Annotated in this window: 62 protein-coding genes, 1 tRNA gene and 1 other RNA gene (1 of these 64 cut by a window edge); 36 read left to right on the top strand and 28 right to left on the bottom strand. The window is 69.3% G+C overall.

Annotation, left to right across the window (positions count from 1 at the left end; genetic code table 11):
• Positions 1-163 precede the first annotated feature (163 nt).
• The 10 genes from AB0K73_RS12935 (at position 164) to AB0K73_RS12980 (ending at position 7,462) form a co-directional block, all read left to right on the top strand.
• A complete protein-coding gene (locus tag AB0K73_RS12935; RefSeq protein ID WP_360513277.1) occupies positions 164-841 on the top strand; it encodes a response regulator transcription factor in 678 nt (225 codons plus the stop codon).
• Positions 834-2,312 carry an ATP-binding protein gene (locus AB0K73_RS12940; RefSeq protein ID WP_360513275.1) on the top strand — a complete coding sequence of 493 codons (1,479 nt, stop codon included), beginning with the start codon at positions 834-836 and terminating at the stop codon, positions 2,310-2,312. The genes AB0K73_RS12935 and AB0K73_RS12940 overlap by 8 nt, the downstream gene beginning before the upstream one ends.
• Before the next feature lie 79 nt (positions 2,313-2,391).
• Complete coding sequence (locus AB0K73_RS12945) at positions 2,392-2,838, top strand: PepSY domain-containing protein (protein WP_360513273.1); 447 nt, start codon at positions 2,392-2,394, stop codon at positions 2,836-2,838.
• A gap of 115 nt (positions 2,839-2,953) precedes the next feature.
• Positions 2,954-4,183, top strand: coding sequence for an ATPase, T2SS/T4P/T4SS family (locus AB0K73_RS12950; RefSeq protein ID WP_360513271.1), 1,230 nt, complete (start codon positions 2,954-2,956; stop codon positions 4,181-4,183).
• Positions 4,180-5,043 carry a type II secretion system F family protein gene (locus tag AB0K73_RS12955; RefSeq protein ID WP_360513269.1) on the top strand — a complete coding sequence of 288 codons (864 nt, stop codon included), beginning with the start codon at positions 4,180-4,182 and terminating at the stop codon, positions 5,041-5,043. The genes AB0K73_RS12950 and AB0K73_RS12955 overlap by 4 nt, the downstream gene beginning before the upstream one ends.
• On the top strand, positions 5,031-5,978 hold the full coding sequence (locus AB0K73_RS12960; RefSeq protein ID WP_360513267.1) for a type II secretion system F family protein: 948 nt from the start codon (positions 5,031-5,033) through the stop codon (positions 5,976-5,978). Before AB0K73_RS12955 ends, AB0K73_RS12960 begins: the two co-directional genes overlap by 13 nt.
• Before the next feature lie 60 nt (positions 5,979-6,038).
• A complete protein-coding gene (locus tag AB0K73_RS12965; RefSeq protein ID WP_360513265.1) occupies positions 6,039-6,206 on the top strand; it encodes a hypothetical protein in 168 nt (55 codons plus the stop codon).
• Positions 6,207-6,235: 29 nt separating this feature from the next.
• Positions 6,236-6,589, top strand: coding sequence for a TadE/TadG family type IV pilus assembly protein (locus AB0K73_RS12970; RefSeq protein ID WP_360513263.1), 354 nt, complete (start codon positions 6,236-6,238; stop codon positions 6,587-6,589).
• Positions 6,564-7,010, top strand: a complete 447-nt coding sequence (locus tag AB0K73_RS12975; RefSeq protein WP_360513261.1) for a hypothetical protein — start codon at positions 6,564-6,566, stop codon at positions 7,008-7,010. Before AB0K73_RS12970 ends, AB0K73_RS12975 begins: the two co-directional genes overlap by 26 nt.
• Complete coding sequence (locus AB0K73_RS12980; RefSeq protein WP_360513259.1) at positions 7,007-7,462, top strand: pilus assembly protein TadG-related protein; 456 nt, start codon at positions 7,007-7,009, stop codon at positions 7,460-7,462. Before AB0K73_RS12975 ends, AB0K73_RS12980 begins: the two co-directional genes overlap by 4 nt.
• 32 nt (positions 7,463-7,494) lie before the next feature.
• Here AB0K73_RS12980 and AB0K73_RS12985 read toward each other — a convergent pair whose 3' ends face one another.
• Positions 7,495-8,142, bottom strand: a complete 648-nt coding sequence (locus AB0K73_RS12985; RefSeq protein WP_360513257.1) for a hypothetical protein — start codon at positions 8,140-8,142, stop codon at positions 7,495-7,497.
• A 51-nt stretch (positions 8,143-8,193) separates the two neighbouring features.
• Positions 8,194-8,895: a hypothetical protein gene (locus tag AB0K73_RS12990; protein ID WP_360513255.1), complete on the bottom strand. Its 702-nt coding sequence runs from the start codon at positions 8,893-8,895 to the stop codon at positions 8,194-8,196.
• A gap of 59 nt (positions 8,896-8,954) precedes the next feature.
• Between AB0K73_RS12990 and AB0K73_RS12995 the strand changes: the two genes are divergently transcribed.
• Positions 8,955-9,941 (top strand): hypothetical protein, encoded by a 987-nt coding sequence (locus tag AB0K73_RS12995; RefSeq protein WP_360513253.1) that lies wholly within the window; start codon positions 8,955-8,957, stop codon positions 9,939-9,941.
• Between the two features lie 145 nt (positions 9,942-10,086).
• Here the strand turns inward: AB0K73_RS12995 and AB0K73_RS13000 are convergent, their stop codons facing one another.
• On the bottom strand, positions 10,087-11,358 hold the full coding sequence (locus AB0K73_RS13000; protein WP_360513251.1) for an MFS transporter: 1,272 nt from the start codon (positions 11,356-11,358) through the stop codon (positions 10,087-10,089).
• A gap of 60 nt (positions 11,359-11,418) precedes the next feature.
• Here AB0K73_RS13000 and prfB point away from each other — a divergent pair, with 60 nt between their 5' ends.
• Complete coding sequence (gene prfB, locus AB0K73_RS13005) at positions 11,419-12,525, top strand: peptide chain release factor 2 (protein ID WP_360513249.1); 1,107 nt, start codon at positions 11,419-11,421, stop codon at positions 12,523-12,525.
• Positions 12,526-12,554: 29 nt separating this feature from the next.
• On the opposite strand, the gene AB0K73_RS13010 is transcribed toward prfB, so the two are convergent.
• Positions 12,555-13,772: a flavin reductase gene (locus tag AB0K73_RS13010; RefSeq protein ID WP_360513247.1), complete on the bottom strand. Its 1,218-nt coding sequence runs from the start codon at positions 13,770-13,772 to the stop codon at positions 12,555-12,557.
• Between the two features lie 274 nt (positions 13,773-14,046).
• Between AB0K73_RS13010 and AB0K73_RS13015 the strand changes: the two genes are divergently transcribed.
• Entirely contained in the window at positions 14,047-14,853 is an 807-nt protein-coding gene (locus AB0K73_RS13015; RefSeq protein WP_360513245.1) for an LLM class flavin-dependent oxidoreductase, read from the top strand.
• A 16-nt stretch (positions 14,854-14,869) separates the two neighbouring features.
• Here the strand turns inward: AB0K73_RS13015 and AB0K73_RS13020 are convergent, their stop codons facing one another.
• The gene (locus AB0K73_RS13020; protein WP_360513243.1) at positions 14,870-15,436 is read right to left on the bottom strand and encodes a helix-turn-helix domain-containing protein; all 567 of its coding nucleotides are present in this window, start codon (positions 15,434-15,436) and stop codon (positions 14,870-14,872) included.
• A 125-nt stretch (positions 15,437-15,561) separates the two neighbouring features.
• Here AB0K73_RS13020 and AB0K73_RS13025 point away from each other — a divergent pair, with 125 nt between their 5' ends.
• The 4 genes from AB0K73_RS13025 to AB0K73_RS13040 are packed head-to-tail and all read left to right on the top strand — an operon-like array spanning position 15,562 to position 19,074.
• A complete protein-coding gene (locus tag AB0K73_RS13025) occupies positions 15,562-16,437 on the top strand; it encodes a fumarylacetoacetate hydrolase family protein (protein ID WP_360513241.1) in 876 nt (291 codons plus the stop codon).
• Positions 16,438-16,457: 20 nt separating this feature from the next.
• A complete protein-coding gene (locus AB0K73_RS13030; RefSeq protein ID WP_360513239.1) occupies positions 16,458-16,829 on the top strand; it encodes a cupin domain-containing protein in 372 nt (123 codons plus the stop codon).
• The gene (locus AB0K73_RS13035; RefSeq protein WP_360513237.1) at positions 16,826-17,563 is read left to right on the top strand and encodes a gamma-glutamyl-gamma-aminobutyrate hydrolase family protein; all 738 of its coding nucleotides are present in this window, start codon (positions 16,826-16,828) and stop codon (positions 17,561-17,563) included. Before AB0K73_RS13030 ends, AB0K73_RS13035 begins: the two co-directional genes overlap by 4 nt.
• Positions 17,560-19,074: an aldehyde dehydrogenase family protein gene (locus AB0K73_RS13040; protein WP_360513235.1), complete on the top strand. Its 1,515-nt coding sequence runs from the start codon at positions 17,560-17,562 to the stop codon at positions 19,072-19,074. The genes AB0K73_RS13035 and AB0K73_RS13040 overlap by 4 nt, the downstream gene beginning before the upstream one ends.
• A 90-nt stretch (positions 19,075-19,164) precedes the next feature.
• Here AB0K73_RS13040 and AB0K73_RS13045 read toward each other — a convergent pair whose 3' ends face one another.
• Positions 19,165-19,593 (bottom strand): cupin domain-containing protein, encoded by a 429-nt coding sequence (locus tag AB0K73_RS13045; protein WP_360513233.1) that lies wholly within the window; start codon positions 19,591-19,593, stop codon positions 19,165-19,167.
• A 57-nt stretch (positions 19,594-19,650) separates the two neighbouring features.
• A complete protein-coding gene (locus tag AB0K73_RS13050) occupies positions 19,651-19,998 on the bottom strand; it encodes a hypothetical protein (protein WP_360513231.1) in 348 nt (115 codons plus the stop codon).
• Here AB0K73_RS13050 and AB0K73_RS13055 point away from each other — a divergent pair.
• Positions 19,985-20,704, top strand: a complete 720-nt coding sequence (locus tag AB0K73_RS13055; RefSeq protein WP_360513229.1) for a 4-hydroxyphenylacetate 3-hydroxylase C-terminal domain-containing protein — start codon at positions 19,985-19,987, stop codon at positions 20,702-20,704. The two genes, AB0K73_RS13050 and AB0K73_RS13055, sit on opposite strands and share 14 nt — an antisense overlap.
• Before the next feature lie 58 nt (positions 20,705-20,762).
• Here AB0K73_RS13055 and AB0K73_RS13060 read toward each other — a convergent pair whose 3' ends face one another.
• The gene (locus AB0K73_RS13060; protein WP_360513227.1) at positions 20,763-21,512 is read right to left on the bottom strand and encodes a gamma-glutamyl-gamma-aminobutyrate hydrolase family protein; all 750 of its coding nucleotides are present in this window, start codon (positions 21,510-21,512) and stop codon (positions 20,763-20,765) included.
• 152 nt (positions 21,513-21,664) lie between these two features.
• On the opposite strand from AB0K73_RS13060, the gene ftsE reads away from it, so the two are divergent.
• The 4 genes from ftsE to AB0K73_RS13080 all read left to right on the top strand — a co-directional run bounded on the left by ftsE (position 21,665) and on the right by AB0K73_RS13080 (position 25,210).
• A complete protein-coding gene (gene ftsE / locus AB0K73_RS13065; RefSeq protein ID WP_360513225.1) occupies positions 21,665-22,960 on the top strand; it encodes a cell division ATP-binding protein FtsE in 1,296 nt (431 codons plus the stop codon).
• Positions 22,957-23,868 carry a permease-like cell division protein FtsX gene (gene ftsX / locus AB0K73_RS13070; protein ID WP_360513223.1) on the top strand — a complete coding sequence of 304 codons (912 nt, stop codon included), beginning with the start codon at positions 22,957-22,959 and terminating at the stop codon, positions 23,866-23,868. Before ftsE ends, ftsX begins: the two co-directional genes overlap by 4 nt.
• 72 nt (positions 23,869-23,940) lie before the next feature.
• Complete coding sequence (gene smpB / locus AB0K73_RS13075; protein WP_360513221.1) at positions 23,941-24,417, top strand: SsrA-binding protein SmpB; 477 nt, start codon at positions 23,941-23,943, stop codon at positions 24,415-24,417.
• A 58-nt stretch (positions 24,418-24,475) separates the two neighbouring features.
• Positions 24,476-25,210, top strand: coding sequence for a tyrosine-protein phosphatase (locus tag AB0K73_RS13080; protein ID WP_360513219.1), 735 nt, complete (start codon positions 24,476-24,478; stop codon positions 25,208-25,210).
• A gap of 7 nt (positions 25,211-25,217) precedes the next feature.
• Here the strand turns inward: AB0K73_RS13080 and AB0K73_RS13085 are convergent, their stop codons facing one another.
• The gene (locus AB0K73_RS13085) at positions 25,218-25,883 is read right to left on the bottom strand and encodes an SIMPL domain-containing protein (protein WP_360513217.1); all 666 of its coding nucleotides are present in this window, start codon (positions 25,881-25,883) and stop codon (positions 25,218-25,220) included.
• Positions 25,884-26,065: 182 nt separating this feature from the next.
• Between AB0K73_RS13085 and ssrA the strand changes: the two genes are divergently transcribed.
• Positions 26,066-26,435, top strand: a transfer-messenger RNA (tmRNA) gene (gene ssrA / locus AB0K73_RS13090).
• A 92-nt stretch (positions 26,436-26,527) separates the two neighbouring features.
• Here ssrA and AB0K73_RS13095 read toward each other — a convergent pair.
• Together AB0K73_RS13095 and AB0K73_RS13100 are read right to left on the bottom strand one after the other, a co-directional pair.
• Positions 26,528-27,490: an ABC transporter permease gene (locus tag AB0K73_RS13095; protein ID WP_360513695.1), complete on the bottom strand. Its 963-nt coding sequence runs from the start codon at positions 27,488-27,490 to the stop codon at positions 26,528-26,530.
• A 71-nt stretch (positions 27,491-27,561) separates the two neighbouring features.
• Positions 27,562-29,046: a sugar ABC transporter ATP-binding protein gene (locus AB0K73_RS13100; protein ID WP_360513215.1), complete on the bottom strand. Its 1,485-nt coding sequence runs from the start codon at positions 29,044-29,046 to the stop codon at positions 27,562-27,564.
• 315 nt (positions 29,047-29,361) lie between these two features.
• On the opposite strand from AB0K73_RS13100, the gene AB0K73_RS13105 reads away from it, so the two are divergent.
• From AB0K73_RS13105 to AB0K73_RS13115, 3 genes are all read left to right on the top strand, one after another.
• Positions 29,362-30,399 carry a substrate-binding domain-containing protein gene (locus AB0K73_RS13105; RefSeq protein WP_360513213.1) on the top strand — a complete coding sequence of 346 codons (1,038 nt, stop codon included), beginning with the start codon at positions 29,362-29,364 and terminating at the stop codon, positions 30,397-30,399.
• Between the two features lie 150 nt (positions 30,400-30,549).
• Positions 30,550-31,713, top strand: coding sequence for a Gfo/Idh/MocA family oxidoreductase (locus AB0K73_RS13110; RefSeq protein WP_360513211.1), 1,164 nt, complete (start codon positions 30,550-30,552; stop codon positions 31,711-31,713).
• 52 nt (positions 31,714-31,765) lie between these two features.
• Positions 31,766-32,767, top strand: coding sequence for a sugar phosphate isomerase/epimerase family protein (locus tag AB0K73_RS13115; RefSeq protein WP_360513209.1), 1,002 nt, complete (start codon positions 31,766-31,768; stop codon positions 32,765-32,767).
• A gap of 57 nt (positions 32,768-32,824) precedes the next feature.
• Here the strand turns inward: AB0K73_RS13115 and AB0K73_RS13120 are convergent, their stop codons facing one another.
• A complete protein-coding gene (locus AB0K73_RS13120; RefSeq protein WP_360513207.1) occupies positions 32,825-34,042 on the bottom strand; it encodes an ROK family transcriptional regulator in 1,218 nt (405 codons plus the stop codon).
• A 147-nt stretch (positions 34,043-34,189) separates the two neighbouring features.
• Between AB0K73_RS13120 and AB0K73_RS13125 the strand changes: the two genes are divergently transcribed.
• Positions 34,190-34,363, top strand: a complete 174-nt coding sequence (locus AB0K73_RS13125) for a hypothetical protein (RefSeq protein ID WP_360513205.1) — start codon at positions 34,190-34,192, stop codon at positions 34,361-34,363.
• Between the two features lie 46 nt (positions 34,364-34,409).
• On the opposite strand, the gene AB0K73_RS13130 is transcribed toward AB0K73_RS13125, so the two are convergent.
• The 4 genes from AB0K73_RS13130 to AB0K73_RS13145 all read right to left on the bottom strand — a co-directional run bounded on the left by AB0K73_RS13130 (position 34,410) and on the right by AB0K73_RS13145 (position 37,208).
• On the bottom strand, positions 34,410-34,922 hold the full coding sequence (locus AB0K73_RS13130) for a septum formation family protein (protein WP_360513203.1): 513 nt from the start codon (positions 34,920-34,922) through the stop codon (positions 34,410-34,412).
• 161 nt (positions 34,923-35,083) lie between these two features.
• Positions 35,084-35,278, bottom strand: coding sequence for a hypothetical protein (locus AB0K73_RS13135; RefSeq protein WP_360513201.1), 195 nt, complete (start codon positions 35,276-35,278; stop codon positions 35,084-35,086).
• 98 nt (positions 35,279-35,376) lie between these two features.
• Complete coding sequence (locus AB0K73_RS13140; protein ID WP_360513199.1) at positions 35,377-36,300, bottom strand: LLM class F420-dependent oxidoreductase; 924 nt, start codon at positions 36,298-36,300, stop codon at positions 35,377-35,379.
• Between the two features lie 2 nt (positions 36,301-36,302).
• Complete coding sequence (locus AB0K73_RS13145) at positions 36,303-37,208, bottom strand: inositol monophosphatase family protein (protein ID WP_360513197.1); 906 nt, start codon at positions 37,206-37,208, stop codon at positions 36,303-36,305.
• Between the two features lie 168 nt (positions 37,209-37,376).
• Here AB0K73_RS13145 and AB0K73_RS13150 point away from each other — a divergent pair.
• A tRNA-Lys gene (locus tag AB0K73_RS13150) sits at positions 37,377-37,449 on the top strand.
• Between the two features lie 102 nt (positions 37,450-37,551).
• Here the strand turns inward: AB0K73_RS13150 and nhaA are convergent.
• The 3 genes from nhaA to AB0K73_RS13165 all read right to left on the bottom strand — a co-directional run bounded on the left by nhaA (position 37,552) and on the right by AB0K73_RS13165 (position 41,098).
• Positions 37,552-39,429 carry a Na+/H+ antiporter NhaA gene (gene nhaA / locus AB0K73_RS13155; protein WP_360513195.1) on the bottom strand — a complete coding sequence of 626 codons (1,878 nt, stop codon included), beginning with the start codon at positions 39,427-39,429 and terminating at the stop codon, positions 37,552-37,554.
• Positions 39,430-39,524: 95 nt separating this feature from the next.
• Positions 39,525-40,463: a 5'-3' exonuclease gene (locus tag AB0K73_RS13160; RefSeq protein WP_360513193.1), complete on the bottom strand. Its 939-nt coding sequence runs from the start codon at positions 40,461-40,463 to the stop codon at positions 39,525-39,527.
• 56 nt (positions 40,464-40,519) lie between these two features.
• Positions 40,520-41,098, bottom strand: coding sequence for a cupin domain-containing protein (locus tag AB0K73_RS13165; protein WP_360513191.1), 579 nt, complete (start codon positions 41,096-41,098; stop codon positions 40,520-40,522).
• Here AB0K73_RS13165 and AB0K73_RS13170 point away from each other — a divergent pair.
• Complete coding sequence (locus AB0K73_RS13170) at positions 41,097-41,684, top strand: TetR family transcriptional regulator (protein WP_360513189.1); 588 nt, start codon at positions 41,097-41,099, stop codon at positions 41,682-41,684. The genes AB0K73_RS13165 and AB0K73_RS13170 overlap by 2 nt on opposite strands.
• Positions 41,685-41,711: 27 nt before the next feature.
• Here AB0K73_RS13170 and AB0K73_RS13175 read toward each other — a convergent pair whose 3' ends face one another.
• The 5 genes from AB0K73_RS13175 to AB0K73_RS13195 all read right to left on the bottom strand — a co-directional run bounded on the left by AB0K73_RS13175 (position 41,712) and on the right by AB0K73_RS13195 (position 45,095).
• The gene (locus AB0K73_RS13175; RefSeq protein ID WP_360513187.1) at positions 41,712-42,305 is read right to left on the bottom strand and encodes a GNAT family N-acetyltransferase; all 594 of its coding nucleotides are present in this window, start codon (positions 42,303-42,305) and stop codon (positions 41,712-41,714) included.
• Between the two features lie 16 nt (positions 42,306-42,321).
• The gene (locus AB0K73_RS13180; protein WP_360513185.1) at positions 42,322-43,107 is read right to left on the bottom strand and encodes a metal-dependent hydrolase; all 786 of its coding nucleotides are present in this window, start codon (positions 43,105-43,107) and stop codon (positions 42,322-42,324) included.
• Positions 43,108-43,177: 70 nt separating this feature from the next.
• Positions 43,178-43,771, bottom strand: a complete 594-nt coding sequence (locus tag AB0K73_RS13185) for an energy-coupling factor transporter transmembrane protein EcfT (RefSeq protein WP_360513183.1) — start codon at positions 43,769-43,771, stop codon at positions 43,178-43,180.
• Entirely contained in the window at positions 43,768-44,448 is a 681-nt protein-coding gene (locus tag AB0K73_RS13190) for an ABC transporter ATP-binding protein (RefSeq protein ID WP_360513181.1), read from the bottom strand. Before AB0K73_RS13190 ends, AB0K73_RS13185 begins: the two co-directional genes overlap by 4 nt.
• Entirely contained in the window at positions 44,448-45,095 is a 648-nt protein-coding gene (locus AB0K73_RS13195; RefSeq protein WP_360513179.1) for a biotin transporter BioY, read from the bottom strand. The genes AB0K73_RS13190 and AB0K73_RS13195 overlap by 1 nt, the downstream gene beginning before the upstream one ends.
• A gap of 551 nt (positions 45,096-45,646) precedes the next feature.
• Here AB0K73_RS13195 and AB0K73_RS13200 point away from each other — a divergent pair.
• The gene (locus AB0K73_RS13200) at positions 45,647-46,390 is read left to right on the top strand and encodes a class I SAM-dependent methyltransferase (protein ID WP_360513177.1); all 744 of its coding nucleotides are present in this window, start codon (positions 45,647-45,649) and stop codon (positions 46,388-46,390) included.
• A gap of 284 nt (positions 46,391-46,674) precedes the next feature.
• Here AB0K73_RS13200 and AB0K73_RS13205 read toward each other — a convergent pair whose 3' ends face one another.
• Entirely contained in the window at positions 46,675-47,061 is a 387-nt protein-coding gene (locus AB0K73_RS13205; RefSeq protein WP_360513175.1) for a DoxX family protein, read from the bottom strand.
• A 170-nt stretch (positions 47,062-47,231) separates the two neighbouring features.
• Positions 47,232-47,420, bottom strand: coding sequence for a hypothetical protein (locus tag AB0K73_RS13210; protein WP_364775345.1), 189 nt, complete (start codon positions 47,418-47,420; stop codon positions 47,232-47,234).
• A 641-nt stretch (positions 47,421-48,061) separates the two neighbouring features.
• Between AB0K73_RS13210 and AB0K73_RS13215 the strand changes: the two genes are divergently transcribed.
• The 4 genes from AB0K73_RS13215 (at position 48,062) to AB0K73_RS13230 (ending at position 50,463) form a co-directional block, all read left to right on the top strand.
• Complete coding sequence (locus tag AB0K73_RS13215) at positions 48,062-48,295, top strand: Rid family hydrolase (RefSeq protein ID WP_360513171.1); 234 nt, start codon at positions 48,062-48,064, stop codon at positions 48,293-48,295.
• 194 nt (positions 48,296-48,489) lie between these two features.
• The gene (locus AB0K73_RS13220) at positions 48,490-48,825 is read left to right on the top strand and encodes a hypothetical protein (protein WP_364775347.1); all 336 of its coding nucleotides are present in this window, start codon (positions 48,490-48,492) and stop codon (positions 48,823-48,825) included.
• Between the two features lie 106 nt (positions 48,826-48,931).
• The gene (locus AB0K73_RS13225; RefSeq protein WP_364775349.1) at positions 48,932-49,888 is read left to right on the top strand and encodes an alpha/beta hydrolase; all 957 of its coding nucleotides are present in this window, start codon (positions 48,932-48,934) and stop codon (positions 49,886-49,888) included.
• Between the two features lie 44 nt (positions 49,889-49,932).
• A complete protein-coding gene (locus tag AB0K73_RS13230; RefSeq protein WP_360513165.1) occupies positions 49,933-50,463 on the top strand; it encodes a GNAT family protein in 531 nt (176 codons plus the stop codon).
• Positions 50,464-50,552: 89 nt separating this feature from the next.
• On the opposite strand, the gene AB0K73_RS13235 is transcribed toward AB0K73_RS13230, so the two are convergent.
• Positions 50,553-51,092, bottom strand: a complete 540-nt coding sequence (locus AB0K73_RS13235) for a GNAT family N-acetyltransferase (RefSeq protein WP_360513163.1) — start codon at positions 51,090-51,092, stop codon at positions 50,553-50,555.
• A gap of 1,022 nt (positions 51,093-52,114) precedes the next feature.
• Between AB0K73_RS13235 and AB0K73_RS13240 the strand changes: the two genes are divergently transcribed.
• Positions 52,115-52,495 carry a hypothetical protein gene (locus AB0K73_RS13240; protein WP_360513161.1) on the top strand — a complete coding sequence of 127 codons (381 nt, stop codon included), beginning with the start codon at positions 52,115-52,117 and terminating at the stop codon, positions 52,493-52,495.
• Between the two features lie 145 nt (positions 52,496-52,640).
• A complete protein-coding gene (locus tag AB0K73_RS13245; RefSeq protein WP_360513159.1) occupies positions 52,641-53,171 on the top strand; it encodes a Fic family protein in 531 nt (176 codons plus the stop codon).
• Positions 53,172-53,428: 257 nt separating this feature from the next.
• Here the strand turns inward: AB0K73_RS13245 and AB0K73_RS13250 are convergent, their stop codons facing one another.
• Positions 53,429-53,960, bottom strand: the 3' portion of a protein-coding gene (locus tag AB0K73_RS13250; RefSeq protein ID WP_360513157.1) for a thymidine kinase. 59 nt of this gene lie beyond the right edge of the window; only the last 532 of its 591 coding nucleotides appear in the window; its start codon lies off the right edge, out of view; the stop codon is at positions 53,429-53,431.

Below are 53,960 nucleotides of genomic sequence, written 5' to 3' on the forward strand. Positions count from 1 at the left end.
CGGTTCGGTGTCACGCGCAACGACGGTGCCGTGCGTCGGACCACCTTACGAGCCGGCTCTGGGTGTGCACTCCGAATTCAGCGTCGCTGCGGCATCCGCTCGCCGATTCAGCCCGGCTTCAGCGGCATCCGGCAGGATTGGGCGAAGCGGAGGGAGACGGTCGATGCGCCTGCTGGTGGTCGAGGACGAGACGCGGCTCGCCGAGGGGTTGAAGCGCGGCCTCGAGGCCGAGGGCTTCGCGGTCGACGTCGCCGCCACAGGCACCGACGGGCTCTGGCTCGCACGCGACCAGCCGTACGCCGCGATCCTGCTCGACATCATGCTGCCGGGCCTCAACGGCTACCTCGTCTGCCGCGCACTGCGGGAGGCCGGAGACTGGACCCCCGTGCTCATGCTCACCGCGAAGGACGGCGAGTGGGACCAGGTCGAAGCGCTCGACACCGGCGCCGACGACTACCTGACGAAGCCGTTCTCGTTCGCCGTGCTCGTCGCGCGTGTGCGGGCGCTGATCCGGCGGGGCGCGGCGGCGCGACCCGCGGTGCTCACCGCGGGCGACCTCGAGCTCGACCCGGCGACGAGATCGGTGCGGCGCGGTGAGACGGCGGTCGACCTCACCGCGCGCGAATTCGCGGTGCTCGAGTTCCTCATGCGACGCACCGGCGAGGTCGTCTCGAAGCGCGAGATCCTCGAGGGCGTGTGGGACTTCGACTTCGACGGCGACCCGAACATCGTGGAGGTCTACGTCCGGCACCTGCGCAACAAGGTCGACCGGCCGTTCGCGCGTGAGGCCATCCAGACACTCCGCGGTGCGGGGTACCGGGTGGCGGTCGACGGTGGGTGAGCGCGCGGGTCGCCGCGCAGCGGATGCCTCGCGTCCCGGGCGTTGGCGGCGCACAGGCGTCCGCGGGCGCATCACGCTCGCCGCGGCATCCGTGGTGGCCCTCTCGCTGGTTCTCGGTGCCGTCGGCTTCCATCTCGTGCTTCGCGTGGCGCTCCTCGAGGGGCTGACGACCGCGGCGGAGCAGGATGCCGCGGCGCTCGCCTTGCAGGTCGAGGAGCGCGGCGTGGACTCGCTCGGCGAACTCGAGGAGCTCGACGACGAGCGCCTCGTGCAGGTGATCGATGCGTCGGGCGCCGTCATCGCACGGAGCGAGGACGCGCCAGCCTCGCCCGTCGCCCGACGCGGCGACAGCGGCACGGCGGTGCGTGCCGATGGCGAGACGTACGTCGTTGCGATCAGCGACGCCGACGGCGACAGGGATGCCGACGGTGATGATGGGGGCAACGACGACGGGGAGGGCGACGGCGATGATGGGGGCAGCGACGACGGGGAGGGCGACGGCGGCCGGCTCACGGTGGTGGTCGGACGCAGCACGGAATCCGTGGAGGAGACGCTCGCGACCGTCGCGCAACTGCTCGCGGTCTCGGTGCCGCTGCTCGTGGCGCTCGTGGCACTCACGGCGTGGCTGGTGGTGGGCCGGGCACTCGCACCGGTCGAGCGGATGCGTCGCCAGGTTGACGCCGTGACCGCCGCCAGCCTCGCCGAGCGGCTCGACGAGCCGCCGGCCGACGACGAGATCGGGCGGCTCGCGCACACGCTCAACGGGATGCTCGGCCGCCTCGAGTCCGCGCAAGCAGCCCAGCGGCGGTTCATCTCCGACGCATCGCACGAGCTCAAGTCGCCGCTCGCCACGCTCCGTCAGTACGCCGAGATCACTCGCGTGCACCCCGAGCGGGTGAGCCAGGAGGAGCTCGGCGAGGTCGTGCTCGAGGAGGGAGGGCGCCTCGAGCAGCTCGTGCAGGGCATGCTCGTGCTCGCGCGCGCCGACGAAGGGGTGCTCCGCCCCGAGCCGGTCGACATCGACCTCGACGACCTGCTGCTCGAAGAGGCGAAACGAGTCCGCGCGAGCGGGCTCGAGGTCGACACGAGCGGCGTGCGCGCGACCCGAGTGCGTGGGGATGCCATCCTGCTTTCGCAGCTCGTGCGCAACCTGGTCGATAACGCCGCCGGCCACGCGAGGTCGGGGATCGCGCTCGCCGCGACGCCCGACGAGCGAGACGGGAGGGCGTCGATCACGGTCGACGACGACGGCAACGGCATCCCGCTTGCGGATCGCGAGCGCGTGTTCGACCGGTTCGTGCGCCTCGACGCCGCCCGTGCCCGCGACACCGGCGGCAGCGGCCTGGGGCTGGCGATCGTACGCGAGATCGCGCATGCGCACGGCGGCGAGGTGCGGGTCGAAGACGCGCCCTCGGGCGGTGCGCGACTGCACGTGGAACTGCCGGTCGCGGCATCCGCTCGGCTCACCTGAAATGCACGTTCAGCATGCTTCAGGCTGGCTTCAGCGGTCGCGCGCGAGGCTGGGGTCGAACCATCGAACGGGAGACACCATGAAGAAGCGCACCATCTGGATCACGTCCGCCGCGTCCGCCGCGGCCCTCGCCCTCGGCGGTACCGCGATCGCGTACGCCGCGACCGGCGGGTTCGAGGCCGACGACGACCGGCCGGGCGCGTCGCAGGGAACCGACGGCTCGGAGGCGTCGGAGCAGCTGACCGGCACCGACCTCGAGAAGGCGACCGAGGCGGCGCTCGCCGAAGCCGGCCCCGGAAAGGTCACCGAGGCGGAGCGCGAGGACGACGGCGACGTCGCCTACGAGGTCGACGTGCTGCTCGACTCGGGGAAGTCCGTCGAGGTCTCGCTCGACGAGAACTTCGCGGTCATCGCCGTGGAGGATGACGACGCCGACGACGCGAACGACACGGATGACGCAGACGACGCGGACGACGCGGACGACGCGGACGACGCGGACGGCGTGAACGACACTGACGGCGACTGATCCGCGGTCGGTCTCGAGGGCGCCCCGGGCTTCGGCTCGGGGCGCCCTCACGCTGTGGCCGCGGACTGTGGATAAGTCCGCGGTGGGGCATCCGCACGCCGCCAATATGGTCGACATGACCGACCCCGTGCGCACGATCGCCGAGCGGGTGCGCACGCGGGTGCTTCGCGACGGGGTCGACCTCATCGCCGACGGTGCACTCGCCACGCGTTACGCCGACGAGGAGGTGCGTCGCTACAGCGAGCGCGCGCTCGCCGGTGCGCACGCGCAGCTCGGCGACGAGCCGGGCACGGCGCGCGACGTCGTGGCGGCGATCACGGGGTACGGGCCGCTGCAGCCGTTCTTCGACGATCCGAGCGTGGAGGAGATCTGGATCAACGCGCCGACGCGCGTCTTCATCGCGCGAAACGGCGTCGCCGAGTTGACGACGGTGGTGCTCTCCGACCGCGAGGTGCGCGAGCTCGTCGAGCGGATGCTCCAGCATTCGGGTCGCCGGGTCGACCTCTCGTCGCCGTTCGTCGACGCCTCGCTGCCCGACGGGTCACGGTTGCACGTCGCGATCCCCGATGTCACGCGGTCGCACTGGGCGGTGAACATCCGCAAGTTCCATCGCAGCATCCGCACCCTGGGCCAGCTCGTCGAGCTCGGGTCGCTGACCCGGCAGGCGGCGGAGTTCCTCCGCATGAGCGTGCTCGCCGGCGCCAACATCCTCGTATCGGGCTCCACACACACCGGCAAGACGACCATGCTCAACGCGCTGATGTCATCGGCTCGCCTCGACGACCGCGTGGTGACGGTCGAGGAGACGTTCGAGCTCGATCTCGACGTGCGCGACGTCGTGGCCATGCAGTGCCGTCAGCCGAGTCTCGAGGGAACGGGCGAGATCACGCTCCGCCGCCTCATCAAGGAGGCGCTGCGGATGCGCCCCGACCGCCTGGTCGTGGGGGAGGTGCGCGAGGCCGAGAGCCTCGACCTGCTTATCGCACTGAACTCCGGCCTGCCGGGCATGTGCACGATCCACGCGAACACCGCGCGCGACGCGCTCGTGAAGCTGTGCACCCTGCCGCTCCTCGCCGGCCGCAACATCGATGCGTCATTCGTCGTGCCGACGGTCGCAAGCTGCATCGACGTGGTGGTGCACCTCGGGATGGACCGCGACGGCGCTCGTCGCGTGATGGAGATCGCCGCGGTGACGGGTGAGACGGATGCCGCGGTCATCGCGGAGCCGATCTTCCGCCGCCATCGTGGTGGCCTCGAGCCGACCGGGGCCCGACCGGTGCGACTGGAGAAGTACGAGGTCGCCGGACTCGACCCCGAGATCGTGCTGACGCAGGCTGTCGCATGAGCCTCGTTCTCGGGACTGCCCTCGGCCTCGGCCTCCTCCTCGTGCTCTCGCCGCTGTTCTGGCCGGCTCGCCGTGTGCGCTCCGTGCGGTCGGGCGGCACGCTCGACGCAGCCCGCGACGCCCTCGCACTTGCCGGTCTCGGAACAGTGCCGTTGCCGGTCGTCGTCATCGTGAGCGTGACGCTGGCGATGCTCGGGGGTGCGCTCGCGCACGCCGTCTTCCAGATCCCCGTGCTCACGATCGTCGCCTCCCTCCTCGCAGCCGGTTTCGTCCCGATGCTCGTCACGGCCCGCGCCGCACGCCGCCGCACCGCGAACCGGGCTGTGTGGCCCGACGTGGTCGACCATCTGGTCGCGTCGGTGCGGGCAGGCATGTCGCTGCCCGACAGCGTTGCCGCCCTCGCTGAGCTCGGTCCCGCGCCGACGCGGACCGCGTTCGCCGCGTTCGAGTCCGATTTCCGCCGCAACGGCAACTTCGCGCTCTGTCTCGACCGGCTCAAGGCCGCGCTGGCCGACCCGACCGCCGACCGGATCTTGGAGACCTTGCGCATGGCGCGCGAAGTCGGAGGCAGCGACGTCACGGCAGTGCTCCGGGGGCTCGCCGGTTACCTGCGCGAGGACGCCGCCCTTCGCGCCGAGGTCGTGGCCCGCCAGTCGTGGATCCGGAACGCGGCCCGGCTCGGCGTCGCCGCCCCCTGGCTGCTCCTCCTCGTTCTCGCCTCGCGCCCCGAAACGCTCGAGGCGTACGACTCCACCGCGGGCAGCATGCTCATCGTTGTGGGCGTCGCCGTGACTCTCACCGCATATCGCACGATGATCGCGCTCGGGCGACTTCCCGAGGAGCGTCGATGGTTCCGCTGAGTGCCGTTGCGCCCCTTGGTGTGGCGCTCGGCGTGATCCTCGGGCTGGGGCTCTGGCTCGTCGTCTCCGCCGTGCCGCGCATCGGGCGCCCGCGGCTCACCGAGCGGGTCGCTCCGTACGTCGCCGACTTCTCGCCCGAAGCCCGTGCGCTGCTCGGGCGTCGTTCGGGCGATCCCGCTCCCGTGCTCGGTCTCGTCGTCATGCCCGCCGCACGTCAGCTTCGATCGTTCGTCTCGGCGTGGCTCGGCGGCAGCGAGATGATCGCCAAGCGCCTCCGTCAGGCCGGCTCCTCGGCGACCGTCGACCGCTTCCGGGCTGAGCAGCTGGCATGGGCGGTGGCCGCATTCGCGATCGCCTCGGCGCTCGCGGTCCTCGCGCCGACCTTCACCGGAATGCCGACCATCGTGCGGGTCGCCTTCCCGTTCGTGTTCGCCGCCCTCGGCGCCGTCATCCGGGACTGGATGCTGCAGCGTCGCGCGCGGCGTCGGCTGGCTCGGATCTCGTCGGAACTGCCGACGGTGCTCGAGTTCCTCACTCTCAGCCTCACGGCCGGCGAGGGGATGCTCGACGCCATTCGCCGCGTCGCGACGGCCGGCACAGGGGAACTGCCCGGCGAGTTCGCCAGGGTGACCACCTCGGTCGGCGCCGGAGCACCGCTCGGCAGCACGCTCGCCACCCTGCGAGACGACCTCGATCACCCGGCGCTCGGCCGCGCCCTCGACCAGGTGCTCGGCGCACTCGAACGCGGTGCGCCACTCGCATCGGTCCTGCGGGCACAGGCCGGCGACGCACGCGAGGAGGCGAAACGCACGATCATCGAGCTGGCCGGTCGCAAGGAGATCGCGATGCTCGTGCCACTCATCTTCCTGATCCTTCCGGTGACGGTGGCGTTCGCTCTGTTCCCCGGCTACCTCGTGCTCCAGACGGGCTTCTGATGACCGCCCGCCGCCTGAACCATCGACGCACCACGCTGTGCACCGACGAGAGGAATCACCATGCCGAAGCCGATGATCGAGCGCCTGCGCGAGGAACGCGGCGACGTGCCCGGATGGGTGCTCATCACGCTCATGACGGCCGGACTTGTGATCGTGATCTGGGGCCTGGCAGGGCCGGCGCTCAGCGGCGTCTTCGATCAGGCGATCAGCCGCGTGCTCGGGTTCTGAACCTACTCCGAGACGAGCGGGGATCGGCGGTGGCCGAGTTCACCCTCGTCGGCGTGCTGCTCACCGTACTCGCCCTCGCGGTGGTGCAACTCGCGCTGGCGCTGCACGTGCGCAACACGCTCCTCGACGCGGCGGCCGAGGGCGCGCGATACGCGGCCCTCGCGGGGTCGTCGCCCGGAGCCGGGATCGCTCGCACCCAAGACCTCATCTCCGCCGCCATCTCCGCAGATTACGCGGGCGGCGTCAGCGCCTCGTCGACCTCGGTTGGCGGCGTTCCCGCGATCCAGGTGACCATCCGGGCGACGCTCCCGATCGTCGGGCTCCTCGGTCCCGAGCGCGCATTGGAGGTATCCGGCCATGCGGCGATGGAGACTCTCGACTGAAGACGGCTCCGCCTCGCTCGAGTTCCTCACGGTCGGCATGATCCTGCTGGTGCCGCTCGTCTACCTGGTGCTCGCCGTCGCCGCCGTGCAGGCGGGCGCGCTCGGTGTCGAGGGCGCCGCGCGGCAGGCGGCACGCGTCGCCGTGATCGCGGCCGACGACGATGCATCGGATGCCGCGGTGGATCGCGCGGTTCGAGTCACGCTCGCCGACTACGGGATCGACCCGGCGGCGGCATCCGTCACCGTCGGATGCGACCGCGCCGACTGCCTCGAGCCCGGGGCGAGGGTCACCGTCTCGGTGGCCGCCCGCGTCGAGCTGCCGCTCGTTCCCGACGTGCTCGAGCTCTCGACCGTGGGAAGCGTGCCGGTCGAGGCGAGCGCAACACAGACCGTCTCGCGGTTCGCGGGCGTGCGACCGTGATCGGCCTCGCAGTACGCTCGCGCCGCGCCGTCACCGGCGACGACGGTTCGACGCTGCTGCTGACGATCTTCTACTGCGTTCTCGGTCTCTCCATCGTCCTGGTCGTGGCCTCGGCGACGACGCTGTACCTCGAGCGCAAGCGCCTCTTCACGCTCGCCGACGGCGCGGCGCTCGCCGGGGCGGAGGCATGGCAGCTCGACTCGGTGCGCGTCGACGGCGACCGGCTCGCGTTCGAGCTCGACGACGCCGAGGTGCGCGCCGCTGCGTCCGCGTACCTCGGGGATGCGGCATCCGGCCTCGACGACGTCGAACTCGTGCGCGCGGCATCCGACGACGGCCGCAGTGCCACCGTGACCCTCCGGTCAGTCTGGCGGGCGCCCATCGACACCGAACTCGTGCCCGTCGCGGTGCCGATCGAGGTGACCGTCACCGCGCGTTCGGTGTTCCACTGAGGGCGCCCTTCCGGGCGGGCCCGCCCGGAAGTTCAGCTGACCTGGCTCAGCCCCGAACCGAGGAGCTGGAACAGCCGGATCTTCCGCTCGATGGCGACGTCGTCGGTCGGCAGGTCCCAGATGTAGACGTGCTCGGTGGGGGAATAACTGATCGTGCGCCACGACGTGACGACCTCGATCTCGGTGCGCGGCCGGCCGTCGAGCGTGGGCTCGGTCTGCAGCGCCGAACGAATGATCGTGCCGAGCGAATCGCCCTCGCCGGTCGAGAGCATGTGGCCCACGTGATGCGGGCGCAGGCCCTTCGCCTGCAGCTGTCGCAGGGGCCGCGGGTCGGTGCCGTGCACGTTGGGCCAGCAGACCTTGCAGCTGCGTACGTCGTCGAGGCCCTGCGCCTGCGCGCGGGTCAGCAGCAACGGCAGTGGGAGCCGGAACTCGGGGTCGCCGTCGAGCCGGGTGCGGTGACGGTCGTCCCATCGGGTGTGCCGATCGAGTTGCGGCTCGAGCACGGCGCACTCGAGGCGGTGCAGCACGCGCCCCTTCGAGGTCTCCGATCCGGCGACCGCGAATTCGGCTCCCTCGCCGAACGCCTGACGCAGCGTCTCGAGTTCGTTCGTCACGATGCGGTGCACTAGCGCGTCGGTATCGCTCGAAGCGGGGCGCTCGGGGTCCGATCGATTCATCCGCAGTGACTCCGCTCTCTGGTGCCTCGGGCCACCGCCCTCGAGGCGAATCTACTCGACGTGCGGATGCTTCCAGCGCACCCGGCGCGGCGACACGCTGACGGGACTGAGGTAGAAGTACGCCGTCGTGTGGGGCGGCACCGAGGTCGAGTACTCCCACTTCCTGGTCTTGTCGAATGCCCATTCGTGGCCATAGGCGATCTTGAACGACACCTTGAACGTCTCCACCCAGAGGAAACTGACGCCGCCCTCGCCCTCGCGCGTGACGCTCGTGTCGATCGAGTTCTTGTCGCTGCGCGTCTCGATCCAGGTGATCCGCATCTCGCCATCGGTCTCATCGCCGCCATTGTTCAGCCGGCCGACGAGCTGGCGGTCGCCCGCGTAGCCCTGGCGCGACGTCATCACATAGGCGCACCGGGCGCCGGCGGCCGTGCAACCGCGCGTGATGGGGTCCTGCGCCTCGAGACCCTCGACCTTGGTGTAGTCGTGCACGCCGACCTTGAAGGTCACCTGCCAGTCGCCGCGTCCCGAGAGGTTCTCGCCGACCATCTTGCACGTGTACGGACTGAAGGCGGCCGTGACACCGCCGTCGCCCGGCTTGCCGAGCGAGATGGTGCATGTGGACGTATGGTCGAACCGTCCTGCGCGAACGTTCTCGGCGAAGCCGGTGACCCAGTACGCGGTGGGGAATCCGTCCTCCACGATCTGGTAGGCGAAGTACACGTTCGCCTTGTGGGTGAGTTCGCCGGGCACCGGATGCCGCGGCGCGGCGTCACTGGAGACCGACGCGCTCGCCCGCCATGATGGAGCCCATGGCGACCGACCCGCTCACCGCCGCAGCCGACGAGCTCTATGCCCTCGTGCCCGAGGATTTCACGGCGGCGCGCAACGCCCGGGCGAAGGATGCCAAGGCTGCCGGCGACCGGGACTCGGCCGACCGCATCGGCGCGCTGAAGAAGCCCTCGCCGGCCGCCTGGATGCTCAACCAGCTCGTGCGGCGACAGCCCGACGAGCTCGACGAACTCCGTGACCTCGGCGAGGAGCTGCGTGAGGCACAGGCGTCGGGCGATGGCAAGGCGCTCACCCGCATCGGCGGCGAGCGTCGGCGGCTCCTCACCGCCCTCCTGCAACAGACCATCGAGCTCGCGGATGCCGCGGACCGATCAGCCTCGCGCGCGGTACTCGACGAGGTCGAGCAGAGCCTCATCGCCGCCACCGTCGACGAGGCCGCATCGCAGGCGCTGGAAACGGGTCGGCTCGTGCGGAGCCTGCAGGCCGTCGGCTTCGAACCCGTCGACCTCGATGGGGCCGTAGCCGGCGAGGCATCCGCTGCACCACCGACGAAACGGCGTGCGACCGGTGCTGCGCGACCCGCGCGCCCCGAGCGGCCCGAGCGACCGACGAAGCGCACCCGAGGGCCGAAGGAGTCGGGCGACGAGCGCCGCGCCGCGCGCGAGCAGGCCGAGCGCGCTGCGCAAGCCGAGCGCGACCGAGCCGCGCGCAAGCAGGCCGAGGCCGACGTCGATGAAGCCCGCGACCGCGCCGAGACCGCGCGGCGGGCGCTCGCCGAGGCGCAGGACCTGCTGCACGCCGCGGAGTGGAATGCCGACGAGCTGCGCGACGAGCGCCACGATCTCGAGACGCGATTGAAGGAGCTGCGCACCGAGATCGCCGAAGCTGAACGTGACGAGCGGGAGGCCGAGCGGGTGCGAGCGAAGGCCGCGATCGCGGTCGATCGGGCGCGCGACGACGTGGAGGCCGCCGAGGCGGCGCTCGCGGCGCTCGCGGCGCTCGACTGAGCGGCCGCGCCGTCGCCCGAGCGCGCACGCGCCCGTTTGCAGGAGAACGCGAGATTGGCAGGACCAGAATCGCAACCTCGGCCGGGGAATCGCGCGATCTCCTGCAACGGGGAGGCATCCGAAGGGCAGCGCGGCTGGGTAGCCCTCAGTCGTGCGTTCCGCGCGGGCGGCGCGGAAGGTAACGCGGCACGTATCGCCAGAGGATCGCGGCGCCGGCGAAGCCCAGCACGCCGATCGTCGCGCTCGCCGCCATGATCGAGACGACCGACGTGATCGCCGAGATGAGCAGCGGCGCCACCGCTTGGCCCGAGTGGCCGATGGTGCGGAACGCGCTGAGGAACGGGGCGGGGTTGGCCTTCGGGGCGAGGTCGGCGCCGAGCGTCAGCAGTACGCCGCTCGTGAGCCCGTTGGCGATGCCGAAGAACACGGCGACGATCGTGAACCAGAGGTCGCGCTCGGCGATGTCGTGCGTGAAGGCGAGCACGAGGTGTCCGACGGCGAGTCCGACGAGACCGGGGATCGCGCCCCAGAGGCGCCCGAACCGGTCCATGACCTGCCCGCTGACGTAGAACAGTCCGAAGTCGATCGCGGCCGCAATGCCGATGATGAGCGACGCGGTGTCGGCCGGCATGCCGATCGAAACCGCCCACAGCGGCAGGATCACCGTGCGACTCGCACGTACCGCGCCGAGGAAGCCGATCCCGGTGCCGACTCGCGCGAGCACTGCCCGGTGCGCCACGATCGCTCGGAACACGCCGTGCGACGCGGCATCCGCCTCCGCCTCGCCCTCGGTGAGCGGACCGACGGAGGATGAGCGCACCACGCGCGCCGCCCCGAACGTACGCTCGGGGTCGGGCAGGAGGAGCAACACCACGACCACGGCGAAGCAGGCGGCGACGAGCACCCACACGACGAGCTCGGGTGAGCCCGACCAGACGATGATGGCGGCCGCCGCGAACGGGCCGACCGCCCAGCCGCCGCGGAACACCCCGCCAAGCGTCGACAGCGCCCGCGCCCGCACGCGTGCCGGCACGTAGCTGGTGAGGAACGCGTGGCGCGCGAGGCCGAAGACCGATGTCGCGAGACCGAGCAGGAACACGCCGATGCCGAGCGCGAGCGCGGTGGGGGAGACGACGGCGATGAGGGCTCCCGTGACCGCGAGCATCGCCGCGCCGATCATGGCGTTGCGCTCGCCGATGCGGGCGACCAGCCAGCCCGCCGGGAGGTCGCCGACGAGCTCGCCGACCATGAGCATCGACGCGATGAGGCCCGCGACGGCGAGCGACGCGCCGCGGTCGGTGGCGACCACGGGGATGATCGGGATGAGCGCACCCTCGCCGAACGAGAAGATGAACGTCGGCAGGTAGGCCGGGAGGATGATCGAGCGCCACGTGAACGAGGGCGTCGAGTCGGTCATCACCAATCGACGGTACACCCGTGAGCGACCGCCCTTCCGCGCGACTAGGCTGGGAAGGCCATGTTGGATCTTGACCTCACGCAGGAGATCGCCGCGCTGCGATCCACCTTTCGAGACATCCGTTCCGTCGTCGACGTCGATGGCCTCGAGTCAGAGATCGCCCGGCTCTCCGAGGAGGCCGGCGCCCCCGACCTCTGGGACGACACCGAGCGCGCCCAGAAGGTCACGAGCGCGCTGAGCCACCGCCAGTCCGAGCTCGCCCGGGTGAACAGCATCGAGTCTCGCCTCGACGACCTCGAGGTGCTCATCGAGATGGCGCAGGAGGCCGACGACGAGGAGACCGCCGTCGAGGCCCGCAACGAGCTCTCCGCCTTGCAGCAGACCATCGGCGACCTCGAGGTGCAGACCCTGCTCGACGGCGAGTGGGACGACCGCCCGGCCGTCATCACCATCCGTGCCGGCGCCGGTGGCGTGGATGCCGCCGACTTCGCCGAGATGCTCATGCGCATGTACCTGCGCTGGGCCGAGAAGCACGGCCACAGCGCCACCGTCATGGACACGAGCTACGCCGAGGAAGCGGGCATCAAGTCGGCCACGTTCGAGATCGACGGGCCTTACGCGTTCGGCACGCTCTCGGTCGAGGCGGGCACGCATCGGCTCGTGCGCATGAGCCCGTTCGGCGCGGCCGGCAAGCGGCAGACGAGCTTCGCCGCCGTCGAGGTCATCCCGCTCATGGAGGAGGCCGGCGCCATCGAGGTGCCCGAGTCCGACATCCGGGTCGACGTGTTCCGCTCGTCGGGCCCCGGCGGCCAGTCGGTCAACACCACCGACTCCGCCGTGCGCCTCACCCACCTGCCCACGGGCATCGTGGTGTCGATGCAGAACGAGAAGTCGCAGATCCAGAACCGCGCCGCCGCCATGCGCGTGCTGCAGTCGCGACTGCTCCTGCTGCAGAAGGAGCAGGAGGCCGCCCAGAAGAAGGAGCTCGCGGGCAACATCACCGCGAGCTGGGGCGACCAGATGCGCTCATACGTGCTCGCGCCGTACCAGATGGTGAAGGACCTCCGCACCGAGTACGAGGTCGGCAACCCGAGCCAGGTGTTCGACGGCGACCTCGACGGGTTCATCGCCGCCGGCATCAAGTGGCGCAAGCAGAAGCACGACTAGCCGAGCGGATGCCGCGGGGCTGACGATCGTCAGTCCTCGGGAATCCGCCCGCCGATCGACTCGGTGAGCCTGGCCGCGGTCGCGAGCGCGCGACGCGTGATCGACTCGAATCGCTCGGTACTCGCGCCCGGCCCGAATCCGCTCACGACGAGTTCGACGACCGCGTGGCCGTCGACGTCGAAGACGGGGACCTGGAACGAACTGACCTCGGCGTGCCAGTTCTCGCTCTCGGCGAGGGCGGTGTACTCGTCGTGCACCTGGGTCCAGAGGGCGGCGAGTTCGGCGCGGCTCGTCTCGGGGTTCACGACGACGACGTCGAACGCCTCCTCCATCGCCTTGCCGAGCGAAATGGCGTAGCCGCGTTCTCGTACCCGGGCCCGCATGCCTTCGAGCACGGGACGATCGACCCGGCCGATCAGGTGGCGAGCGTTCTCGGTCCAGAGCTTGAGTTTCTCGTCGCTCGCCCACGTGGCCAACGCCGGGGAGAGCGGCGCAGCGAACGGGAAGGTCATGCCGAGCATGCTCGACAACCCCCGGTTCGGGCGGAGGTTCGCGGCCGCGAGGACCACGACCGAATCGCGCACGACCGTGGAGAGGATGCATTCGACATCGGCCTCCCGCGCGTACTCCTCCATGAGGGGGGTCATCGCCTCGACGAGGCGGAGCTGCTCGCCGAACTCGTGCAGGTCGAACTGCAGCGACGGTACCGTGAAGGAGCCGTAGCCGCCCTTGAGGAAGATGAGCGGAAGCCCGCAGCTTGCATCGCCGACGCCGAGCGCGGTGACGTCGGCGAGCACGATCTGGTGGTCTCCCGCGGGCACGACGTCTCGCACGGACCCTTCGAACCAGGCGACGGCGTCGCGCAGTCGGGGCAGTCCGTGCTCGGTGGTGTCGAAGACGCCGCGGTCGAAGCGGTCCTCGGCGCCGCGCGCGAATTCACGGCAGAGGGTCTCGTGGCCGGAGCCGAGCACGTTCGCGACGAATCGCCCGTTCGCGATGACCTTCGCCGCCGTGAACGAGTGGGCCGTCGGCATGAAGCTGATCATCGGGGGGTCCTCGGACACGGCGCTGAACGTGCCCACGACCATGCCGACCGGGCGGCCGTCCTCATCGAGCGAGGTGATGAGGGTGACGCCGGTCGGGTACTCGCCGAGCACGGTACGCCACCACTGCGACTTCTGGCTGCCGGGCAACGACGGCGTGATCGCGGCATTCGCAGTCGGCTGTGCCGGGGTCGTGGTCGTCATGAGGGAGGCCTCCCGTTCGAACGCGATGGTGCATCGCGAGGTCGTGCCGTCACGCTAACGAGATCATGTAGGCCGGCGCGAGGTACCGAGGAACAGCCCTGGTCGCGGCGATTGTGCGTGGAGAACAAGTGGCTGCGGCATCCGCTCGCTCGATGCCCTTCGGCTCGTGCTCGCGAGACAACACGGGAGGGCGGGCACGTCGCACAGCAGGCGGCCTCGAGTCTGGCGCGCGCGCACATTGTCGACGGATGCCGCCGCCCCGTCTCATGGACGGATGGAGATCAACTTCAGCATCCGCGTGGAGAACGAGCGCACGGCGGACGTACTCGACACCGTGAAAGCCGTGGAGGACCACGGGTTCGGCGGGGTTTCGTTCTCGGACGAACTCATGGACCTGTCGATGGCGGGTGGCTGGAGCCACGACCCGTGGACGCTGATGACCGCCGCCGCCGCCGTGACGGATCACATCAGCATCGGATCCATGGTCTTCAACGTGGCCAATCGCGACGCGGGGACGACCGCCGTGGCATCCGCGACGCTGCAGGAGATCGCGAGCGGTCGGCTCTGGATCGGACTCGGTGCCGGCACCAATGACGGCGAGATCTACTCGCGCGACCAGGTGGCCTTCGGGCGCACGCCCAAGCCACCGGTTGAGCGGCGGGCGGCGGTGCGGGCCTACATCGCCGAGCTGCACCGCATCTGGGATGGCGAGCACTTCCTGCAGCCCGATCCGAAGCCACCGCTGTTCTTCGGCGCGTTCGGACCCCTTGCGGCCAAGCTCGCCGGTGGCCACGCCGACGGCATCGCCGCGGCCATGGACGGCTTCGGGCCAGGGTCTGCACCGATCGAGGAGCTCGTGGCCATCGCGCAGGAGGCGCGTGCGGCGAAGGGGCGCGAGGGCCGGGTGCGGGTGATCGCGCACACCGGTCCCGATGATGACGCGAGCGACGCCGAGTGGCGTGCGGGTTCGAGCCACTACGACCGACTGGAGCGTCTCGGTGCCGAGCGACTCGTGCTCTTCATCCCTCCCCGCGTGGAGGCGGTGCGGTTCGCGGCGCGGACGCTGCCACGAGCCGCGTAGCGCGATGTACCCGGCGCTACTCCGAGAACGCCGCCGCGCGCGGGAAGGTGTGCACGATCCAGATGGAGGCGTCGCCGTCGATGGCCTGCCAGCGGTGCGCCCGGTCGGCCGGATACGTGGCGTAGTCGCCGGCGTGCACGAGCTGCTCTTCGCCGACCGGCCCGACGCGGATGGAGCCGCTGCGCACGAGCACGTGCTCGCGGGCGCCCGAGCCGTGCGACGCGCTCGTCTCGGACTTGCCGTCGTAGAACGTCTGCGCGTGGATCTCGAGGGAGCCGGCGCCGATCACCTGGCTGCGCAGCACCCGGCCCATCGACGCGTCGTCGCTGATGTCGACGCCCTCGCCGTCACGCAAGACCTCGACGTCGGCCCGTGGAGGAGCGGCGATCAGGACGGGAACGGAGACGTCGAACGTCTCGGCGATGGAGATGAGCGTGTCGAGCGTGGGGTTGGTTCGGCCTCGCTCCACCTTGAAGAGCGTGGCCTTCGCGACGCCACTGCGCTCGCTCAGCTGCGAGAGCGACAGGCCGTGCGATTCGCGCAGGCGGCGCACGTTGTCGGCGAGGGCTTCGACATGGTTCATGGTGGTCAATCCTTCCAGCAATGCGGGTGGGACTGCGGATGCCGCGGCTTGTATTCTTTACGACTACAGATATACTAGTGAAAAGACCGCGAGCCGAGAGAGCTCGCCCGACGGTGGAGGCATTCGTGTCCAAGGCAGTTCATTTCGAGACCGCAGACGGCAAGCGTCACCTGGGTCGCCTCGAGGGCGACGAGATCATCACCGCCGGCGCCGCTCCCGCTGAGGGGTTCATCCCCGACGACGCCGGGTGGGCAGCCATCGAGGCGGCAGACGGCGAGCGCCACGCGGTCGCCGAGGTGCACGTGCTGGCACCGGTGCTGCCCGGCAAGATCCTCGCCATCGGGCTCAACTACCAGGCGCACGTCGAGGAGACGAACCTGGCGCGCCCCGAGGTGCCGGTCGTCTTCGCGAAGTTGCCGTCGTCGGTGACCGGTCCGTTCGACCCGATCGTCATCCCCTTCGAGGAGACCCGCACCGACTACGAGGGCGAGCTCGGCATCGTCATCTCGAAGCGCGGGTACCGCGTCAGCAAGGAGGACGCCTGGGAGTACGTGGGCGGACTGACGGCACTCAACGACGTCAGCGGCCGACGCGCGCAACTCGAGACGCCGATGCGCCAGTTCACGCTCGGCAAGAGCTTCGACACCTTCACACCCCTCGGGCCCGTCATCGCCAGCGTCGACTCGGTGGCGAACCGCGATGAGCTCGGCGTGAAGACCACCCTCGCCGGCGAGATCATGCAGGACGGCAACACCCGCCAGCTCATCTTCGACATCCCCGAACTCATCGAGTACCTCACGCGCGGCGTGACCCTCGAACCGGGTGACCTCATCGCCACCGGTACCCCCGGCGGCGTCGGCGACGAGCGGAAGCCCCCGCGTTACCTGATGCCCGGCGACGTCGTCGAGGTCGAGGTCGAGGGCGTCGGTGCCATCCGCAACCCGGTTCGCGCGGAGGCGGCGGCGGGCAGCCCCGACGTCGAGCAGACCGACGCTGCCTGAACCGAGAAGGGGAAACGACCATGAAGGTGCTCACCGAGGGCGACAAAGGATACGTCTACAACGGTCGCTTCACCGGCCCCGTGCAACTCGAGATGATCATCGAGGCCGGCGTGCCGACCGATCCCGACGTCGCCCGCGTGCACTGCGAGCACGGCGCGGTCACGCACTGGCACTCGCACCCCGGCGGCCAGATCCTCGTGCTGCAGAGCGGGGTGGGCCGGGTCGGCAACTCCGACGGCGTGCACGGCGGTCTGCAGCCCGGCACCACGGTGGAGACGCCTCAGGGCGAGCTGCACTGGCACGGCGCCGACGACGACAGCGACGCCGTCTGGCTCGCCTTCACCTTCGGCGTCACCGACTGGACCGACGGCAACCCGCTGGAGGAATCGTGACCACCCCGGTCATCGGGCTCGTCGCCGACCGAAAGTCGGTGACCAGCGGCGCGTGGGTCGAGATCCCGAACGACGGCCTTCCGCACACGTATCTCGCCGCGATCGAGGAGGCGGGGGGTGCACCGTTGCTGATCCCCAGCCTCGACGTGCACGTCGCCGAGCCCGAGCGGTTGCTCGATCTCATCGACGGCCTCTTCCTGCCCGGCGGTCGCGACCTCGATGCTTCGCTGTACGGCAGCGAGGCGCACCCGACGAACGACCCGCCGCTACGGGTGCGCGACGAGCTCGAGATCGCCCTCACCCGCCGCGCACGCGAGCGCGGCATGCCGGTCTTCGGCGCATGCCGGGGTTTGCAGGTACTGAACGTCGCATTCGGCGGCACGCTCAAGCAACACCTCGGCGACCGGGTCGACCTCACCCCCCACCGTGATGTGGTAGGCAGGTTCACCTCGCACCACGTGTCGATCGAACCCGGCTCGCTTCTCGGCCGCCTCACGCGCGACGCGTCGTTCGAAATCGCCTCGCACCACCACCAGGGCGTCGGCGAACTCGGCTCCGGGCTCGTCGTCTCGGCGAGCGCGCCCGATGGCGTAATCGAGGCCGTCGAAGCGGCGGACGGCTCCTTCTGCCTCGGCGTGCAGTGGCACCCCGAGGAGCGCCTCGATCACGAGGGGCTCTCACTCATACGCGCGTTCGTCGACGCGGCCGCGGCTCGCGAGCGGGTGCCGGCATGACCGCCGTGATGCCAGGACGGAGCGCGGCCGACTGGGCGGCGCTCGCCGGCGAACTCCGATGGCCCGAGCGCCTCGTCGTCGACGGCGGCCTCGTGGCGCCTGTGACGGGCGAGACGCGTGATCTCGTCTCACCCCGGGACGGTAGGGTCGCGGCATCCGTGCCGTGGGGCTCCGTCGACGACCTCGAGGCGGCCGTCCGTGCTGCCCGACGCGCCTTCGACGAGGGACCCTGGCCTCGCATGGCGCCTCGCGAGCGCAAGGAGATCATGCTGCGGTGGGTAGACCTCATCGAGGCCCACCGCGACGAGCTCGCCGCGATGCTCGCCGTCGAGATGGGCAAGCCCATCACGCAGGCGTGGACCATCGAACTGCGCGCGGTCATCAACACCTACCGCTGGTACGCCGAGCTCGCCGACAAGGAGCTCGACGAGATCTCGAACGTCGGCGAGGATGCGCTCGCGCTCGTCACACGCGAGCCCGTCGGCGTCGTCGGCGTGGTGACGCCGTGGAACTTCCCGCTCACGCTGGCCGGCTGGAAGATCGCTCCCGCGCTCGCCGTGGGTTGCACCGTCGTGCACAAGCCCGCCGACCTGGCGCCACTCTCGGCGATCAGGATGGCGGAGCTCGCGCTCGAGGCGGGCGTGCCCGAGGGCGTGCTCAATGTCGTGCCCGGCCGCGGCTCGGTGCTCGGCCGCCACCTCGGCGAACACCCGTTCGTGGACGCGATCGCGTTCACCGGGTCGACCGATGTGGGCCGCGCCTACCTCGAGTACTCGGCGCGTTCGAACCTCAAGCGCACCTGGCTCGAGCTCGGCGGGAAGTCGCCGAACATCATCCTTCCGGACGCGCCCGACCTGCAGCAGGCCATCTCGACGGCCGCGTGGGGCATCTTCTTCAACTCCGGTCAGATGTGCACCGCGCCCTCGCGGCTGATCGTGCACGAGGCGATCGCCGACGAGGTGATCGAGGGTGTCGTGCGTGGCGCCTCGGCGTACGTCCCGGCCGACCCGCTCGACCCCGCCACCGAGATGGGCCCGCTCGCGTCCGCGCAGCGACTCGAGGAGGTCGGCTCGCACGTGCGGCGAGCTGCCGACGACGGCGCGATCCTGGCCCTGGGCGGCAACGTCGCGCGCCTCGACGGCGGTTTCTCGGGCGGCAGCTACTTCGAGCCGACGGTCTTCACGGATGTCGCCCCCGGCTCGGCGCTCGCGCAGGACGAGGTCTTCGGCCCCGTTCTCGCGGTGCTGCGCGTGAAGGACGAGGAGGAAGCCGTCCGGGTCGCGAACGACTCCGACTACGGCCTCGCCGCCGGCCTCTGGACCGCGGATGTCTCGAAGGTGCACCGCCTCTCGCGTCGCCTCCGGGCAGGCACCGTCTGGGTGAATTGCTACGAGGAGGGCGACCTCACGGTCCCGTTCGGCGGCTTCAAGCAGTCGGGCAACGGCCGCGACAAGTCACGCCACGCGCTCGAGAAGTACACCGAGCTGAAGACGACGTACGTGCAGCTCTGACGGTGGGCGGCGACGTACTCTCCCTTTCATTCAGAAGTGAGAGTACGCGCGCGGCGGCCTCTCACTTCCCCGTCGGGTGGAGAGTCGCACTCACCAGGGCGACGGGCGCTCCGCGTCGCGTTGGGAGTCGGCGGGGAGGTGCGGCAGCTCCTGGCCGCCCGCGCGGATGCACAGCCAGCGCAGCTGCTCGGGGCTGTCGGGCACGCAGCGCCACGTACGCCACACGCCCTGGCCGACGCGGACCACGGTGCCCGGGCCGACGTCGACCACAGCATCGTCGAGTCCCATCTGGCCCCGCCCGGCGAGGAACACGTAGGCCTCCTCGATGCGCGAGTGCGCGTGCCAGTAGCCCGCATCCTCACCCGGTTCGAGGGCGTTCGCGGTCATGCCGATGTACTGCATCTCGAGGTCGTGGTCGACGACCCTCCGCCCTTCGCGCGAGGTCTCGGGGCGGAAACCCCCGTAGTGCCCCCGCCACTCGTCGAGCCCGCCCATCTCCAACACCTGGTAGTCAGTCACGACGTCACTGTAGCGCCTCGCCGTAGGTGTTCGGCGGGGGAGTCGGTCAGGCCGCGGTCACACCGCCGAGTGGTAGAGGGTCCATTCCCAGTCGGTGACGGATGCCTCGTACGCCTCGACCTCGCGGCGCTTGATCGCCGCGTACACCGACACGAGCTCATCGCCGAATGCATCGCGGAACAGCTCGTCGGCCTCGAGTGCGTCGAGCGCGGCACCGAGCGAGCGGGGAAGGGCGCCGCCGACGGCGGACGGTGTCAGCCCCCGCCGGATCCCGTCGCGGGCGGCGTGCAGCATGGCCGCGATGAGCAGGTGCGGGCTGGCGGTGTCCGTCGGCAGGATGAGCTTCTCGTTGCGCTCGGGATCGCCGAGCGACTCGTACGACGCGCAGAAGGTGCAGGAGTTCAACGAGGGCCCCCTCGGCTGGATGCAGCGCGCCGCGTTCCAGGCTTCGACCCGTCTCGAGGTGAAGCTCGACTTCATCTCGGGGCTCGTCAGCAAGGCGCTCGAGATCACCGGCGCCGGCGGCTTCCGCGGCGTCCAGGCGCAGCTCGGCGAGATCCTCGCGTTCCGCAACCTCGTTTCGGGCCTGCGCGACGGCATGATCGAGCGGGCGGAGGTCGGCCCCGGCGGCATCCTCATTCCCGACGGCCGCTACGCACTCACCTACGCCGCCACGGCACCGGGCATGTACTTCCGCATGCGGCAGATCGTCGAGACGATCATCGCCTCGGGACTCATCTACCTGAACTCGAACGCGATCGATTTCCAGGTGCCCGGCATCCGATCCGACCTCGACCGCTACCTTCGTGGCTCGAACGGCAAGACGGCGCTGGACCGCTCGAAGATCATGAAGGCGCTCTGGGATTCGATCGGCAGCGAGTTCGCCGCCCGCCACGAGCTGTACGAGCTCAACTACTGGGGCCAGCCCGAGAAGACCTACGTCGACATCCTCAACGTGGCCGGTGTCGACGGACAGCTCGACGATGCCAAGGCGCTCGTCGACGACATCCTCTCGGACTACGACCTCGAGGGCTTCACGGCGCCGGACCTCATCAATCCGAGCGACGTGACCACGATCCGGGGCCTCAACCTCAGGGGACGCGGGGCCTGAGGCGCCCGGGCACGGCCGCCGCTGGCAGGGCGGCGGGCGTGCCTCGCCGGCGGCGCGCTCAGGACCGGATCGCGAACTTCGCGAGGGTTCTCGAGTGTGCCGCGGCGACGAACGCGCGGATGAGGGCGATGCCCTCGGGGTCGAGACGCTCCTCGGGGTGCCATTGCACACCGAGGCAGAAGCCGCCGTCGGTCGCCTCGATCGCTTCGACCACGCCGTCGGGCGCCGTGGCGGAGGCCACGAGTCCGTCGCCCAGGCGGTCCACGCCCTGGTGGTGGTGCGACGAGATCTCGAACTCGAGCTCGTGCGTGATGCTGCTGAGCAGGGTGCCCTGCGTGATCGCGACGGGGTGCGAGGTGTGGATGCCGTACTCGGCGCGGTGCGGCGTGAGGTCGAGTCGGTCGCCGAGGTGCTGTTCGAGGGTGCCGCCGAGGGCCACGTTGATCACCTGCATCCCGCGGCAGGCTCCGAGCACGGGCATGCCGCGCTCTCGCGCGAGCCGGGTGAGCGCGAGCTCGAGTTCATCGCGCACCCGCAGCGGTTCGTCGTTCGTCGGATGCGCCTCGCTGCCGTACAGCGTTGCATCGAGGTCGCGCCCGCCGGGCAGGAAGAGTCCGTCGACGAGGTCGAGGAGTCGCTCGGGCTCGTCGATATGCACGCCGATGCTCGGGAACAGGATCGGCGCGCCACCGGCTTCCTCGATCGCCGCGATGTAGGCGTGGGGGAGGCCGTCGGTGGGGATGTCCACCCAGGCACCCGAGCTCGCCGCCTTCCGATCGGCCACCAGGCCGATGATGGGAACGGTCATCTCGCCTCCGCATCCGGGTTCGTCTTCCGCTTCAGTCTCCGCCTCCAACCTACGGACGGGTTGCCCGGCGCGCAGGGGGTTGCGCCCGCCAAGTTGTGAGTTTGGCGAGTCGCAGGTGCCGAATCGCACGACCCTGCTTAGGCTCGAAGCCGATGATCCGATTCGACTCCGTCACCAAGACCTACGCCGGTCAGTCGAGGCCCGCCCTGAACGACATCCGGGCTGAGATCCTGCGCGGCGAGTTCGTCTTCCTCGTCGGCGCGTCCGGCTCGGGCAAGTCGAGCTTCCTGCGGCTGATCCTCAAGGAGGAGAAGCCATCCAAGGGCCGGATCCACGTGCTCGGGCAAGACCTGAACACGATCTCGAGCCGCAAGGTGCCCTACTTCCGGCGCGACCTCGGCGTCGTGTTCCAGGACTTCCGGCTGCTGCCCAACAAGAACGTCTTCGAGAACGTCGCGTTCACACTCCGCGTCATCGGCAAGTCGCGAGGGTTCATCCAGTCGGCCGTGCCCGAGACGCTGAAGCTCGTCGGGCTCGACGGCAAGGGCAAGCGGATGCCGCATGAGCTCTCGGGCGGCGAGCAGCAGCGCGTGGCCATCGCCCGCGCGATCGTGAACAAGCCGCAGATCCTGCTCGCCGACGAGCCGACGGGCAACCTCGACCCGGTCACCAGCGCCGGCATCATGACGCTCCTCGAGCGCATCAACGCGGGCGGAACGACCGTGGTCATGGCCACCCACGAGGCCGGCATCGTCGACCAGATGCAGCGGCGCGTCATCGAGCTCTCGGCCGGAGAGGTCGTGCGCGACGAGCGAGCGGCCGGTTACGGCGCGACCCTCGAGGATGAGCCCGCCAAGTCGAGAGGCGAGCAGGTCGAACCCGTCGAACCGGTCCGGCAGGCCGCTGCCGCCGTGGCCGCCGCCGAGGCGGTCGCCGCGGCACGGGGTGCGGCATCCGGACGGCCCGCGGTCGCGGCATCCGGCACCGCGGCGAAGTCGGCCAAGGCCACCAAAGCCACCAAGACCACCAAGGCCACCAAGGCTGCCAAGACCACCAAGACCGCCGAGGCCGGCAAAGCGGCGAAGACGACGACGTCGGCGCCGCCGGCAGCCGCGACGGAGGTCGCCGACGCGCGCGCTCCGATCACCCGGGCGGCGCCGAAGGTCGGCAAGCAGGTCATGCAGGACAAGCAGCCGCTCTACGTCGAGCCCGAGGAACGCGACGAGGTGACGGATGCCGCGGCGGCGATCACTGCGGCCGCGACCGGGGTCGTGACGATCCCGGGTGAAGCGCCCGCCGACGCGGCCGACGGCGCGACCGCGACCGCCGCCGAGCGGCACGGGGCCGCGGCATCCGAGCACCTCACCCTCGCGGAGCGACTGGGACTGCGCGCGCCCGGCGGCCCGCGCGAGGGCGACGACGACCAGGAAGTGGGGCCGACGCGATGAGGCTCGGACTCGTGCTCTCCGAGGCGGGGAACGGCCTGCGCCGGAACGCCTCCATGGTCGTCTCGGTCGTGCTCGTCACGTTCATCTCGCTGACGTTCGTCGGCACGGCGGCGCTGATGCAGTTGCAGATCGCCCAGATGAAGAACTACTGGTACGACCGCGCCCAGGTCGCGATCTACCTCTGCACGTCGGTGTCGACGGCGGCCGGGTGCATCGACGGCGAGGCCACCGAGGAGCAGAAGGCCGCCGTCGAGTCGCAGCTCAGCTCCGACACGCTCACGCCGTTCATCGACGAGTTCTACTTCGAGGACCACCAGCAGGCCTACGAGAACTTCCAGGAGCAGTTCGAGGGCACCCCCGCGGCCGACTACGTCACGCCCGAGGTGCTCAACGAGACGTTCTGGGTCAACCTCGTCGATCCGGGGCAGGCAGCCGTGCTCGCCGAGAGCCTCGCGGGCCTCGCGGGCGTCGAGCAGGTGGTCGACCAACGCAGATACCTCGATCAGATCTTCGACGTGCTCAACGCGGCGAGCTACACGGCCATCGCGGTCGCGGCGATCATGCTCGTGGCGGCGGCGCTGCTCATCGCGACCACGATCCGGCTCTCGGCGTTCTCGCGCCGGCGCGAGCTCGGCATCATGCGACTCGTGGGCGCTTCGAACCGCTTCATCCAGACGCCGTTCGTGCTCGAGGGCGTGTTCGCCGGCCTCATCGGGTCGCTGCTCGCCGCCGGGGCGGTGGTCGCGATCGTGGTGTTCTTCGTGCAGGGCTACCTTGCCGAATCGTTGTCGTTCACGTTCGTCGACCTCGGCGATGCGCTCCTGGTCGTGCCGCTGCTCATCCTCGTGGGCGTGCTGCTCGCGGCGGTCTCGGCGGGCATCGCCATCACAAGGTACCTCAAGGTCTGATTCGGTCGGCTAGACTGAACGGCTGCTTCCGGATGTCCCGGAGACATCCGTCATCGAAATCGAGGAGTGAACGTGCCCAGGGAACGCGGTCAGAAGGTCGTCGCGACCAACCGCAAGGCGCGGCACGACTACACGATCGAGGACACCTACGAGGCGGGCATCGTGCTCACCGGCACGGAGGTGAAGTCGCTCCGCGAGGGACGTGCGTCGCTCGTCGACGGGTACGCGTTCATCGACGGCGGCGAGATGTGGCTCGACGCGGTGCACATCCCCCAGTACACCGAGGGCACGTGGAACAACCACGCGCCGCGTCGCAAGCGCAAGCTCCTGCTGCACAAGCACGAGATCGTGAAGATCAGCCACAAGACCAAGGAGGGCGGCTACACGCTCGTCCCCATGCAGATCTACTTCGCCGACGGTCGCGCGAAGGTCGAGATCGCGGTCGCGAAGGGCAAGCGCGAGTACGACAAGCGGCAGGCGTTGCGCGAGCGGCAGGACAAGCGCGAGGCCGCCCGGGCGATCGCGACCCGGCGGAACCTCGGCGACTGAGCCGATTCACGGGATTCCCCCGGGGAGTTCAGTCAGCTCCGCGGGTAGGCTCATCGCGATGGAGATCTCCCGGCGCATCCCGATCCGCGGCACGTACAACTTCCGCGACGTCGGCGGGCTGCCGGCGCTGAGCGGGCGTGTGCGCGAGGGCGTGCTCTTCCGCTCCGACGGGCTGCACCGGCTCGGCGAGGAGGGCCGCGATCAGCTCCGCCGGCTCCGGGTCGGCACGGTCATCGACCTGCGCGACGAGAACGAGGCGGCCATCATGCCCGACGATCTCACCGGGCTCGACGTCGAGGTGATGCGCCTTCCGGTCTTCGAGGGTTCGGGTGCCTCGCAGGGTGCGGGCGGCATCTCGCTCGATGCCCTCTACCACCGCATCGTCACGCAGCACACCGCGGTCGTGGTGGGCGCGCTGCGTGAGATCGCCACGGCCCGCGAGCATTCGGTGGTGGTGCACTGCACCGCCGGCAAGGACCGCACGGGCGTCGTCGTCGCCCTCGCGCTCAGCGCGGTGGGCGTGCACCGCGACGCCGTCATCGAGGACTACGCGCGCACCGAGGCCAACCTCGCCGGCGAATGGCTCGAACAGATGGTCGCGATGATCGGCCGGTACGGCATCCCCGACACCCCCGAACTCCGGGTGCTCATGGGCGGAAGCCCACCCGAGGCGATCGAGGGCATGCTCGACCACGTCGAGCGCTCGCACGGCTCCGCGCGCGAGTACGTGCTCTCGGCGGGGCTCGCACTGCACGAGCTCTCGGCCCTCGAGGCCCTGCTCATCTCCAAGTGAGGCGTGCTCAGGCGCCCTCGGCCGTGAACCTGGCGTCGACGGATGCCTCGATCACGAGCTGTGCGGGCGCGAACTCCGTGCCCTGCGCCGCGCCGCCGATCTCCGCCACGGCGCGCATCATCATCGCCTTCGGCGCGCCCGGCATCGGCTGAACGCTGAGCAGGCCGTGGTCGGCGAGCTCGACCGGTGCCGGCTCGCCGAGTCCGAGGGCGGACGCGTAGACACGGGCCTTCGCGAGCGCATCGGCGACGGCGGACCGCTGCGCCGCCTCCTGCACCCGTCGGCGCGTGGCATCCGTCAACCGCCAGTCGATGCCGCCCACGGCGACCTCGGCTGCGTTGACGACGTCGCCCACCCACTCGCCGAGCCGCGTGAGGTCGGAGAAGACCACCTCGACCTCGGCACTCGCCTGGTGCACGAGCGGCAGCTGCTTCCCCTCGTTGTTCCACGGACGGTACGACCAGACGCGTAGTTGCCCTGCCGACCAGGTGTCGAGAGCACCGGATGCCTCGAGGTCGCGCACCTGGCCGAGCACGCGGTCGTGGGCGGCGGTCGTGCGGCCGAAGACGTGGTCGCGCACGGCTCCCTGCGCGCCGATCGACAGGGTGACGGCGCCGAGCTCGGGAGCGATACGCTCCTCGGCGCGGCCGGTGACGGCGATCGTGGTCGGCATGCCACCCAGCATACGATCGTGCTTCTGGCTGCCTTGGGCGACGCCCCGTGCGGGAATGACAGCCCACCGATCGCTGTTATATGCTGTAAGGCCGTCGACCCTTCGGGTGAGGCGGAATTGGAAATTCCACAGCGTGCGACAACGGCCCGCCGAACCGGTCTCGAACCGGCGAGGTGCGACATGGGGATGATCGGTTTCGACATCGCCTGCGAACCCACGAGAAGCGGGCCGAGGATGCAGGGTTATCTCGTGAACGCTCCCTGCAAAACAATAACTGCCAATACAAAGCAGTCTGACTTCGCCCTCGCTGCCTAAGCGAGTCCGATAGTCCGTCAGCCCGGGCCTGTTCCCGCCCCGGACGCTGGCGTCATCTAGGGAACTTGCTGCACGTCGTCGCCTGAGCGACGTGTGGGACTTTACTCAGGCTGGGCCTGTCGACTTAGGTGCCTGTGGCAAAGGTCGGGGCCGAGCAGAACGCCTGCACAGGATGCGCCCGGAGAAGGCGTGGAATCACAGCGATGGACGGGGGTTCAATTCCCCCCATCTCCACCATCGGCCGTTGTCGCACGTTGCAGAACACGAATGCCGCTCCAGTCGGGGGCGGCTTTCGTCATTTCCGGAGATCATCCGTGTCGGGCTCGGGGTCAGCTGGAGCGGCCCCCGGGGCGCGACGCGAAGCGCTGCTGGAGGAGCACCGCGACCACGATGATGACGCCCTTCACCACCGCCTGCACCGATGTGGAGAGGTTGTTCTGCGTGAACACGTTGGTCAGCGTGGAGAAGATGAGCACACCGAGGACCGTGCCGATGATCGTCCCTCGTCCACCGACGAGCAGCGTGCCGCCGACGACCACCGCGGCGATCGCGTCGAGTTCGTACAGGAGGCCGTGGGTCGAGGTGCCGGCCGTGGTGCGGCCCAGCATCATGACGGCGGCGATGCCGGCGGTGAGGCCGGCGATCACGTAGAGCGCCACCAGGTGGCGTTTCACCCGGATGCCGGCGAGGCGGGCCGCCTCGAAGTTGCCGCCGATGGCCACGGTGCGTCGACCGAAGGTGGTGCGGTTGAGGAGGAACCAGCCGGCGACGGCGACCAGCACGAAGATCCAGATGAGCCACGGGATGCCGAGGAAGGCGCCGCGGAAGACGTCGAGGAATCCGTTGACGGACACGATCTGGGTCTGCTTGTTCGAGAGCAGCTCGGCGAGGCCGCGGGCGCCGACGAGCATCGCGAGGGTCGCCATGAAGGACACGACCTTGCCGTAGGCGATCACGATGCCGTTGACGAAGCCTGCGAATGCCCCGACGGCCATGGCCACCACGACCATGAGCAGCCAGCTGGTCTGCTGGGCGGCCGCCTGCATCCAGGAGAGCGAGGCGACGACCGTGGCGAGGCCCATGACGGATCCGACCGAGAGGTCGATCCCGCCGGCCGTGATGACGAACGTCATGCCGATGCTGATGACGCCGATGATCGAGGCGAACCGCACGATCGTGAGGAGGTTCTCGAGGTTCCAGAAGCGGTCTCCGGCCGTGATCGCGCCGACGGCGACGAGGAGGAGGAGGGCGATGACGAGGCCGAGGTTGCGGCCCATGGCACCGCCGAGCATCCGGTGGGCGAGGCCGGGCTCCGACCGCGGCGCGACGGCCGGTTCGGCGGTGGTGACGGTGGTCTGGTCGCTCACGCGGCGACTCCTTCCATGATGAGATCGAGCACGCCGTGCTCGTCGATCTCGGTGGCGGGGGTGGTGTGCACGACGCGTCCGTCGGCGATGACGAGGACCTGGTCGGAGAGTCCGAGCACCTCTTCGATCTCGCTCGACACGACGACGATCGCGTTGCCGGCGTCGGCGAGTCGGCGAATGAGTGCGTAGATCTCGGCTCGGGCCCCCACGTCGACGCCGCGCGTCGGCTCGTCGAGCAGGAGCACGCGGGTGCCGTGCACGAGCCAGCGTGCGAGCAGGATCTTCTGCTGGTTGCCGCCCGACAGCGTGCCCGTGACTCGGTCGGGATCGGGCGGACGCACGTCGAGAGCTTCGATCTGCTCGCGCGTCGCCGAACGTTCGCGGCGCTCATCGAGGAACGCCGCACGAGCGAAGCGCGCGAAGGTGGGAAGGGTGACGTTCTTGTAGATGGGCTCCTCGAGGAGGAGGCCCTGGCTCTTGCGTTCCTCGGGGGAGAGGCCGACCCCGGCCTCCACGGCGGCGTTCACGGAACCGGCCTTGAGTCGCGTTCCTGCGATGGAGACCGTGCCGGTGGTCGCCTTGCGGGCTCCGGCGACCGTCTCGAGGATCTCGGAGCGGCCCGAGCCGACGAGCCCTGCGAGGCCCACGACCTCGCCGGCACGCACGTCGAAGGAGACCTCCGAGAACGCGCCGCGGAGTCCGAGTCCGTCGACCGAGAGCACCACTTCCGCGTCGGCGGCGACCGGGCGCCGCGGCGGGAAGACATGCTCCACGGTGCGGCCGGTCATGAGCCGGATGAGCTCAGGCGTCGGCGTCTCGGAGACCCGAAGGCCGCTCGCCATGCTGCGGCCGTCCTTGATCACGGTGATGCGGTCGCCGATCTGGCGGATCTCCTCGAGCCGGTGCGAGATGTAGATGATCGCGATGCCCTGCGCGGTCAGCTCACGGACCACGCGGAAGAGGTTCTTGACCTCCTCGGAGTCGAGCACGGCACTCGGCTCGTCCATGATGATGAGCTGCGCGTCGTGCGAGAGCGCTCGTGCCATGCTCACGATCTGCTTGTTCGCGGCGGAGAGCGTGCCCACCTCTCGGTGCGGGGAGAGGTTGCCGTGCCCGAGGCGAGCGAGCACCTCGCGCGTGCGCTTGGCCGCGTGGCCGCGGCGCAGCACGCCCGCCGATGCCAGTTCATGTCCGAGGAAGATGTTCTCGGCGATGCTGAGCCCATCGACCACGTCGAGTTCCTGGTACATCGTGGCGACGCCCATCTTGATGGCCGCGACGGGGTTGTCGATCTGCACGGGTTCGCCATGCCAGAGGATCTCGCCGGCATCGGGTTGGTGAGCCCCGGCGAGCACCTTGATCAGGGTCGACTTGCCCGCACCGTTCTGACCGAGCACGCAGTGCACCTCCCCCGCGACCACGTCGAGGTCGACGCCCGACAGAGCGTGGACGCCCGCGAACGCCTTCGTGATCCCGCGCATCGAGAGTAATGACGCAGTGTTGTCACCTTTGATCATGCGAGGAACATAACAGATGTCGGCGGCATGCGACCAGCCACGACGCCACGTGACACGCGCTCGATGCTCACCGCGGGCACGCGCGCGAGGAGAGCATCCACGCCCGGGCCGGGGCAATCGTGGACTTATGTCGAGGCCCAGCAAAAAGATGACAGCGCAACGGTCACTTATGCTACGGTGACGGATGTCAGCGTGGACTGCAGCTGCCGTCCCTCCCCGGGCTCGCGTGCTCCGCGTCTCCGCCGGCATGTCTGCGAATCACTGAAACGGAGGAAGCACATGCGCACAGCGCACTCCCGTCGGCACCTGCTCGCCACGGCGGGCATCATGCTGGCGGTCACGGGCTTCGTGACCGGCTGCACCGCCTCGACCGAAGAGACCAATGCCGGTCCGACGAACAACGCCAACAACTCGGAGGCGGGCGAAACCGTCCGCATCGGGTTCTCGGGGCCGGCGGCCGACCACGGCTGGCTCGGCGCCATCAACTCGGCGGCCATCGCCGAGGCCGACAAGTACGACGACGTCGAACTCATCGTCGCCGAGGGCACGAACGACGCCAACCTGCAGATCAGCCAGGTCGAGACCTTCATCAACGACAAGGTCGATGCGATCGTGCTGCTCCCGACCGACGGCGCCGCGCTCACGGAGGTGGCGATCAAGGCGATGGAGGCCGGAATCCCCGTGATCAACGTCGACCGTGAGTTCTCCAGCCCCTTCGCGGCGAGGGCCACCGTGCTCGGCGACAACTACGGCATGGGCGTCAGCGCCGGCACCTATATCTGCGAGAAGCTCGGCGGTGACTCCGACGCGATCGTCGCAGAGGTCGCCGGGATCGACTCGCTTCCGCTCACGCAGGACCGTTCGCGCGGATTCGCCGACGCCCTCGACGACTGCGGTCTCGAGGTGAGCAACCGGGTCGCCGCCGACTTCACCGTGCAGGGTGGCGAGGCCGCCGCCTCACAGCTTCTCTCGGCCGCGCCGAAGATCGACGCGATCTGGAACCACGACGACGACCAGGGCGTGGGCGTCCTGGCCGCGATCGACGCGGCCGGCCGCGACGAGTTCTTCATGGTCGGCGGTGCGGGTTCGAAGAACGCCATGGACCAGATCAAGTCGGGCGACTCGGTGCTCGAAGCCACGGTCATCTACCCGTCGACGCAGGGTGCCGACGGCATCGCCCTCGCACGACTGGTGGCCCAGGGCAAGGCGCTCGGCGACCTCGTCGAGGGGGACGTGCCCACCCGCATCGTGCTCTACGCACCCGTCGTGACGGCGGACAACGTGGACGAGTACCTGCCCACGGCCTTCGCCTCCTGATCCGCGGACCGGTGAGCGGGCGTCGCCCGCCTGGACACGGCACGAACGCTCACCGGAGACCGCCCACGACGAACCGGACGCCCGCGTCGCGCTCGCGACGCGGGCGTCCATCCACCCACCCCTCGACAGGGGCGCACGAGAGAGAGAACGATGACCAGGTTGCGGGTAGCCATGATCGGCTACGGATTCATGGGTGCCGCGCACTCGCAGGGCTGGCGGGTCGCGCCGCGGTTCTTCGACCTGCCGGCCACCCCTGAGATGACGCTCCTCGTCGGCCGCAACAGCGGGGGCGTGGCAACCGCCGCAACCAAGTGGGGGTGGGCCGAGACGGCTGTCGACTGGCGCGAGGCGATCGCCCGCGACGACATCGATGTGATCGACATCGTCACCCCCGGGGATTCGCACGCCGAGATTGCGATCGCGGCACTCGCGGCCGGCAAGCACGTCTTGTGCGAGAAGCCCCTCGCGAATACCGTCGAGGAGGCCGAGGCGATGGCGGAAGCCGCAGCGGAGGCCGCGCAGCGAGGGGTCTACGCGATGGTCGGTTTCACCTATCGTCGTGTCCCGGCGGTCGCGCTCGCGCGCGAGATCGTGACGAGCGGGGACATCGGCGAGGTGCGTCAGGTGCGTGCCGAATACCTCCAGGACTGGCTCGTCGACGAGCACGCACCGCTCGCGTGGCGGCTGCAGAAGGATCGCGCCGGCTCGGGTGCGCTCGGCGACATCGGCGCACACGCCATCGACCTCTCGCAGTTCATCACCGGACAGCGTCTCGTCGACGTCGCCGGCACCATCGAGACCGTCGTGAAGGAGCGACCGCTCCTCGAATCGGGTTCGGGGCTGTCGGGCACCGCGGGCACCGGCGTCGGCACGGTCACCGTCGACGACCTCGCCCTCTTCACCGGTCGGTTCGATGGGGGAGCGCTCGGCTCCTACGTCGCCACCCGCATGAGCACCGGCCGCAAGAACGCCCTGCGCGTCGAGGTGTCGGGTTCACGCGGCGCGGTCGCCTTCGACGTCGAGGACCTGAACGCCCTGCACGTCTACGACGGCACCGCATCGGCCGACCGCCGGGGCTTCACCAAGATCCTCGTGACCGAGCCCGAGCACCCCTACGTCGGAGCATGGTGGCCGGCGGGCCACATGCTGGGCTACGAACACGGCTTCACTCACCAGGCGAAGGACTTCGTCGAGGCGATCGCCGCGGGCGTGCAGCCCGAGCCGTCATTCGCCGACGGACTCCACGTGCAGCGCGTGCTCGGCGCGATCGAGCGCAGCTCCGACCAACGCGGCATCTGGACGAACATCGAATGAGCCCCGCATGCCGAATGACCCCAGAGCGTCGCAACCCATCAAGGAGGATTCCATGACCCGACCGATCACCCTCTTCACCGGCCAGTGGGCCGACCTTCCCCTGGAGGAGGTTGCGCGCCTCGCCTCCGAGTGGGGCTACGACGGCCTCGAGCTGGCCTGTTGGGGGGACCATCTCGACCCGTGGCGCTGGGACGACGACGCCTACATCGACGACCGGCTGGCGCTCCTCGACCGGTACGGGCTCAAGGTGTGGGCGATCTCGAACCACCTCAAGGGCCAGGCGGTGTGCGATGATCCCATCGATTCGCGGCACCGCGACATCGTCTCCGCGCGGGTGTGGGGCGACGGCGATCCCGAGGGCGTGCGGCAGCGTGCCGCCGAGGAGATGCAGCACACGGCGCGGCTCGCGGCCAAGCTCGGCGTGAAGACGGTCGTGGGCTTCACGGGTTCGTCGATCTGGAAGTACGTGGCGATGTTCCCGCCGGTGTCGCAGGACCTGATCGAGGCCGGGTATCAGGACTTCGCCGACCGCTGGAACCCGATCCTCGATGTCTTCGACGAGGTCGGCGTGCGCTTCGCCCATGAGGTGCACCCCTCCGAGATCGCCTACGACTACTGGACGACGGTGCGAACCCTCGAGGCGATCGGGCATCGCGAGGCGTTCGGCCTGAACTGGGATCCATCGCACATGGTCTGGCAGGACCTCGACCCAGTGGGCTTCCTCTGGGACTTCCAGGACCGGATCTACCACGTCGACTGCAAGGACACGAAGAAGCGCATGGGCAACGGCCGAAACGGCCGGCTGGGGTCGCACCTCGGGTGGGCGGATCCACGACGCGGGTGGGACTTCGTCTCGACCGGGCACGGCGACGTGCCCTGGGAGGACGCGTTCCGAGTGCTCAACGCCATCGGTTACGACGGGCCGATCTCGGTCGAGTGGGAGGACGCCGGCATGGACCGCCTCATCGGCGCACCCGAGGCGCTCCAGTTCGTGCGCCGACTCGCGTTCGACGCGCCCGACGCCGCATTCGACGCCGCGTTCAGCACCACGTAGGCGCGTTCAGCACCACGACGCGTTCAGCACCACGGAGTCGGGCGGATGCCGCGGCCGCTACTTCGCGGGTGCGGCCACGACCATCGCCTCGACACTCTCGGGCGAGAGGGCGTGGTGGATGGCCAGCATGCAGGCACCGAGCACCGCGGCATCCGACCCGGCCTTCGACTGGGTGATCTGGAGATGCTCGGTCGCCAGTGGCATCGAGCGGGTGTAGACGATCTCGCGCACGCCCGCGATGAGGTGCTCGCCCGCCTGCGCGAGGTTGCCGCCGATGACGATGACCGAGGGATTGATGAGGCTCACGCACGTGGTGAGCACCTCGCCGATGTCGCGTCCGGCTTGGCGCACCGCCTGGATGGCGTCGATGTTGCCGCGCTTGACGAGATCGACGACGTCTTGGCTCGACTCGGCGACGAGGCCCGTCTGGCGGAGCTCTCGCGCGATCGCCGGCCCCGAGGCGAGGGCTTCGAGGCATCCGCGATTCCCGCAGGTGCACGGGACGTCGGCGCCGCGTGCGACGTAGACGTGGCCGATGTCGCCGGCCGTGCCCTGAGCGCCGCGTTGCAGGATGCCCCCGGAGATCACGCCCGAGCCGATGCCGGTGGCGACCTTCACGAAGATCAGGTGGTCGACCTCGGGCCATGACAGCTCACGCTCGCCGAGCGCCATGATGTTCACGTCGTTGTCGACGAGCACGGGCGTGTCGAAGACGCCGCTGAACCAGCCGGGTACGTCGAAGCGATCCCAGCCGGGCATGATCGGCGGGTTGATCGGGCGGCCGGTGCTGTGCTCGACGGGGCCGGGCAGGCCGATGCCGACCGCGAGGAGGTCCTTCGGGTCGCGGCCGACGCGCTCGAGCAGTTCGTGCGCCGCGGTCGACACCCAGCCGAGCACCGCCTCAGGACCCTCTGTCACGGGGATGCGATCGTCGCTCTCGCCGAGGATGCGCCCGGTGAGGTCGCTCACGCCGAGTCGCACGTGCGAGGCGCCCACGTCGACGCCGAGCACCACGCGCCCGCTGGCCGTGATGGCGAACTGGCTCGAGGGTCGCCCGCCGGTGGAGACGGCGTCGCCAACCGGTCCGACGAGGCCGAGGTTCATGAGCGCGTCGATGCGAAGCGCGACCGTCGAGCGGGCGAGGCCGGTCATGGCCGAGAGTTCGGTGCGCGTGCGCGGACGGCCGTCGCGCAGGATCTGGAAGAGGTCGCTGGCGACCGAGGACCCGAGCGCGGTGACGTGGGCGTCTTCGCTGATCGAACTTATGTCGTTCATAGTTGTATCTTCGCATACCGCGAGAGCGAAGGTCCGCACGCGGCAGTCGGATGTAGCGGTGACATCCGCCGATGCCGTTCTTGGTCTGCCGAACTCCACGCACCCGAAGCCGAAGGCCGCCCGGACCGACCGTACTGAGACGCGAGGATGTGTCGACAGCCCCTGACCGGGGGTCAGCGTGCCATCGCCTACATCGGTGCCGCGATCTACTTCATCTCGACGTCGGACGGGAGCTTCTGGGGCGTGGTCCTCGGGCTGCTCCAGGCGATCGTGTGGCCCGCCTACGTCGTGTACCACGCGCTGGTGCTGCTCGGGGCATGAGGGCGAGCCCCGAGCAGCACCGTGCGGCCGCCGGCGCGGCGGCCGATCAGTATGCGGCGCCGGCCAGGGTGCCCGTCACGGGGCCGGCCGGGTCCCAGATGACGCACGAGACGACCCGGTCGCCTTGCGCCCAGCTCTCCGCGGTCGGGCGGTAGGCGAAGAAGTCGAGGGTGGACGACTCGTAGGCCATCCCGACGAACGGCTCGAACTCGGCGAAGCATCCGGAATCGGCTGACTCGAGCACCGCGTCATCGCCGGGGAAGTCGCCGTCGTCGAGGGAGAAGTCGAAGTAGATCTCCTCGTCGTGGGGCTCGCCGCATGGCACGACGGGCACCTCGCTGACCTCCTCCTCCTCGACCGTGTTCAGGCAGTCGCCGACGCGCAGCGCGAAGACATCCGCCTGGCTCTCCTCGACGATCTCCTGCGTGGTCGCGTCGCGTTCGGGCTCGGGGGCGCTGACCGGCAACAGGTCGAGCACGGCACTGCAGCCGGTGAGCGTGAACGTCACGGTGAGGGCCGCGGCGGCGATGAGGGTGCGGACGAGGGGGCGCGCAGACATGAACAGAGCCTTTCGGGGCGTGATCGGAGAGGGAACGCCGCGACGGCGGGGAGGTGCGAATGGTGCGTGCGCGTGCGCGGCGGCGTCAGCCTATCGGCGGCCACCCATGCTCGTCCATGGGATGGAGTCCCCATGGGCCGAGCCGATCGCGGCCGCGACGCTCAGCGCTCGGGACCGTCCGAATCGGGTCGCCGCCAGACGGCCAGATGGCGCAGCCACGAGCGCGGTGCGGGTACGGTGAGGGTCGGCTCCTCATGGTCGGGCGGCGCGGCCGCCGCGTCCCGCTCCTCGCGCCAGATCAGGTACGCGAGATACGGGTCGTCCTCCGGACCCAGCGGTTGTTGCTGGTCCGTCATCCGATTGCGTCTGCGTTGCATCGCCGACTCTTCCCCCTGAGGGCCCCCGCCCCCCCTCTTCGAGCAAGATAACCCCGAAGTCGTCTCGGCGCGACCCCCTAGCGGAGGTGCGGCGCCACCGCTTCGGCGATGAACTCCAGGTGCTCGAGGTCGCGCAGGTCCACCAGTTGCAGGTAGACCCGGTCTGCGCCCAGCTCGCGCAGGCGGAGGAGCTTGTCGACCGCGGCATCCGGAGTTCCCGCGATGTTCACGTCCGCGAAGGTGTCGACGTCGCCGCCGATGGCCTCGAGGCGTCGCAGGTAGTCGGTGTCGTCGCGCGCGACAACGGTCGGCAACGCGACCGAACGGCGGAGCGTCGCCGGGTCGCGCCCCTGGTCTTCACAGGCGCGTCGTACGCCCTCGAAGGCCCTCGCAATGACCTCTTCGGAGCGGAAGCCGATGTTGAACTCGGTCGCGAACCGCGCCGCAACGGCGGGCGTTCGGCGTGGGCCGGAGCCGCCGATGATCACGGGGATCCGCTCCTGCGCGGGCTTCGGCAGCGCGGGGGAGGCCTCGAGGGTGTAGTGCTCGCCCGCGAAGTCGAACGTCTCGCCGACGGGCGTCGACCAGAGGCCCGCCAGGATCTCGAGCTGTTCCTCGAGGATGCCGAATCGCTTCTCGGGGAACGGGATGCCGTAGGCCGTGTGCTCCTCGGCGAACCAGCCGGTCCCGAGTCCGAGCTCCACCCGGCCGCCCGACATGGCATCGACCTGCGCGACCTGGATCGCGAGGATCGACGGATGCCGGAACGTCGCCGACGACACGAGCGTGCCGAGCCGGATGCGGCTGGTGTCGCGCGCGAGACCCGCGAGGGTGGTCCAGGCATCCGTCGGACCCGGAAGCGGGTCGCCCGAGCCCATGCGCAGGAAATGGTCGGAGCGGAACCAGCCGTCGAAGCCGAGGCGCTCGGTGGCCGAGGCCTGCGCGAGCTGGTCGTCGTAGCTCGCGCCCTGCTGCGGCTCGGTGAAGATACAGAGTTCCAAGATCAGTCCTTCTCGGTCAGTACGGCGAGCACCGCGTCGTGCAGGCGCCCGTTCGTGGCGAGTGAGCTGCCGTGCCACGGCCCGGGCTCGCCGGTGATCGACGTGAACCGGCCCCCGGCCTCCTCGACGATCGGCACGAGCGCCGCGAGATCGTAGGGCTTCACGTCGAACTCGCCCGTGATGTCGAGGAGCCCTTCGGCGAGCAGCATGTACGACCACAGGTCGCCGTAGGCGCGGTCGCGCCACACGCGGTCGCCGAGCGCGAGCAGCCGGTCGAGGTAGCCCGCCTGCCGCCACTGGGCGAGGCTCTGGAAGCTGAGCGAGGCATCCGGGAGTCGCTCGACGGCCGAGACGTGCAGGCGCCTGGCGCCCGGGAAGCGAGCGGATGCCGCACCCGCGCCGGCGTCGACACTCGCACCCGCCTCGGCGGCCGACTCCACCGTCCACGCGCCCATGCCGCGGGCGGCCCACCAACGGCGGCCCATCGCCGGCGAGGACGCGACGCCGATGACCGGCACGCCGGCGATGGCGAGCGCGATGAGCGTGCCCCAGACCGGGATTCCACGGAGGAAGTTCGCAGTGCCGTCGATCGGGTCGATGATCCATTGCCTGGTCGAGTCGCCCTCGGTGCCGAACTCCTCGCCGAGCACGCCATCGCCCGGACGCACCTCGGAGAGCCGGTCGCGGATGGTGCGCTCGACGGCGAGGTCGGCCTCGGTCACGGGCGTGCGGTCGGGCTTCGTCTGCACGTCGAGGTCGACGGCGCGGAAGCGGCCGAGCGAGACGGCGTCGGCGCGATCGGCGAGTTCGAGGGCGAGCTCGAGGTCGGCGGCGAGGTCCGGTGGGAGGCTCGGGGTGCGGCTCGGGGTGCGGCTCGGGGTGTGGTCTTCGGTCGGATCGACAGTCACTCCTTCAGGCTATCCGGCGGTTCGGCCTCGGCCCGCCGGCCTTCCACACGGCGTAATAAGCGGTGACGGATGCCGCGGCGCGCCCGGGCCCGCTCGATTGGCGCTCGGCGCCTCTCGCCTGATAACGTGGTTCTTCGGTTCGGGGCTGTCTGAGACATCCGGAACCACGCACCTCTAGCTCAATCGGCAGAGCAACTGACTCTTAATCAGTGGGTTCAGGGTTCAAGTCCCTGGGGGTGCACTGCGGCCCCGAACCTCTCGCCAGGTTCGGGGCTTCTTCATTCTCCGGGGTGTGCGTCGGGTTCGGGCTGCGTCAGGGCCGGGCGCGTCACGTTCGGGCGCGTCATCGAGCGGCGTCGGCCTCGGCGGACTCCGTGAGCGCGCGAAGCAGCGACTGGGCGTCGTACGGCCCGACGTGCCGCTGGCCGTTGATGAAGAGGGTCGGCACCGCCGTGATGCCCATGGCCTCGGCGTCGAACATGTCGTCGCGCACGCGCGCCGCCACCTCCGCGGAGGTGAGGTCCTTCTCGAACCGTTCGACGTCGAGGCCGAGGTTCGCGGCGAGTCGGAGGATGTCCGACGGGCGCTGGTTCTCCTGGTCGGCGAAGAGGCCCCGTTCGAACTCGAAGAACTTCCCCTGCAGGGCGGCGGCTTCCGAGGCCTCCGCGCCGGCGAGGGCGTTCGGGTGGTATGCCGTGAGCGGCGCATGGCGCCACACGTACCGGAGCTGGTCGCCCAGCTCGCTGTGCACCTCCTGGATCGAGCCCGAGGCCTTGAGGCAGAAGCCGCACTGGAAGTCGCCGTACTCGACGATCGTGTAGGGCGCATCGGCGGCGCCGAACACATGGTCACGGGCAGGATCGACCGGGCGCAAGAGTGTCTGCCCGGTGTCCTGGTCGGGGCGGACGGCATCCGAGACACGGAAGACGACCGTGGCGAGAAGCAACGCGATGACGGATGCAGCCAGCACGCCGACCCGCGCCTCGTTCTGCGCGAGGGGGTCGTCGATCGCGAGGTCGACGATGAACAGCGAGATGGTGAAGCCCAGTCCGCACAGGGCGGCGCCGCCCGCGATGCGGTCGAGCGTCAGGCCCGGTCCGAACTCGCCGAGCCGAAGCATCCGGAGCACGGCAGTGGAGCCGAAGACGCCGATGAACTTGCCCGCGACCAGACCGACGATGACACCCCAGGTGATGGGGGAGCCCGCGGCCGCGGCGAGAATGTCGGGGCTGAGCTGCACGCCGGCGTTCGCAAGCGCGAACAGGGGGAGGATCACGTAGGCGACGTACGGCGCGTATGCGGACTGCAGTCGCTCGTTGATGGAGATCGACTCGCGCAGGCTGTTCGCGGCCGCGCGCGCGTACTCGGTGTTCGGCGACTGCCGGAAGGTGCGCGCGAGGTCGAGCGCGTGCTCGACGTCTCGGCGATTCGGGCGGTAGACGGGCACCAGCAGGGCGATGGCGACGCCCGCGAGCGTTGGGTGCACCCCCGAGGCGAGGAAGGCGAGCCACACGATGATCGCGAGCGTCGCGTAGACGGGGCCCCTCCCGCCACGCAGGTAGCGCGTGAAGTAGACGCCGGCCAGGCCCACGGCCGCGATGAGGAGCGGGAGCGGGTTGAAGTCCTCGGTGTACACGAGCGCGATGATGCTGAGCGCGCCGATGTCGTCGACAACGGCGAGCGCGAGGAGGAACACGCGCAGCCGCCCCGGCACCCGAGGGCCGATGAGCGCGAGTGCGCCGACGAGGAAGGCCGTGTCGGTCGAGATCACGATGCCCCAGGCGGCCTCGTATCCCGAGCCGGCCGCGATGAGGACGAACAGCAGCGCCGGAACGGCGAGACCGGCGACCGCTGCCACCACCGGCACCACGGCGCGCGACCAGCTCGTGAGCTCGCCGATCGCGAACTCCCTCCGCACTTCGAGTCCGACCGTGAAGAAGAAGATCGCCATGAGCGCGTCATTGACCAGGGCGTGGAGCGTGAAGTCCAACTGGATCTCGCCGATGCCGACGGTGAGGTGGGTCTCCCAGAAGGCCTCGTAGGAGCCCGCCGCCGCGTTCGCCCAGATGACGGCGACCGCGGTTGCCACGAGCAGGAGGAGCGCGGCGATCCGGTTCTGTCCCATCGAGCGGATGCGGTCGGCGATCGAGTGGCGAGCATGCGCCTGTGCCTCGACCTGCTCAGGATCGGGGGATTGCTCGATGATCGTCAGGTGCGACATGGATCCGAATTCTTCCACCTCGGACGCGTGGCGAGGGCGGATTGCCGGGGTTTGACCGGCTCTTGTAACCAGCGTGAAACACTCCGCCCTTGCGCTCAGCCCGCCTCGACCTCGTTGCCGAGGGCGCGCAGCACGCGCTGCGCCGAGCCGCCGAGGTTCCATTCGGTTGCGAGGCGCTCGACCTCGGCACGGTGGGCGGCATCGAGCGGCCGTATGCGGGCATCGAACTCGCCGAGCTCGAGGTCGCGCACGACTTCGACGACTGTCGGTGCGACCTCGAGATAGGCGGCAGCAGAGGTGATCTTCGCACGCATGCTCGCCGAGATCGGCGCCGCCGGGTCGGCTGCGGCGGCCACCAGCCCGTCGAGGTCGACGAACTGCTGCAGGAGGCTCGCCGCGGTCTTCTCGCCGATACCGGCGACGCCCGGGAGGCCGTCGGAGGTGTCGCCACGCAACACGGCGAAGTCGGCATACTGCGCGGGCAGCACGCCGTAACGGCTCACGACGCTCACATCGGTGAGCACCTCGAGCTTGCTCATGCCGCGCGCGGTGTAGATGACCCGCACGTCGCGGGCGTCGTCGACGAGCTGGAAGAGGTCGCGGTCGCCCGTCACGACGTCGACCGGCAGGTCGGCCTGCGCGGCGAGACTGCCGATGACGTCGTCGGCCTCGTGGTCGGGTGCGCCGATCACGGTGAGGTCGAGGGCTGCGAGCACCTGCCGGATCATGGGTATCTGCGCCACGAGCGGGTCGGGAACTTCCTCGACGTCAGGCCCGCCTGGCACGACGTCGGCGACGCGGTGCGCCTTGTAGCTCGGGATGAGCTCGACCCGCCAGTGCGGCCGCCAGTCATCGTCCCAGCAGGCCACGAGGTGCGTCGGCTCGAAGTCGGCGACGAGCCGCGCGATGATGTCGAGCAGGCCCCGCACGGCGTTGACGGGCGTGCCGTCGGGCCGCTTGATCGAGTCGGGCACACCGTAGAACGCGCGGAAGTACAGCGAGGCGGTGTCGAGGAGCATCAGTCGGTCGGCCACACCGCGATCCTGTCATGGACCGCCCACGCCGGCGACGCCCGATCGCGAACGGCTCCTTACGCGGCATCCCTCCCGAAGGTCAGGCCGTGCTCCGCCGTCAGCCGGGGGATGCTCGTCGGATCGAGCTCGAGTCCGAATCGATCGGCTATGGCGCCGACCTTCACCGGGTCGGGTGGTGACCCGGCCGTCGCCAGCAAATCGCTGAGCTGTTCGAAGTACCCCTCGAATCCGCCGGGGGAGATGATCTCCAACACCCGCGCCGGGGTGGCGCCGGCATTCCAGAACGTGTGCCACTGTGCGCGGGGCTTGAAGATCAGGTCGCCGGGCCCGCCGAACACCACCTCGTCGCCGAGGAGGACGCCGACCTCGCCTTCGAGGACGAAGGTGTACTCGTCTTCGCGGGAGTGACGGTGAAGGGGAGCCGCCAGCTTTCGCGGAGGCACCGGATGCTCCACCAGCGAGAACGTACCGCCGGAGTCGGCGGAATCGATCATGAAACGTACTCCGATCGAGCCGAGTTGCCCTGCGCTGCCCTGGTCGGACCCGAGTACGCGCGCTTCGCCGGTATGCATGATGCCTTCTTTCGATGAATACTGCGTATATCGATAGTCGATGCTAACATCGTTGAACACCATGTCAATCGAAAAGCGGACATACCAACTGAAGTCGCGCGCCGAAGCCCTGCAGGAGACGCGCGCACGCATCGTCGCTGCGACGATGGAGCTGCACCAGGAAGTCGGACCGGCGCTGACGACGGTCACCGAAGTCGCACGTCGATCGGGCGTGCAGCGGCTCACGGTGTACAACCACTTCCCCGATGACGCCGAGCTGTTCGGCGCGTGCCAGGCGCACTGGATGGAGCTGCATCCGCTGCCTGACTTCGACGCGATCATCGCCGCCGACGATCCGGTCGAACGACTGCGCGCCGCACTGCTCGGCTATTACACGTGGTATCGCGAGACCGAGCCGATGGCCGAGAAGATCCAGCGGGATCGCGGCGCCATCCCCGCGTTGGACTCGCTCATGCAGCGCACCGCGGATGCGCGGGCGAGTCAGCTGGCCGACACGCTGGCGGCCGGGTTCGTCGCGAGCTCGGGCCGTCGGGCGTTCATCCGACTCGCGCTGGACTTCTGGACGTGGCGTCGCCTGTCGCGCGAGGGGCTCGACGACGCCTCGGCCGCGGAGCTCATGACGGCGGCCGTCGCCTCACAAGTCGACTGAGTCGCAGGCCCGTGCCGGCTGCACCGATCAGGGGAGCGTGCGTCCGCCGAGTCCCTTGCGATACACCACGAGGTCGCACGTCGTGGCGAGGAGCGGCGCGAGCTCGGGGTACAGCTCGGCGAGATGACCGGTTCGAACTTCGCGGTAGCCGATGCGCGTGTACCAGTCGCGGAGGAACTCCTTCGACGGGTGCGTCCACGACGTCGGCACGAGAAGTTCCAGCTGCATCTCGGCGCATCCGTTCTCGACCGCCCAGCGTTCGGCGAACGACACGAGGGCGCGCCCGACGCCGAGTCCGCGACGCCCGGGGTGGGTGGCGAGCATCCCGAACTCGGCGGGCCCGTCGTCGAGTCGCTGCACGCGCACCGCTCCCACGACCACGTCGTCGGCTCGCGCCGTCACGAGCTCCTGACGGCGGATGAGCTCGGCGATCTCCTCGCGGCTCGTGCGGCGCGCTCCGTCGACCCAGAGCCCCGCCTCGGCCACCTGGTACACCCCGTTCACGAGCGCGGCGATCGCGGCCACGAGCGCCGTGTCGTCGGCGGATGCCACGGGCTCGACGCGGACGTCGAGCCCCGCGAGCTCCGTGAGCGGCGTGCGCGGCGGGGGCGAGTTGGTCACCGTTCCATTGTGCGGGTCAGAGGCCGGCGAACAGGTCCACGCCGACCAGGCGAAGGCTCTCGTTCGCGAAGCCCGCGCAGCAGTACAGGCCGAGGGCGGCGCCGAGCACCCCCTCGCGGTAGGAGCCCGTGTCGCCGAGCAGCGGCAGGGCGACGTAGCCGTTGGGCTGCCAGAGCCGATTGAGCACCGGAACCGGATGGAGGAACTCGGGCGGGCGCGGCACCCAGGGCCAGAACAGGCCGGGGAGCCCGCCGGTGGTGAGGAAGTCGCCGACGAGGTGCGCCACGAACCCGAGCGTGACCGCGAGCGGGAACCACGCGAGCTGTTCGGGGGCGAAGAGCACGATGAAGGCCCCGACCAGCGCGCCGAGCAGCCACGCAGCCGTCCACGACCGGACGTAGTCGCGCGCCTTCAGGCCGAAGCAGGTCAGCGCGGCGGTGCCGACGCCCGTGCCGATCGCGACGGCGCCGAGCGGTTCGATCACCGGAGTGAGCAGGGTGAGCGCCCAGGCCCCGGCCGCCACGAGCGCGACGGCGACGGTGGAGTGGGCGCCCTGCCGGTGCCCGCCCGAAAGCAGCCCCACGGTGCCGGTGGCAAGGCGGCCGAGCACGGGTACCGAGTGTGCGATGGTGGCGCTGTGGTGATCGGCGTCGGGCAGGAGTGCGGCACCGGCGCAGACGGCCGTTCCTGCGAGCACCCCGACCGGGTCGAGCGGGTACGCCCCGAGGGTGATGATCGGCATGGTGCCGGTTATCGCGATCCATGCCGCGGCGCCGCTCGTGGCGTGGGTGATGCCCATCATCGGGTTCGGTGCTCCTCGTTCGGTCGTCGGCTGGCGATCGATCAGTATGCCGGTCCCCGGCGACATCCGCTCAGTCGTCGAAGCCGCGGGCCACGAGCGCCTCGCCCATCGCGTCGGCCGTCTGCAGCGACCGCACGACGACCGGCACGGCGACCGCGCGAAGCGATCCCTCGACGCCCCGCGCCCGTCGCGCCTCGAGCACCGCACGCACGATCTCGCTCATGAGCGGCACCGCGCGGATCGTCATGGCCAGCACGATTCCCACCCGCTCGGGGTCGACCCGACGATCGAACGGACGCAGCGCCGCGCGCACCGCGTCGAGGATCGCCGACACCCTCGTGGTGAGGGTCACGAGGGCCGCGAGCGCGACGCATGCCGTGACGCGCAGCGACATCTCGAGTGCCGTCTCCCAGCCCGAGAACAGGGCGTTCAGCGGCGCGGCGACGAGTAGGATCCACAGCACGGGCACGAGCTGCGCCACGACGTCGCGTGGCGGAATCGCCGCCACCGCGAATCCGAGCAGTGCGAGCACGAGGGCGATCAGCAACATCCACCACTCGGGGAGCAGGGCGATGACGACGACGGATGCCGCGAGTCCCACGAGCTTGGCCCCGGCTCTGAACCGGTGCAGCGCCGAGGTGCCGGGCCGGTAGAACCCGATCATCGGATGAGGCCCCGATACGCGTCGAGCGCCTCGGAGGGCGAGCCGTCGGCGACGATGCGGCCGCCCTCGACCACCAGCACGCGGTCGAACGATTCGACGGACTCGAGCCGATGCGTGACGAGCACGAGCTGCTGCCCGAGCTCGGCGAAGTGCCGCTCGACGAGCTCGGCGTTGCGAGCGTCGAGCAGCGTCGTGGGCTCGTCGGCGACGACGATCGCGGGCTCCGCCACCAGCACCGCTGAGAGCGCGAGCAGCTGCTTCTGCCCGCCCGAGAGTCGATGTGCCGGACGGTCGGCGAGTTCGGCGAGTCCGAACCGGTCGAGTGCGCGATCGACGCGCGCCGCGGCATCCGCTGCATCGAGCCGGAGCCGGCGGAGCGAGAACGCGACGTCTTCTCGCACCGTGGGCATCACGATCTGATTGTCGGGGTTCGTGAAGACGAATCCGACCCGACGGCGCACCTCGCGACCCTGGCGCGCGACGTCGAGCCCGTCGACGAGCACCCGGCCCGACGTCGGTGTGACCAGCCCATTCACGAGTCGCGCCAGTGTCGACTTGCCCGAGCCGTTCGCCCCGATCACGCCGATGCGTTGCTCGGTGAGCCGTAGTGAGACGTCGACGAGCACGTCATCGCCGTCGTAGCGATGCGTGACGTGCTCGAAGACGATCTCGCTCATCAGGCGTCGGCCGGAACCGTCTCGGCCGAGGGGCCGCCCTGTCGGCGCCACGGCCACGACTTCCGGGCGATGAGTCCGGGCCAGGCGCGGTGGACGCCGGCGGCGACGAGTGCCGCGACGATCGCCTTGACGACGTCGCCGATGAGGAAGGGGAGGCTGCCGGCGGCGATCGCCGCCCCGATGGGCATGCCGGTCGCGGCGGCGAGCCACGGGATGCCGACCAGGTAGACCGCGAGGATGCCGCCAGCGATCGTGGCGATGAGCAGCGTCCAGAACCGCAGGCGCGGCGTGAGCCGCTCGGCGAGCCAGCCGATCACGAGGGCGCCGAGGATGAAGCCGAGGAGGTAGCCGCCGGTCGGCCCGACGAGCACGCCGAGTCCGCCCGTGCCGCCCGAGAGGATCGGCAGGCCGGCGAGGCCGAGCCCCACGTACACGGTGACCGCGAGCGCGCCCTTGCGTGCGCCGAGCACGGCGCCGGCGAGCATGACGCCGAGCGTCTGCAGCGTGATCGGCACGCCGATGCCGATCGGGATCGCGCCGGGCAGCGTGAGTGCCGCGATGAGCGCGGCGAAGACGGCGATCTGCGCGAGGTCGCGCGCGGAGCTGCGCACGGCGGTACGGCGGGTGGGAGTCTGGGCGACGGTCATCGTTTCCCCTGGGTTCGTGGGCGTTCGAGCCGAACAGCTCGTGAACTCACGCTACGAAGGGCGGGGAGCGGCTTCTCGATCCGGCCGTACAAGAATCCTCGGCGGATTTTGGAACGCGGATGCCGCGGGCGGCGCCCATTGTCAATTCCCGCACGCGTACGGGAACTCCTTTTTGTCGGCAGCGCGCTGGGTGAGCAAGACGGCTTCATCTCCACGCTGTACGCAGACTGCGACGATCAGGTGAAAGCGTCCCGACGGCCAACCAGGTCCACCCTTACGAAATGTCTCACCTGTCGGCGCACCCTCGTTGTCTACGATGTCCCACCACTCGTCGTTGCTGACCACAGAGCCATTCTCGCGTGACGTGCGAGGCGGGGCTGACGATCTAGTGGCGCGATGCTTTTCGCCGCCCCAGTGACAATGGACGGGCTTACCCGTTTGAGGATCCACGATGAACGGCCAGGAAGGCAAACAAGACAGCAAGCGGCGTGCCACGATGTGCGTGGGGAGGGATCACTGTGGGTGAGGTTGCTTACGGGTCATTGGCGTCGGTGTATGAGTGGCTGGTACCGGATGCCAAGGCGTCCCCGTCGGGCAATGCGCAGGCGTTCGAGATGGTGACGGCGGGGCTCGACCCGGGGGCAGAGATCTTGGACTGCGCCTGCGGGATCGGGTTGCTGGCGGTGGGGCTGGCTGAGGCCGGGTTCCGGGTCACCGCGTGCGATGCCAGCCCGGCGATGGTCGAGCGGACCCAGGCGCTGGCTCGCGCTCACGGAGTCGAGGTGTCGACGCGGGTATGCCGCTGGGACCAGCTACCCGATCAAGGCTGGCAGGACCGGTTCGACGCTGTGTTGTGCGTCGGGAACTCGCTCGCGCACGCGGTCGGACGAAGTGGCCGGCGCGCCGCACTCGACGGCATGGCATTCGTGTTGGCGACGGGTGGGGTGCTGGCGCTGACCTCCCGCAACTGGGAGCAGATCCGCTCGGCTGGCAGCAGGCTGGACGTGTGGGACCGGCTCGTGGAACGCGCCGGCCGCAAGGCAGTGGTGGTGTACTCCTGGCAGGTGCCGCCTTCATGGGACGCCGAACACCACCTGCAGATCTCCGTGGCAGCACTCAAGGAAGGTGACCAACTGCAGGTGACGACCGAACTGCTGCCGATCTGGCCCTTCCACCACGAGGAACTCCTCGCCGATGTCGCGGCCGCAGGTCTCAGCCTCGCAGGGTCCACGTACGACGCGACCCAACCGAATTATCTCGTCACCGCTCAGCGACGCGCAGGGTTACCGACCTGACCCACATGCTCCTCATCCCGACGTCGCATGATCGCACCGTCCGCGGCGAGACCGGACGGCCATATAGCGTCCCCGCACAAGCACCGGCTTACGGATGTGCGCTGACGGACGCCTACCAGGCGATTCCTGCCGTTGCAACTCATTCCGGACGGCACGCTCCGTCCTCAGAACGTTGCACGGATAGCCTCAATGCCTGGCCTGCACCCGCCGTCCGTCAACATCCACGTCCGTCCGGGCATGTGCTCCTCTGTTTTCACTCAGTTGGTGGCCCGCCAGGTATCAGGTCAGCCGCTGAATGCCTCGGGTCCGAAGCGGCCCCACGCCACGAAGACGGCCAGAGTGAGATAGACCAGGTCCGCCACCATGAACTTGAACTCGTGACGCCGGATGCGGGTGATTATCGCGCCGACCATGATCATCACCAAACCCAGGGCAGCCAGCGGTACCAGGCCCGGGGCAATGTCGAACGCGGCGGGCAGGATCAGACCCGCCGCAGCCAGGACCTCGAGGGCTCCGATGGCCTTGATGCTGCCGGCACTGAAGTCTTCGACCCATCCCGCACTCGGCGACATGCTGGCCATCTTTTCCTTCGTCAGGATCAGCTTGCCGCCACCGGAGAACAGGTAGGCAGCGGCAAGCAGTCCGGCAACGATCCACAGAGCCAGGTCCATGAGGGATTCTCCTTTGTAGGTTGTCAGTGATTCTGTTTCTTGAAACCGGACTGGCGTTCGGGGGCGCCATCCCGGGGCATCCAGTCGAACGTGAGAAGCCGGCGACGCGATCCTGTGACACCTCCACGAGGCTGTCTGCACCGTCCGGCTGCCGCGGGCGGGGGCCACCATCACCAGGGCACCGGGCCCTTCTCGCTGAAGAATCCGGCGGTCGGCCCGTCCGCGCCGAGCGTGGCCAGGCGCACCAAGACCGTGGCGTCCTGCGCGGCTGTAAGGAGCCCGCTGTGGTTGTTGCTCCCCGTGTCGACGTAGTCGGGAGCGGCGTTGACGAGGATGCCGTCCTTCCGCAGCTCACTCAACGGCCGCTCTGCCGTCGCCACAACTCAGGGCGCCTCACGCGCCCGTTCGCGTGGCTAGACCCGGGATCTGGATGCCGGCGAGTTCTTCGAGCTGCCGCCAGACCCGGTCGGCGGTGTCGCCGGGTGTGGACCTGTGGGCCGCTGGCTGAGCGATGCGGAGCTTCGATGCGGAGCGGCACCACGTGGGCGCCCGTCGCCGCGAGCTGCTCCGCGGCGAAGTAGCCGATGCCGGCAGTCGCGCCCGTGACAACGACGGTGCGGTCCGTCTGAGTGGGTGGGTGGGCGGAATTCCAGAGCATGCGGTCCTCGTCCTTTGCTGCGGGATGGTGTTTCTTCTCGACCCGGCTTCGAACATGAGACAACACAGCCCGACGATCTGTGACATGCGCTAGCCATGCATCGCATCGCTCATCCGCGAGATCCACGTAATGGAGACCGATAGATAACCGCGCCCAGCAGACCGCGGTAGCTCAGCCATCAGTGTTCAACGTGGTAGCCAGTCCATTCCCAGGATCTGGATGACGCTCGATTTCGGGACCGACAAGGCCGCCCCGATATCGATTCACTTGCGGAAGTACGCTGCCGGGCCGGCCATCACTGAGATATCGAACCTGAGACGATGAGCTCATGCCCGCTCAACCGTGAACGCCCCGTCGGCTCCCGCTGCGATCGGCCCGTACTCCCATGCCGCCACGGGAGACGGGACACTATTCCTCTCCGGGCAGACGCCGATCGACCCCGCCACCGGGCTCCTTATCGAGGGTGACGTCGGCGCTCAGACGCGGCGCGTGTTCGACAACCTGACGGTCGCGGTCGCTGGCCTTCGGCTCGATGCTCGGGTCGAGATCGAGTGCGTGGCTGCTGTGCCGAAGTAGTCAACCGGACATCCGAGCGAGCGGGCGAGCGGGTGGAATCTGATCCGCCACTCCGGCGTCGACGAGTATGAGTACGAGTACGACCCCGGTAAGGGATCGTCCGTGCGTCGCTGGCGGCCCCCGTACTCGCAGGCCATGTTCACGATCCCGCATCGGTTCGGCGCAGTGTGCCGAGCTGCTGCCACATTATTGGCATGGCGAGGACAGTTTCTCGAACCCGCGCATTGGTGCCGACGGCAGCAGTCACCGCCGGCGCCCTGGTGCTTGTCGCGCTCGTGGCCCTGACTCCGGAGATCTGTCCGGCGATCGATCCTGCGCCCCCGAGCTGCGCACCCGATGCACGAGAGTCGACCGCCTTGGGGTGGAGCCTCGTGCTCGCTGCGACGGGCGTGATCGCGATCGCGGCGATCTACGTCGTCCCCGCGCAAACGCGTCGCCGCGCATCCAACATCGCCCTTGCCGCCGTCGCGATAGTCAGCGTGCGCGCAATCGGAGGAACGTTCCTGGCGTCCGGTTTCGTGCTGCTCTGACCGGTCGCGCATAGGTCGTCGCACTGAAGGATCCGCTCTCGGGCGGTGGGGAAATGCGATGTCAGCATGTCCGCCCCCGTTGTCCGCGCGGCCCAGGCGGAGGATCATGATGGGAATGGAGGCGCGTTCATGGCTCCCGACCTTCCTCGTCATTCCGACCGCCCTCCTCGGGGCTGGGTGCGCCCAGGGCTGGAATGAGCCGAGCCCGGCCAGGACCCAGGACTCACCCGGCACATCGGACGCCGCGGACGCGATAGACAGGTCCTCGGAGCAGATCGACATCGGGGGTCGGTCGCTCCACCTGGAATGCTGGGGCGAGCGGGTTGCCGGCGAGCCCACTGTCCTCCTCATCACTGGGCAGGGACCCACGACGTCGTCCTGGGAGCTCATGGCCGGCACGTTCGCCGCCGACGGCCACCACTTGTGCGCCCACGACCGGGCAGGAGTCGGGGGAAGCGACCCGGCGCCGGAGGCAAGCCGTACCACGGAAGACCAAGTGACTGACCTGGTGGCGCTGCTCGATGCCGCCGACGTGCAGGAGCCGGTCGTCCTGGCCGCCCACTCCCTCGGATCGCTTCCTGCCGTCGGGCTCGTGGCTCGGGCTCCAGAGCGGGTCGCCGGAGTCGTGCTGATCGACCCATGGTCACCGCGCGTCAGCATTGCCCAACGCGCCGCATTGCCTCCGGAGAAGCCCGACGAGTCACCGGACGTAGCCGAAGAACGCCGCTTCCTAACCGACTTCCTCTTCGACTCGGCCCAGAACCCGGAGCACCTCCTCGTGGCGGCGAGCGACGACGAGGTGGCGACGCTGCTCGACGAGCCCGGGCCGATCTTCGGGGACCTCCCGGTCGTCGTGCTCCGGGCGCCACCCCTTCCGTACCTGCCGGGTCTACCACGCGACTACCACGAGGCGACGCTGGCGGCCATCACCGCCGGTCACCAGGAGTTCGCCGCCGAGTCGATGCGCGGCACACTCGTCGAAGTCGAAGACACGGGCCACAACATCCAGGACGACCAACCGGAAATCGTCATGGACGCCATCCGCGACGTCATGGCCGGATAGCCCATCCATCAGCGGGCCCTGCTTGACGCTGAAAGAATGCCAGAGTGCAGCTCGTGCCAGGTGAGGACTTCTTGGAGACTGATCGCCTCATCCTCCGGCGTGCGTATAGGGACGACGCCCCGATCTATCGCCAGCTGTGGACGGAGCGTGATCCCCGGGTGCCGCCTCATCGGCGGATCAGTCTGGACGGTCGACCGACCGTAGAGGACATCGTTGCTCAGATCGGCGCCGCGAACGATGAGTCCGGCTTGAGGCTTCTCACCGTGGAGCGGAAGGGCACGGCTGACGTCGTCGGGTATTGCGGGCTCACCGCTCACGGGAACGGATCACCCGAGGAGCCAGAGCTGGCCTACGAACTGCTTCGGGTAGCCCACAATCGCGGCTACGCCACAGAGGCAGCTGAAGCGGTGGTCGCGTGGGCGAGCGGGGCAGGCTACCGGCGCCTGCGGGCGGGAGTTTGGGACTGGAACATTGCGTCACGTCGGGTCTTGGCGAAGCTCGGATTCCGCGAAGTTGGCCGGGTGTCACCCGAATCGGTCGACGGCTACACCCTCCTGACAATCAAGGACCTTTGAAGGCCAACTCCTGGTGATGCCCGCCTAAGGATCGGCTATCGAACACTTCTGGCTGGAAGGCTGCGTCCAGTTGTATGAGGAGCGTTCCGCTACGCCGTTACCTCAAGAATCAGTTCCAAGCCGTCTTCTTCGTCCCACTGCTCTCCAGTTTCTCTGAACCCATAACCCGCTACCAGAGCACGAGATGCAACGTTCTCGGGACTGATCGTCGCGCGAACGACCTTCACATCCGCATCGGCTTGGGCAATCGCGAGCAGGATCTCGAGCGATTGGCGCGCATAGCCTTTCCGTCGATGGTCAGGATCAATTCGGTACCCGACCTCGACCATGCCGTTCGCGTCGGGCCGCCCGTGGAAGCCCGCCAATCCCACAGGTGCGGTTTCGCCGGGGGCAAGCACGAATCGCGTGACCCAAGGCGCGTCGTCAGGAGCATCCGTAAGCTGCTCGCTCCTCATGCGCCACAGGCCAGCACACTCGGGACCGATCAAGTACGGCGTCAACCGACATGTCTCTTCAGGGATGATCGTGCCCGAAGCCAGACTATGAAAGATGGAGGTAGGAATCTGAGTCAGCGAAAGGGCAGAGCGTTGAGGATTGGGGTGACGCCAGGGCTCGCTGCTCACCGTCATTCGCTCATCCTTCCACGGTGCCATTCCATCAGACTCCCTCTGCTCGAAGTGGAAGGTAACCACTGGCCCGGCGGTTCGAGCTCGGCGACATCCAGCTCGGGACGCAAGCCCGGCATCGTCCCGTCTTCGGAGGCGAAGACACTCTCGTCCCCTCGCCTCCTGTGTTCAAGAGCGGATCCCCTCCTGACACCCGATGAGTAACGGGGTTTGAACGCGTTACTCACAGTTCGACCCCTTCTCGCAGCGGGATCCGCTTGCGTTCGGCGAGCCTGCGCCAGCTGGTCCGCTGTGCGTTTCGTGTGCTGGTTGACTTGAGTTGTGGCGATTGGCTCCGTTCCCTCTGATGCCGAGGGTGCGGTGCGCGCGGCATGGGCTGGGGCGGCGGTTGCTCGGGCTCGTTTCGGCGCTGAGTCTCGCCGCGTCGACTCCACGGGCGTCGATTTCACGACGGAAACCGACATCGAGGCGGAGCGCGCGATCCGTGCGGTGTCACGGAGTATCGACCTCAAGACGGGATCCTCGGTGAAGAGCTCGGGGCGAGCGGTGAATCGTCCGCCGAGCAGGCGTTCTGCACCGACGGTGTCGAAGTGTGGGATCGCAGGGACGCGGCAGGACCGGATGCCGACCTTCACCGGCCCGTCGGACCGTCCTCATCATCGCGTCTCGTCACCGTCAACCTTGAGAGCCGCTACCCGGGCTCGATCGGCACCGAGCTGTTGTTCGACAAGACCTTTCGCGCGCGATTCAGTCAGCCCACGATGTCTTTCGACGACGCTGGCACTTTCGTGGGTCGCCACCGGGCAGCAGGCGGCCTACATCACCGGTGGGTCGCGGGGTTTGTAGGAGATGGCATTTTCCACCGCAGTTGGCACGTCGATGGCATTTCTGCCATTTGCCGTGGATTCTCACGGTCCGCGCGCACACCCACGGGCGACACACACTTAGGGTTCACGAGTGGCCGAGGCAACGAGCATGGGTGTAGAAAGCCATTGTGGGGGATGACGCCGACAATGGAGGCTGCGATGGGCGAGTACGAGACCGACGCGGTACCGATGGATACGCTGCGCGCAAACGTGGAAGCGATCCATACCATGTCGGCTCGCGTCGGAAACCAGGCACTCCGCGCCGCCGCCCTCGAAACTCGAGAACGACTGGCGCATCGAGTTGGACCGCCGCCCGAGCGCATCGCGGCCAAGCTGGACGAACTGAAGAGGACGCCTAAGCCCGCGGCTGATGATCCAGCGTGCAGCATGGCCTGGGCGATCGGCATCGGCTGCTTAACGCTGGCAGACGAGGCTGAGGCAGCCGGCGATACCGATACCGCAGAGTTCTACGCCGGGGAGGGATACCATTACGTCGGGATTGCGCTTGACTGCGAGGCTGGCGGATCACCCACAGGCTAGCCGGTGCTTGGGCCGGTAGTGCCCCGCCGCTCGCCGCTGGCCGACGCGGTCGAGGCGCTGGGGCTGGCGGTAAACGGCATCCCGAATCTAGCGCGCGACGAGCATTCGATCCGGCCGGGATTCGGTGCGCTCGGGCAATCCCGTAGTGCGCGCGGCGGTCACGCATGCGCAGTTCGAGACGATCCACCCCTTCATCGACGGAAATGGCCGCACGGGCAGGGCGCTGATCCATACCGTGCTTCGTCGCGCGGACGCACTCCGAAACACGCTCATCCCCATCAGCACGGTGTTCGCCGCCGAGAAGGATCGCTACATCGCAGGACTCACCGCGTACCGTGAGATCCCGTCGCGCCTGGACGAGTGGGTCATCAGCTTCGCAGAAGCTGCAGAGCTGGCCGCGGGCAACGCAGTCAGGCTCGCTGCCGACATCGCAGCGCTCGACGAGAAGGTGAGCGAACCTGGTCCGCTTCCGCACGGAGCAGGGCATCACGCCCGCCCACTCCGCAGCGATTCGGTCGTGCTGAAGATACTGAACGCCCTGGCCACGGACCCGGTGCTGACCATTGAGAAGGTGGCTGCCCAGCACGAGGTGTCAACGACTGCCGCCCATCGTGCGCTCGCGCAGCTGGCAGATGCAGGCATCCTCGGTCGCACGAAGGACCAGAAGGGGAACTGATCTGCTGGACAGCTGACCAGCACCTCGCGCTGGTCAGCCTGACTGAACGCAGCAACCGCGTTGGAGCAGGAGACACCGCGCTCGGTGGACCTCAGCTGGGGCCTCCGGCGCCTGCCGTCCAGCAAGTGGGCGTGCTGCGACCATAAGGGCTCACGCGCTGCAGTCGTGCGGCTCACGCGCGCGATCGATCCTTCGCGCGACGGAATCGCCTGCTGAAACCAGCAAGCTCGGGCGCAGATCGCGGGCTTGGCGACGCATCAGGCGGAGCGACGGCCTCGTTCGCCGAAGTGCTGCCTACAGCGTGCCTGGTACGACTCGATGCCGCCCACGTGCTCGGCGGTCGCGACGCGAGCGTCCGCGACTTCGTCGGCGAGGACGCGCTGATGGAACGCGGCGTCCTGCCCGCAGACGGCGCACACGGCTGTGAGCTTCGTCACGTCCTCGGCGAGCGCCATGAGCGACGGGAGGGGCTCGAAGGGGCGGCCGTCGAACGTCACGCAGAGGCCGGCGACGACCACCGACATCCCGGTGAGCACCAGCCTGCTCACCGCCGGGACGAGCTTCGGCCCGAAGAACTGGGCCTCGTCGATTGCCAGCAGGTCCAGCTCCCGATCGCCGACCAGCTCCACCAGCGACTCGACGTCGGGCACTGATCGGGACGCGATGCTGAGCCCCGAGTGCGAGGCCACCCGGCCCGCGGCGTGGCGATCGTCAAGGGCATGGTTGACGACCTCGATGGCGAGTCCGGCAAGTTGCGCGCGGCGCACCCGCCGCAGCAGCTCTTCGGAC

The organism is Agromyces sp. NPDC052230 (assembly GCF_040679595.1).
In the GTDB taxonomy this organism is placed as follows: domain Bacteria; phylum Actinomycetota; class Actinomycetes; order Actinomycetales; family Microbacteriaceae; genus Agromyces.

Bases quoted from the DNA above. Each gene is read 5' to 3' on its own strand.
- AB0K73_RS12945 (WP_360513273.1), top strand. From the start codon at position 2,392: ATGAAGAAGCGCACCATCTGGATCACGTCCGCCGCGTCCGCCGCGGCC.
- AB0K73_RS12965 (WP_360513265.1), top strand. From the start codon at position 6,039: ATGCCGAAGCCGATGATCGAGCGCCTGCGCGAGGAACGCGGCGACGTG.
- AB0K73_RS13235 (WP_360513163.1), bottom strand. From the start codon at position 51,092: ATGACGGTGAGCAGCGAGCCCTGGCGTCACCCCAATCCTCAACGCTCT.
- AB0K73_RS12950 (WP_360513271.1), top strand. From the start codon at position 2,954: ATGACCGACCCCGTGCGCACGATCGCCGAGCGGGTGCGCACGCGGGTG.
- AB0K73_RS13135 (WP_360513201.1), bottom strand. From the start codon at position 35,278: ATGACGGACCAGCAACAACCGCTGGGTCCGGAGGACGACCCGTATCTC.
- AB0K73_RS13125 (WP_360513205.1), top strand. From the start codon at position 34,190: ATGTGTCGACAGCCCCTGACCGGGGGTCAGCGTGCCATCGCCTACATC.
- AB0K73_RS13115 (WP_360513209.1), top strand. From the start codon at position 31,766: ATGACCCGACCGATCACCCTCTTCACCGGCCAGTGGGCCGACCTTCCC.
- AB0K73_RS13185 (WP_360513183.1), bottom strand. From the start codon at position 43,771: ATGATCGGGTTCTACCGGCCCGGCACCTCGGCGCTGCACCGGTTCAGA.
- AB0K73_RS12985 (WP_360513257.1), bottom strand. From the start codon at position 8,142: ATGAATCGATCGGACCCCGAGCGCCCCGCTTCGAGCGATACCGACGCG.
- AB0K73_RS13095 (WP_360513695.1), bottom strand. From the start codon at position 27,490: ATGCTCGGCGGTGCCATGGGCCGCAACCTCGGCCTCGTCATCGCCCTC.
- AB0K73_RS13120 (WP_360513207.1), bottom strand. From the start codon at position 34,042: ATGAACGACATAAGTTCGATCAGCGAAGACGCCCACGTCACCGCGCTC.
- AB0K73_RS13205 (WP_360513175.1), bottom strand. From the start codon at position 47,061: ATGGACCTGGCTCTGTGGATCGTTGCCGGACTGCTTGCCGCTGCCTAC.
- AB0K73_RS13030 (WP_360513239.1), top strand. From the start codon at position 16,458: ATGAAGGTGCTCACCGAGGGCGACAAAGGATACGTCTACAACGGTCGC.
- AB0K73_RS13110 (WP_360513211.1), top strand. From the start codon at position 30,550: ATGACCAGGTTGCGGGTAGCCATGATCGGCTACGGATTCATGGGTGCC.
- AB0K73_RS13165 (WP_360513191.1), bottom strand. From the start codon at position 41,098: ATGGTGTTCAACGATGTTAGCATCGACTATCGATATACGCAGTATTCA.
- AB0K73_RS13000 (WP_360513251.1), bottom strand. From the start codon at position 11,358: ATGACCGACTCGACGCCCTCGTTCACGTGGCGCTCGATCATCCTCCCG.
- AB0K73_RS13015 (WP_360513245.1), top strand. From the start codon at position 14,047: ATGGAGATCAACTTCAGCATCCGCGTGGAGAACGAGCGCACGGCGGAC.
- AB0K73_RS13080 (WP_360513219.1), top strand. From the start codon at position 24,476: ATGGAGATCTCCCGGCGCATCCCGATCCGCGGCACGTACAACTTCCGC.
- AB0K73_RS12960 (WP_360513267.1), top strand. From the start codon at position 5,031: ATGGTTCCGCTGAGTGCCGTTGCGCCCCTTGGTGTGGCGCTCGGCGTG.
- AB0K73_RS12995 (WP_360513253.1), top strand. From the start codon at position 8,955: ATGGCGACCGACCCGCTCACCGCCGCAGCCGACGAGCTCTATGCCCTC.
- AB0K73_RS13130 (WP_360513203.1), bottom strand. From the start codon at position 34,922: ATGTCTGCGCGCCCCCTCGTCCGCACCCTCATCGCCGCCGCGGCCCTC.
- nhaA (WP_360513195.1), bottom strand. From the start codon at position 39,429: ATGTCGCACCTGACGATCATCGAGCAATCCCCCGATCCTGAGCAGGTC.
- AB0K73_RS13105 (WP_360513213.1), top strand. From the start codon at position 29,362: ATGCGCACAGCGCACTCCCGTCGGCACCTGCTCGCCACGGCGGGCATC.
- AB0K73_RS12975 (WP_360513261.1), top strand. From the start codon at position 6,564: ATGCGGCGATGGAGACTCTCGACTGAAGACGGCTCCGCCTCGCTCGAG.
- AB0K73_RS13010 (WP_360513247.1), bottom strand. From the start codon at position 13,772: ATGACGACCACGACCCCGGCACAGCCGACTGCGAATGCCGCGATCACG.
- AB0K73_RS13225 (WP_364775349.1), top strand. From the start codon at position 48,932: ATGATGGGAATGGAGGCGCGTTCATGGCTCCCGACCTTCCTCGTCATT.
- AB0K73_RS13220 (WP_364775347.1), top strand. From the start codon at position 48,490: ATGGCGAGGACAGTTTCTCGAACCCGCGCATTGGTGCCGACGGCAGCA.
- AB0K73_RS13040 (WP_360513235.1), top strand. From the start codon at position 17,560: ATGACCGCCGTGATGCCAGGACGGAGCGCGGCCGACTGGGCGGCGCTC.
- ftsX (WP_360513223.1), top strand. From the start codon at position 22,957: ATGAGGCTCGGACTCGTGCTCTCCGAGGCGGGGAACGGCCTGCGCCGG.
- AB0K73_RS12955 (WP_360513269.1), top strand. From the start codon at position 4,180: ATGAGCCTCGTTCTCGGGACTGCCCTCGGCCTCGGCCTCCTCCTCGTG.
- AB0K73_RS13190 (WP_360513181.1), bottom strand. From the start codon at position 44,448: ATGAGCGAGATCGTCTTCGAGCACGTCACGCATCGCTACGACGGCGAT.
- AB0K73_RS13060 (WP_360513227.1), bottom strand. From the start codon at position 21,512: ATGACCGTTCCCATCATCGGCCTGGTGGCCGATCGGAAGGCGGCGAGC.
- AB0K73_RS13085 (WP_360513217.1), bottom strand. From the start codon at position 25,883: ATGCCGACCACGATCGCCGTCACCGGCCGCGCCGAGGAGCGTATCGCT.
- AB0K73_RS13170 (WP_360513189.1), top strand. From the start codon at position 41,097: ATGTCAATCGAAAAGCGGACATACCAACTGAAGTCGCGCGCCGAAGCC.
- ftsE (WP_360513225.1), top strand. From the start codon at position 21,665: ATGATCCGATTCGACTCCGTCACCAAGACCTACGCCGGTCAGTCGAGG.
- AB0K73_RS13195 (WP_360513179.1), bottom strand. From the start codon at position 45,095: ATGACCGTCGCCCAGACTCCCACCCGCCGTACCGCCGTGCGCAGCTCC.
- AB0K73_RS13240 (WP_360513161.1), top strand. From the start codon at position 52,115: ATGGGCGAGTACGAGACCGACGCGGTACCGATGGATACGCTGCGCGCA.
- AB0K73_RS13100 (WP_360513215.1), bottom strand. From the start codon at position 29,046: ATGCGCGGGATCACGAAGGCGTTCGCGGGCGTCCACGCTCTGTCGGGC.
- AB0K73_RS13180 (WP_360513185.1), bottom strand. From the start codon at position 43,107: ATGATGGGCATCACCCACGCCACGAGCGGCGCCGCGGCATGGATCGCG.
- prfB (WP_360513249.1), top strand. From the start codon at position 11,419: ATGTTGGATCTTGACCTCACGCAGGAGATCGCCGCGCTGCGATCCACC.
- AB0K73_RS12935 (WP_360513277.1), top strand. From the start codon at position 164: ATGCGCCTGCTGGTGGTCGAGGACGAGACGCGGCTCGCCGAGGGGTTG.
- AB0K73_RS13020 (WP_360513243.1), bottom strand. From the start codon at position 15,436: ATGAACCATGTCGAAGCCCTCGCCGACAACGTGCGCCGCCTGCGCGAA.